General features: G+C 67.5%; 32 protein-coding genes and 1 pseudogene. 14 read left to right on the top strand and 19 right to left on the bottom strand.

Annotation, left to right across the window (positions count from 1 at the left end):
* Together U5805_RS28340 and U5805_RS28335 are read left to right on the top strand one after the other, a co-directional pair.
* Positions 1 to 206 (top strand): hypothetical protein (locus tag U5805_RS28340; protein ID WP_322106827.1); only part of this gene is annotated, 206 nt, incomplete at its 5' end.
* A 56-nt stretch (positions 207 to 262) separates the two neighbouring features.
* On the top strand, positions 263 to 865 hold the full coding sequence (locus U5805_RS28335) for a DapH/DapD/GlmU-related protein (protein ID WP_322106826.1): 603 nt from the start codon (positions 263 to 265) through the stop codon (positions 863 to 865).
* A gap of 55 nt (positions 866 to 920) precedes the next feature.
* On the opposite strand, the gene U5805_RS28330 is transcribed toward U5805_RS28335, so the two are convergent.
* The 3 genes from U5805_RS28330 to U5805_RS28320 all read right to left on the bottom strand — a co-directional run bounded on the left by U5805_RS28330 (position 921) and on the right by U5805_RS28320 (position 5,275).
* Positions 921 to 2,159 carry a polysaccharide biosynthesis/export family protein gene (locus U5805_RS28330; RefSeq protein WP_322106825.1) on the bottom strand — a complete coding sequence of 413 codons (1,239 nt, stop codon included), beginning with the start codon at positions 2,157 to 2,159 and terminating at the stop codon, positions 921 to 923.
* Positions 2,160 to 2,539: 380 nt separating this feature from the next.
* Positions 2,540 to 3,754: a glycosyltransferase gene (locus U5805_RS28325; RefSeq protein WP_322106824.1), complete on the bottom strand. Its 1,215-nt coding sequence runs from the start codon at positions 3,752 to 3,754 to the stop codon at positions 2,540 to 2,542.
* An 18-nt stretch (positions 3,755 to 3,772) separates the two neighbouring features.
* A complete protein-coding gene (locus tag U5805_RS28320; RefSeq protein ID WP_322106823.1) occupies positions 3,773 to 5,275 on the bottom strand; it encodes a hypothetical protein in 1,503 nt (500 codons plus the stop codon).
* A gap of 313 nt (positions 5,276 to 5,588) precedes the next feature.
* Between U5805_RS28320 and U5805_RS28315 the strand changes: the two genes are divergently transcribed.
* Positions 5,589 to 6,800 carry an acyltransferase gene (locus U5805_RS28315; RefSeq protein WP_322106822.1) on the top strand — a complete coding sequence of 404 codons (1,212 nt, stop codon included), beginning with the start codon at positions 5,589 to 5,591 and terminating at the stop codon, positions 6,798 to 6,800.
* A 213-nt stretch (positions 6,801 to 7,013) separates the two neighbouring features.
* Here U5805_RS28315 and U5805_RS28310 read toward each other — a convergent pair whose 3' ends face one another.
* Positions 7,014 to 8,399: a glycosyltransferase gene (locus U5805_RS28310; protein ID WP_322106821.1), complete on the bottom strand. Its 1,386-nt coding sequence runs from the start codon at positions 8,397 to 8,399 to the stop codon at positions 7,014 to 7,016.
* A 272-nt stretch (positions 8,400 to 8,671) separates the two neighbouring features.
* On the opposite strand from U5805_RS28310, the gene U5805_RS28305 reads away from it, so the two are divergent.
* A complete protein-coding gene (locus tag U5805_RS28305; RefSeq protein WP_322106820.1) occupies positions 8,672 to 9,949 on the top strand; it encodes an oligosaccharide flippase family protein in 1,278 nt (425 codons plus the stop codon).
* Between the two features lie 154 nt (positions 9,950 to 10,103).
* Here U5805_RS28305 and U5805_RS28300 read toward each other — a convergent pair whose 3' ends face one another.
* On the bottom strand, positions 10,104 to 11,300 hold the full coding sequence (locus tag U5805_RS28300) for a glycosyltransferase (protein WP_322106819.1): 1,197 nt from the start codon (positions 11,298 to 11,300) through the stop codon (positions 10,104 to 10,106).
* A gap of 412 nt (positions 11,301 to 11,712) precedes the next feature.
* Here U5805_RS28300 and U5805_RS28295 point away from each other — a divergent pair, with 412 nt between their 5' ends.
* Positions 11,713 to 12,645 (top strand): glycosyltransferase family 2 protein, encoded by a 933-nt coding sequence (locus U5805_RS28295; RefSeq protein ID WP_322106818.1) that lies wholly within the window; start codon positions 11,713 to 11,715, stop codon positions 12,643 to 12,645.
* A 40-nt stretch (positions 12,646 to 12,685) separates the two neighbouring features.
* Here U5805_RS28295 and aroG read toward each other — a convergent pair whose 3' ends face one another.
* The 4 genes from aroG to U5805_RS28275 all read right to left on the bottom strand — a co-directional run bounded on the left by aroG (position 12,686) and on the right by U5805_RS28275 (position 21,516).
* Positions 12,686 to 13,759, bottom strand: a complete 1,074-nt coding sequence (aroG, locus tag U5805_RS28290) for a 3-deoxy-7-phosphoheptulonate synthase AroG (RefSeq protein WP_322106817.1) — start codon at positions 13,757 to 13,759, stop codon at positions 12,686 to 12,688.
* Positions 13,760 to 14,273: 514 nt separating this feature from the next.
* Complete coding sequence (tldD, locus tag U5805_RS28285; RefSeq protein WP_322106816.1) at positions 14,274 to 15,740, bottom strand: metalloprotease TldD; 1,467 nt, start codon at positions 15,738 to 15,740, stop codon at positions 14,274 to 14,276.
* A gap of 95 nt (positions 15,741 to 15,835) precedes the next feature.
* A complete protein-coding gene (locus U5805_RS28280; RefSeq protein WP_322106815.1) occupies positions 15,836 to 16,708 on the bottom strand; it encodes a carbon-nitrogen hydrolase family protein in 873 nt (290 codons plus the stop codon).
* A 134-nt stretch (positions 16,709 to 16,842) separates the two neighbouring features.
* On the bottom strand, positions 16,843 to 21,516 hold the full coding sequence (locus U5805_RS28275) for a YhdP family protein (RefSeq protein ID WP_322106814.1): 4,674 nt from the start codon (positions 21,514 to 21,516) through the stop codon (positions 16,843 to 16,845).
* A 212-nt stretch (positions 21,517 to 21,728) separates the two neighbouring features.
* Here U5805_RS28275 and glnE point away from each other — a divergent pair, with 212 nt between their 5' ends.
* Positions 21,729 to 24,536, top strand: a complete 2,808-nt coding sequence (gene glnE / locus U5805_RS28270) for a bifunctional [glutamate--ammonia ligase]-adenylyl-L-tyrosine phosphorylase/[glutamate--ammonia-ligase] adenylyltransferase (RefSeq protein WP_322106813.1) — start codon at positions 21,729 to 21,731, stop codon at positions 24,534 to 24,536.
* Between the two features lie 400 nt (positions 24,537 to 24,936).
* Here glnE and recN read toward each other — a convergent pair whose 3' ends face one another.
* Positions 24,937 to 26,616, bottom strand: a complete 1,680-nt coding sequence (gene recN / locus U5805_RS28265; RefSeq protein ID WP_322106812.1) for a DNA repair protein RecN — start codon at positions 26,614 to 26,616, stop codon at positions 24,937 to 24,939.
* Between the two features lie 172 nt (positions 26,617 to 26,788).
* Complete coding sequence (locus tag U5805_RS28260; protein WP_322106811.1) at positions 26,789 to 27,700, bottom strand: NAD kinase; 912 nt, start codon at positions 27,698 to 27,700, stop codon at positions 26,789 to 26,791.
* 727 nt (positions 27,701 to 28,427) lie between these two features.
* Here U5805_RS28260 and hrcA point away from each other — a divergent pair.
* The 3 genes from hrcA to U5805_RS28245 all read left to right on the top strand — a co-directional run bounded on the left by hrcA (position 28,428) and on the right by U5805_RS28245 (position 31,268).
* A complete protein-coding gene (gene hrcA / locus U5805_RS28255; RefSeq protein ID WP_322106810.1) occupies positions 28,428 to 29,447 on the top strand; it encodes a heat-inducible transcriptional repressor HrcA in 1,020 nt (339 codons plus the stop codon).
* A 218-nt stretch (positions 29,448 to 29,665) separates the two neighbouring features.
* On the top strand, positions 29,666 to 30,733 hold the full coding sequence (hemH, locus tag U5805_RS28250; protein WP_322106809.1) for a ferrochelatase: 1,068 nt from the start codon (positions 29,666 to 29,668) through the stop codon (positions 30,731 to 30,733).
* A 127-nt stretch (positions 30,734 to 30,860) separates the two neighbouring features.
* The gene (locus U5805_RS28245) at positions 30,861 to 31,268 is read left to right on the top strand and encodes an RNA-binding S4 domain-containing protein (protein WP_322106808.1); all 408 of its coding nucleotides are present in this window, start codon (positions 30,861 to 30,863) and stop codon (positions 31,266 to 31,268) included.
* Here the strand turns inward: U5805_RS28245 and U5805_RS28240 are convergent.
* Positions 31,240 to 31,401, bottom strand: a complete 162-nt coding sequence (locus tag U5805_RS28240) for a hypothetical protein (protein ID WP_199272281.1) — start codon at positions 31,399 to 31,401, stop codon at positions 31,240 to 31,242. The genes U5805_RS28245 and U5805_RS28240 overlap by 29 nt on opposite strands.
* A gap of 394 nt (positions 31,402 to 31,795) precedes the next feature.
* Here U5805_RS28240 and grpE point away from each other — a divergent pair, with 394 nt between their 5' ends.
* The 4 genes from grpE (at position 31,796) to pabB (ending at position 37,999) form a co-directional block, all read left to right on the top strand.
* A complete protein-coding gene (grpE, locus tag U5805_RS28235) occupies positions 31,796 to 32,362 on the top strand; it encodes a nucleotide exchange factor GrpE (RefSeq protein ID WP_322106807.1) in 567 nt (188 codons plus the stop codon).
* 260 nt (positions 32,363 to 32,622) lie between these two features.
* Positions 32,623 to 34,581 (top strand): molecular chaperone DnaK, encoded by a 1,959-nt coding sequence (gene dnaK / locus U5805_RS28230; RefSeq protein ID WP_322106806.1) that lies wholly within the window; start codon positions 32,623 to 32,625, stop codon positions 34,579 to 34,581.
* A 288-nt stretch (positions 34,582 to 34,869) separates the two neighbouring features.
* Complete coding sequence (gene dnaJ / locus U5805_RS28225; RefSeq protein ID WP_322106805.1) at positions 34,870 to 36,003, top strand: molecular chaperone DnaJ; 1,134 nt, start codon at positions 34,870 to 34,872, stop codon at positions 36,001 to 36,003.
* A 43-nt stretch (positions 36,004 to 36,046) separates the two neighbouring features.
* Positions 36,047 to 37,999 (top strand): aminodeoxychorismate synthase component I, encoded by a 1,953-nt coding sequence (gene pabB, locus U5805_RS28220; RefSeq protein WP_322106804.1) that lies wholly within the window; start codon positions 36,047 to 36,049, stop codon positions 37,997 to 37,999.
* Positions 38,000 to 38,154: 155 nt separating this feature from the next.
* On the opposite strand, the gene panB is transcribed toward pabB, so the two are convergent.
* The 7 genes and pseudogenes from panB to U5805_RS28185 all read right to left on the bottom strand — a co-directional run bounded on the left by panB (position 38,155) and on the right by U5805_RS28185 (position 44,806).
* A complete protein-coding gene (gene panB / locus U5805_RS28215) occupies positions 38,155 to 38,970 on the bottom strand; it encodes a 3-methyl-2-oxobutanoate hydroxymethyltransferase (protein ID WP_322106803.1) in 816 nt (271 codons plus the stop codon).
* Positions 38,971 to 39,010: 40 nt separating this feature from the next.
* Complete coding sequence (locus U5805_RS28210; RefSeq protein WP_322106802.1) at positions 39,011 to 39,697, bottom strand: deoxynucleoside kinase; 687 nt, start codon at positions 39,695 to 39,697, stop codon at positions 39,011 to 39,013.
* Positions 39,694 to 40,266 carry a 2-amino-4-hydroxy-6-hydroxymethyldihydropteridine diphosphokinase gene (gene folK, locus U5805_RS28205; protein ID WP_322106801.1) on the bottom strand — a complete coding sequence of 191 codons (573 nt, stop codon included), beginning with the start codon at positions 40,264 to 40,266 and terminating at the stop codon, positions 39,694 to 39,696. Before folK ends, U5805_RS28210 begins: the two co-directional genes overlap by 4 nt.
* A 108-nt stretch (positions 40,267 to 40,374) precedes the next feature.
* Positions 40,375 to 42,036: a polynucleotide adenylyltransferase PcnB gene (gene pcnB, locus U5805_RS28200; RefSeq protein WP_322106800.1), complete on the bottom strand. Its 1,662-nt coding sequence runs from the start codon at positions 42,034 to 42,036 to the stop codon at positions 40,375 to 40,377.
* Positions 42,033 to 42,719 carry an HAD family hydrolase gene (locus U5805_RS28195; protein ID WP_322106799.1) on the bottom strand — a complete coding sequence of 229 codons (687 nt, stop codon included), beginning with the start codon at positions 42,717 to 42,719 and terminating at the stop codon, positions 42,033 to 42,035. Before U5805_RS28195 ends, pcnB begins: the two co-directional genes overlap by 4 nt.
* Before the next feature lie 839 nt (positions 42,720 to 43,558).
* Positions 43,559 to 44,236: pseudogene (gene hda, locus U5805_RS28190) on the bottom strand (DnaA regulatory inactivator Hda); the annotation flags it as partial.
* Positions 44,237 to 44,254: 18 nt separating this feature from the next.
* Entirely contained in the window at positions 44,255 to 44,806 is a 552-nt protein-coding gene (locus U5805_RS28185; RefSeq protein WP_322106798.1) for a hypothetical protein, read from the bottom strand.
* Between the two features lie 121 nt (positions 44,807 to 44,927).
* Between U5805_RS28185 and purM the strand changes: the two genes are divergently transcribed.
* On the top strand, positions 44,928 to 46,001 hold the full coding sequence (gene purM, locus U5805_RS28180; protein WP_322106797.1) for a phosphoribosylformylglycinamidine cyclo-ligase: 1,074 nt from the start codon (positions 44,928 to 44,930) through the stop codon (positions 45,999 to 46,001).
* The last annotated feature ends 16 nt before the right edge of the window (positions 46,002 to 46,017 follow it).

Below are 46,017 nucleotides of genomic sequence, written 5' to 3'. Positions count from 1 at the left end.
GCCCGAAGCGCAGCAGCCTGAAACGCAGCAGCCTGAAACGCAGCAGCCTGAAACGCGGCAACCTGAAACGCAGCAACTCAAAGTGCAGCAGCCCGGAGCACAGCAGCCTCAAGCGCAGCAGCCGGAAACGCGGCGACCCAAAACGCCGCAGCCCAAAGCACAGCAACCCAAAGCACAGCAACTTAAACCCAAAGCGCCGCGATTAAAAGCACAGAGACGCCAGGCGCAAGAACCCAAAACGCCAGAGCCGGAAACGCGGGAAATGCAGCAAGCGCCGGAAACGCAGCAAGCGCAGCACCAACGCGTGATCGACCTGAGCCTCGCGGGCAAGGGCAATTACGTCGCGCGTCGCGGCAAGCTCGTGCAGGCGGCGTGGTATGTCGTCGAGACCTGTGTGATGGACAATCGCCTGCTGCCGTTTTCGGGCTTGCGCGCGGGCTTGCTGCGCCTCTTCGGCGCGAAGGTCGGCCGCGGCTGCCGCCTCGTGCATCCGATGCGCGTGAAGGCGCCGTGGAATCTCGAACTCGGCGAGAACTGCTGGATCGGCGTGGACGTGTGGATCTACAACCAGGCGCCCATTCGCATCGGCGCCAACGTGTGTCTTTCGCAAGGCGCGTTCTTGAGCGCCGGCTCGCACGACATGCGCACGAACATGGACCTGCGCGTGGCGCCCATCGTCATCGAGGACGGCGCGTGGGTGTCGTCCAAATGCGTCGTGCAGATGGGCGTGACCATCGGGCGCTCGGCCGTGGTCACGCCGCTTTCCGTCGTGCATCGCTCGCTCGCCGCGGGCGGCGTGTACGGCGGCAACCCGTGCCGCTTCATCCGCTGGCGCTTCGAGGAAAAGGACGGCCCGCAATCGTAACGATGCGGGCCGTTCGCCGCTTCAGCTTCGATACCGCCCGGTATCACGCCCGGTATCAGTATCCTGCGCCGACATAACGTCCTGCCGAAGCGGCCTGCGTGCTCGGCAGAATCAGGTTCACCACGCGGCTCCATTTCACGAGCGAGGAAGCGTCGACGAACACCACGTCGCTCGGCTTCAGCTCGAACTGGTCGGCGGTGGCCATCGCCTCGGGCGTGGAGGCGTCGAGGTGGAACACCGTGCGCTGGCCTTCCTTCTGGCCGCGCACGACGTAGACCTGCGAAGCGTCGCCCGATCCCTGGCTGATGCCGCCCGCGTTGCCGAGCGCCTCGTTGAGCGTGAGGCGGCCGTTGTCGAGCGGCAGGCTGCCGGGCCGGCCCACTTCGCCGAGCACGTACACCTTGGTGTCGTTCGACGAATACACGCGCACGAGATCGCCGTTTTGCAGAATGATGTTGTCGGGGTTCACGCCCTTGCGGATCATGTCGGGGATATTCACCATGATCGTCTGCTTGCCGCGCGTGATGCTCACGCGCGAGCGGTCGCTCGATCCCGTGAAGCCGCCCGCGCGGTTGATCGCCTCGGGCAGCGACATCGTCATGTCGTTGAGCACCATGAGGCCGGGCGTGCGCACTTCGCCGTCCACGTACACGCGGCGGCTGCGGTACGCCTCGATGCGCAGCGTGACCTGCGGATTTTGCAGGTAGTACGAAAGTTTCTTCGCGACGAGGTTGCGCGCTTCGAGTTCGGTGAGCCCGGCCACGTGAATCGGCCCGACGTAGGCCACCTGGATCGTGCCCGACGAGTCGACGGTATAGCCCGACACCACCTGGTTCGTGCTTTGGTCGTTCTGGTTGTTGCCGTTGCTGGCCGAGGTGGTCGGCAGGTTCATTTCCGGGTGATCCCACACGACGATGCTGAGCACGTCGCCGGGGCCGAGCGTATAGGGTTTCGGCGTGCCGAACAGTTTTTCGACGCCCATCGGAACCGTGGTGCTGCGCGCGGCCGCTTCCTTCGCGACCAGCGCGCTGTTGATCTCGACCAGCGCGTTGGGCGGCGGCGCGTCGTTGTTGCCCGAGGTGCGCGCGGCGTCGGTGGCGGCCTTGGCCTGCGTGACGCTGCTGGGCGCCGTCATGCCCGGCGACATGCCGCAGCCGGAAAGCGCCGCGAGCGACGTGGCGAGCACGGCGGTGGCGGCCAGCGTTGTTATGGTTTTGATGGCCGCCGCGAAGTCACGACGCGGACGACGCGAGCGAACCTGCGCGCCCGACCTGGTTTCTATGTGGTTCAACATGGCTTTGTCCCTCAAGTTTCTGGATACGCTCGCCCCCGTCAGCGGGCCGGTTCGCTAATTGGCGACCCGATCCGCCGCTTGTCGCCGCGCCGCCCGGCCGTGCCGCCTGCCGCGCGCGCGCCGCTTTATCCGACTGCTCGCTCTTGCTGCCTTGCTGCTGCTTTTACTGCTGCTGCCGCTGCTTGCTTCGTTGCTGCTGCTTGCTTTGTTGCGCTACCGCTGCTTGCTTCGTTGCCGCTGCCGCTGCCGCTGCCGCTGCCGCTACCGCTGCCTGCTTCGCTACCGCTGCCTGCTTCATTGCGGCTACCGCTGCCTGCTTCATTGCCTCGACCGCTGCCTGCTTCGCTGCGGCTACCGCTGTCGTTGCCGCGTTCGACCGTTCACGGCAAGTCCGCCGTTTCCACGCGCAGCGCCTGCGCCGCGTGCGAGCGCGCCGTCGCGTTCGAAGGATGTTCGTGGAGGAGCGCGAGCAGCGAGCGCACCATGCCGTTCATCGCGAAACGCGTCTCGAAGGTGCGCTTCGCCTGCGCGCGCATCGCGTCGCGCGTGCGTTCGTCGAGATTGCGCCACGCGGCGAGCAGCCCCTGCGTGCCCGCGATGGTGTCGGGCGCGACGAAGCCCGCGCCGTCCGACTCGATCTCGCGCCACACGTTGACCTTGTCCGAAACCAGCACCGGCACGCCGCACGCGAGCGCCTCCGCCACCGAAACGCCGAAGTTCTCCTGATGCGAGGGCAGCACGAACACCTCGCTCGCGAAGAACGCGCCCCACTTGAGATTGCCCTGCAACATGCCCGGCCAGCTGATGCGATGCGCGATGCCGTGTGTTTGCGCGATCGCGTGCAGCGCGGGCTGCCAGTTGGCCTTGTCCGGGCCGGCCATCACGAGATGCGCGTCGGGCACCTCGCGCGCATGTTCGGCGAACGCATGCACGAGCATGTCGCAGCCCTTCTTCGGATGCAGCCGGCCGAGAAATAGCACGATGCGCTTGCCTTGCAGATGCGGGTGCGCGCCAAGGAACGCCTCGCGCAGCGTGGCCGCGTCCTGATCGGGCGGATTGGTGCCGAACGGCACCACGCGTTCGTTCGCGCGATAAAGCCAGAACGAGTCGCGCGCGAGCAGGCGCTCCTCCTCGGTCGTGAAGATCACCGAGGTAGCGTCGCGCAGCACGCGATATTCGGCCCAGGGCCAGTACGCCCACTTCTTCAGATGCTTCATCGGATACGTCGCGCGGAACCACGGGTCGAGCATGCCGTGCGCGTAGACGTAGTACGGCAGGCGCGAATGGCGCAGCGCGCGCCACGCGCCGAAACCGTGGTATTGCCAGAGGCCGTGTACGAACGCCGCGTTGAAGCGCGTGGCGTTCTCGCGCAGCCACGGCACGTAGCTCGGGCAATAGCCGTAATGGCCGCGCGCGGGACCGAGCGCATGCAGCGGCAACGGAAAATCGCGCACATAGGGCGCGTCGATCGGATCGAGCGAAGCCACTTCGACCCGATGGCCGAGCGCCGTCATCGCGAGGCCGCTTTGGCGCACGCCTTCGATCGGACCGCCGGAACGCGGATCGACGGTGGACACGAGATGCAGGATTTTCATCGGGGCTCCGGGAAGCGCTTACGAGTTGAGCGGCGCGGCGGGCGCCGGCGGGCGGAAGTTCGGCTCGACGCGCGGGTGCGGCCGTGAAGCGGGGTGGAAGCCGTGCTGGAAACGGGACTCGAAACCGGGTTCGAAGCCGGGTTGGAAGCCAGGCGGGATGCCCGGCTCGAAGCCGGGCTGCGCGTGGCCATGCCGGAAGCCGGACTGGAAGCCGGGCTGAAAGCGCGGGCGCGCGCGCCGCACGTCGAGCCGGTAATGCAGTTGCGAATAGAGCGCAACCAGCAGCCCGAGCGCCACGCCATAGACAAGACCCGAGAAGCGCGGCCCGAGCGGATTGCCGCCGATCGAAGCCGCAGGCAGCGCCGCGAGCAGCAGGATCGACATCGAAAGCGGCATCAGCAGCGGCTCGCGCGGCGCGATGCGGTGCCAGCGCCGGAAGCCGAAGCTCGCCACCACGATCGCCACGATCACGGCGGCCGGCATGAGCGCGCCGAACAGCAGGCCCTCCGCGTAGAACTGATAGACCCAGAAGTTGTGGCCCGCGACCCAGTCGCTCGTGTCGAAGTAATCGGATTTGCTGAAGGTCTCGCGCACGTACTGGAAGTAGATGGGCGAATAACGATAGACGTGGCCGTAGCCCTTGCCGAACAGGAGCGACTCGACGGACGACGTCACCTGGTCGTACTGGTCGCGCATTTCGGCGATGCGCGTGATGGTGGTCGGGTCGCGGTCGGACTCGGAGTTTTGCGCGGCGGTCACGCGCTGCGTCCAGTGCTCGGTGATCGACGGGAAGAAGTACGCCGTGGCCGCGCCGAGCGCCGCGACGAGCAGCAGCGCCGCGACGGTGCGCATCACCGAGCGCAGCAGATGGCGGAACGTGGGCGCGGCGAGCCACGCGGCGAACAGCGCGAGCAGCACGGTGGCGAGCAGCAGGCTGCGCGTCACGCTGAGCAGCTCGACCACGAGCGAGCCGAGGAACACGAGCACCATCGCCGTATTGAAGCGGCGCGCCACGATGAACTGATGCAGGATGATCGCTTGCAGACCGAGCATGGTCGGCGAGACGATGCGAAAGCGGATGTCGGAAAGCGGACCGCCCACGGCGAGCAGGCCGAACACGAACGTGAACACGAGGCCGCACACGTTGGCGTAGTAGAGCGCGCGCTGCATCTGCGCGAGGCGGTGCGGATGCCACGGCCGGCACATGGCCGCGTAGCCGAGCCCGAACAGCAGGAACGGCAGCAGCACGCGCAGATAATTGCCGACGGGATTGTGCTGCAACAATTGCGCGATCACGCTGCCGGCCAGGCTCAGCGCGAGCGCGCGCGTGACGAAGGTGCGCAGCCGCGAGGCGCGCGTGAAGCGCGGCCCGATCAGCGTGAGGACGATCGCGCCGGCCAGCGCCGGGAACACGGCCACCCATTGCGCGCCGTGACCGAACTGGGCGTCGGGCGCCTTGTAGTCGAAGGCGAGCGGGACGAGGCACATCCAGATCCAGAGCCCGACATGTTTGTTTCGCATCGGCGTTTTCTCCCGGTGCGCAGCACGAAAGGGAATGCGCACACGGCAACGCGCCGCGTGCGAGGTTTCCCCAATATAAAACGCCGCGGACGGCCAGCCACACGCGTGGCGCGAAGCGACAGAATTGTGGCGGGCGCGCAAATTTTGCGATCGGGCACTGTGAGCGTTCTGCAAACTTTTCCGCACGCTGTCCGATCGCGCCAAGAAGTTGGCGCACGATGCCAGGCGCGCATGCGCATGATGAGGTGGGCCGCTGCGCGAGCTTTCCGGCGGCCTTCAACGTCTTTTCGCCGATGCCGGAGAGGAACGCATCATGAATCTATTGCGCGGCGTGCCGACACCGGCCGTGCCTGGACCGGCCGTACCTAAACCGGCCGTACCCAAACCCGCGCGCGGGCGGCTGGTGGAACTCGACTTCGTGCGCGGCCTCGCGATCCTCGCGGTGATGGGCTTTCATTTCCATACCGTGCATACGGGCTATGCGCTCGTCGAGCTGATCGAGTATCCGCTGAAAAGCTTCGGCACCGAAGGCGTGAACCTGTTCTTCACGCTGAGCGGCTTTCTCGTCGGCGGCCTGCTGCTGCGCCAGTATGCGCATACCGGCCGCATCGCCGCGCGCCGCTTCATCGTGCGGCGCATCTTCAAGATCTGGCCGGCGTATTACGCGCTGATCCTGTTTCACGTGCTCGTGGGGCGGCACCCGCGCGATACGTTCGTCTGGCAGAACCTCACGCATCTGCAAAATTACTTCGGCACTTCGATCGCGCAAACGTGGAGTCTCGCCGTCGAAGAACACTTCTATCTGTTTCTGCCCGCGCTTCTGATCGTGCTTGCGCACTGGCGGCTGCGCGCGAATGCGCTGATCGGCGTGATGGCGGTGCTGTGCGCGGTAGTGCTGGGCGCGCGCTGCGCCGTGGTGGCGTCGGGCGATCTGAACGCCGCGTTCAATTACACGCAGTACCGCATCGACAGTTTGCTGTTCGGCGTGATGCTGGCCGCGATCTACTGGATGAAGCCCGAGATGTGGCGCGTGCTCGCCGTGCGCAAGGCGTGGCTGTGGAGCGCGGTCGGGCTGCTGATCGCGTGGCTCGCGCTCGCGACGCGGCACGTCGCGCTCGACGAAAGCATCGGCTACACGATTCAGGCGCTCGGCTTTTGCGCGCTGATCGTGCTCGTGCTCGAACATTCGGGCGGCATCAGCGGTTCCTGGTGGTATCGCGCGGTGGCGTGGCTGGGCGTGTACTCGTACGGCATCTACCTGTGGCATTCGCTCGCGCTCGCGCCCGGCGAATTCCTGATCCGCAAGCTCGCGGCGTGGCAGGTGCCGGCGCTCGCCGCGTGGCCCGCCGTGCTGTTCGCGCAGTTCTTCATCGCCATTCTGCTGGGTTGGATCACCACGCGCGCGATCGAGTTTCCGTTCCTGCGCCTGCGCGACGCGCTCTTTCCCGACCGCCGCGAAGCGCCCGCGCCGGTCACGGTGGAAACGCCCGCGCCCGTCGAAGGGAAGATGGGCGGCGTGGCGTGACGTGCCGGAAGGTTTGCCTGCGTTGTGTGCCTGGGCGTGTGGCTGAGCGTGTGGCTGGATGCATGCCTGGCCGCGTGCCTGAGTGTGTGCCTGGGCGTGTGGCTGAGCGTGTGGCTGGGCGTGTGGCTGGACGCGTGCTTGGACGCGTGGCTGAGCGTGTGGCTGGATGCGTGCCTGGCCGCGCGCATGGCCGCGTACACGGCCGCGCGGCGTTCAGGCCAGCGCGGCTTGCAGCGTGCGCTTGAACTGATCGAGCGTGTTGAGCGCGAGCAATTTCGCGGCGCCGGACGGCTGCGCGGCAGGCTGTGGCGCGTTTCCCGCGCTCACATCGCTCACGTCGCTTACATCGTTCGCTTCGTTGCCCTCGCGCGCGCCGCTCGCCCAGCGCGCGGCGAGCGCGTCGAGCCCGCGGGCGATGGAAGCGGGTTCGAGATCGTCGAGCCGCGGGCCGAGCGAGCCGTCGCGGCAGAACCAGCCGATCAGGCCGTCGGCGCTCGCGAGCACCGGCTTGTTGAAGCGATACGCCTGCACGAGCACGCCGCTCATGCCGTAATGCCTGACATAGCCGAGCCAGACGGCATCGCACGCGGAAAACAGATCGCGCTCCATCGCGTCGGGCACGAACTGCTCGAAGATCACGGGCGCGGGCGAGATTTGCGGCGCGTGTTCGGCGATGAACGCGCGGGTTTCGTCGTCCTCGTGCTGACCGGCGATGACGAGGCGCGGCGGCGCGCTTTGCGTGCCGCCCTGAATCAGCGCGCGCATCAATTCGCGCACGCCCTTGCGCTGGCCGATCGCGCCGTACACGAGCAGATAACGCTGGCGCGGGTCGGGATCGAGACCGAGCCGCGCGCGCGCTTCCTGCTGATCGGCGGCGCTCGTTTCGGGAAACGGATCGGCCACGTAGTCGAGCGGCGCGGCGCGCGCGGGTTTCGTCGCGGCGAACCATTCGGGCAGCGTCGGATCAATGGTGAAAAGCTTGCGCAACCCGCGCACGCGCATGCCGCGCCTGAACAGCAGCGCCTTCGCGACATCGACGAACGGACGGCGCGGCGTGTTCAAGCCCGCGCCCGCATGATGGAACGTCATGCCCATGACGATCGCGATCCACGGCGTGTCGCCGAACGGCGTGCCGAGCGGCGCGAGCGTGTAGAAAAAGTAATCGGCATAAGGCGCGACGACGAGCCGCACGGGCAGCGTGCGGCGCACCTGCGCGAGCGCGCGGGCGTAGAAGTCGCGAAAGCGCATGTAGATGCTGGCCGCGAACAGCGGCCCGCGCGGCACCGTATGCAGGTCGAGCAGCACGAGGCGCAGATCGGGCCGCGCTTGCTGCGCGATGCGCTGCGCGAGCGGGTGCGACGCGTTGCCGGTATCCGTGACGACCAGGCAGCGATGGCCCGCTTCCACGCACGCCTGCGCGATCCAGTCGACGTAACGCCAGCGGTGGCCCGTGAAGTTCGGCTCGATGATCGCGATCCAGCCGTCGTCCGGGCGCGCGGGCGGGCCGCCCGCGCCCGGCGTGTCGTGAAGCGCGCCGTCGAGCGCGCCGGCGGCGTTGGGGTCGGCACGGCGGTAGGTGGCGATCGGCGCGGTTTCCATGCAGGCAGCCCGAGGAATGACGTTCCGAGCACATTAGCAGCGCCAAACCGCAGACACGCGCCAAATTGCGGCGCCCGATGGCCGAATTTGCCTGGCGCGCGCGAACGGCTTCGCAAGGCGCGCGCGGGGCAGGGCGGGCATTTCGCGGGCGTCCGAATCCGCCTGGCAGATGGCGCGTGAGCGCAGGCGCGGCGCGGTAAGGTCTGCGGGGCGTGCCCGGGAATGGTTCACGGGCTTCATTGCGGGTCGGCGGTTTTCAGAGGAGAGATCATTTGCGCGCGATGCGGCTTCCGGCGTGGCCGGTGAAGGCGGGCTTCGGTCCCGGCGCGGCGACGTGGGTGCTGTTGCAGCAGGTCGTCGTGCGCGGTCTCGTGGCCGTGAAGTTCCTGGTGATCGGGCGCATTCTCGGTCCGTCGGCGATCGGTCTCGCGAGCGTCGCGCTGCTGGCCGTCGCCATTGCCGAAGCGCTCTCCGACACGGGGCTCGCGCAAGCGGTGATTCAAGGCTCGGTGCCGCCCACGCGCGACCAGGCGGGCGCCGTCTGGACCACGCTCGCCACGCGCGGCCTGCTGATCGCGCTGCTGCTCGTGGCTTGCGCGCCGCTGATGGACGCGCAGTTTCATCTGGGCGGCGCGCTCGCGCTCGTGCAGATCGCGGCGCTGCTGCCGCTGTTGCGCGGTCTCGCTTCGCCCGCGTATTTCATCGCGCAGCGCGAGCGGCATTTCCAGCACATCGCGGCGCTCGAAATCTCGGCGGGCTGTGTCGATTGCGTGATCGGCGTCGGTCTCGCGCTGGCGGGCATGGGACCGTATTCGCTGCTGATCGGCATGATGATCGGCGAGGCATTCAAGAGCGTGCTTACGTGGACGACGCTCGCGCCGCGCCCGCCCATCCGGCTGCGCTGGTCGGGCATCGGTCATTACGTGGGCTTCAGCCGCTGGATCTGGGCGAGCAGCGTCATCATCCTGATCACCAATCAGTTCGACAAGGTGGTGGTCGGCAAGCTGCTCGGGCCCGCGCAACTGGGCGCGTGGCAGATGTCGTCGAAACTCGCGCAGATGCTGCTCGCCGACGCCGCGCTCGCCATGTCGCAATACCTCTTTCCGACCTTCGCCGCGCATCATCGCGGCGGCGCGCACGCGGCCGCGCGGCTCTTTCGCGTGTATCTGGGCGTCGCGGCGCTGGGTCTGGCCGCGGTCGTGATCGTGCTGCGCTTTGCCGCCGAGCCGCTCTTTTCGATCGTGCTGGGCGCCGCGTGGCTGCCGGCCGTGCCGCTCTTTCGCATCTTCGTCATCAACATGGCGATCAGCGCGTTGAATTCCGTGCTCGCTTCGTATTTGCGCGCGGTGGGCGACGCGCGCTCGGTCACGGTCGCTTCGCTGATCCAGGTGGCGGCGCTGATCGCAAGCGTGCCGCCCGCGACGCACTTCTATGGCGTGACGGGCATTGCCTGGTCGATGACGTTCGGGCTCGCCTCGGGCGCGGCGTGGATGCTCTGGCGCGTGTCGCGGCACGGCGCGGCGCACGCGCTGACCGCGCGGCGCCCCTAGCGCTCGCACGCGATCACCGCGCGCGAGAGGACCGCACGATCGCGCCGCATCAACGCACAATCGCGCCCGACGTATGACGCGCGACGCCCGACGCGCGACGCCCGACGCCCGACGCCCGACGCCCGACGCCCGACGCACGACGCACGACGCACGATCACGCACGCAGCGCGGCTTCGACGATTTGCGCGAGCTGGTGGCCGAGCGTGGGGGAGTTGAGCCGGCGATACACCTCGTGCGCGGCGGCGGCCGTGGCGCGCATGGCTTGCGGCGGCATCGCCCAGACTACGCGCAGCGTTGCGGCGAGCGCGGCCGCGCCGCCTTCGCGCGCGAAGGTGAAGCCCGTGCTGCCGTCCTCGACATAGCCCGGCTCGGGGCCCATGTGCTGCGGCAAGCGGTCGTGTACGACGGGCGGCAAGCTCAGCGCGAACATATGCACGACGCTCAAGCCCGCGGAGCCGGGGTAGCAGCCCACGCGGCAACGCGCGCCGATCGCGGCGATCTCGTCGTCGTCGAATACGGCGCCGTAGAAGATCACGTCGCCGCGTCCGCCGTATACGCGTTTCAGGCGCGCGCCGTGTTCGCCGTCGCCGATCACGTGCAGCACGATGTCGCTGCCTTCGCCGCGCAGCAGGTCGATGGCGTCGATCAGGCGCTCGATCTGCGCCTCCTCGCGCAAGCGGCCGATGAACAGCACGCCGTTCTCGCCGCCGGTTTTCGTCGCGGGATCGACGGCGCAGGTCACGGTGAGCGAATTGTTCGCGACCACGAGCTTCGCGGCCGGGCAACCGACGGCTTCGAGCGAGCGCCGCGACGCCTCCGTGTAGCAGACGTAGCGCACCGCGAGCGCGACCGCCATGCGATAGCCGAGCGTGCGCGCCCATCCCGCGCGATCGTGCCGGTACAGCCCCTGGCCGTGGATCAGCACCGGCACGCGCATCACGCGGCCGGCCGCGAGCGCGAGCCACAACGAAAGATAGCGAACGTCGGCGAAGATCAGCACGGCGTCGGGGCGCTCGCGCAGCATGTGGCGCAGCACATGGCTTTGCATCGAAAGACGCTGCGAGGCGAGGCTGGCGATGCGCGTTTCGACGAACGCGTCGCAGTGCGGGCGCTCGCGCGAGAAGCCGCTCGCTTCCACGCCCTGCGAGCACGCGAACACTTTCACATTGAAGAGGCGGCACAGCGACTCGACGACTTCCATGCGATAGCGCGCGATCAGCGGCTGCACGTAGAACACGAGCGGGCGCTTGCCGCGCACGTCGCTCGCCGGCTCGCTCGCGGCGGGATTGGCATGAGGGAGGGCGTGCGCACCGGAAAGCGTCGTGCGCGAAGCGATGATCTCGTTTTCCACGGTGGGGCTCCACGGGAGATGCGGTCAAAGCGGGACGAAGCCGTAACGAAGCGTTGTGGCGACGGTCGTGTTTGCACCTTCTCTCGTAGCAGTTGTAGGCGACGCGAAAAGAAAGCGTTAGCCGTTTTTGTCTATCGACATGCGTGCGCGCACGTTGCCGCGCTATGGCGCATGCGCCGTTCATAAAAGCGCTGCAAACAAGCACTCGAATGCGACTCGTGCAGGGTTCGCAAACACGTATCGAGGCGTTGAAAGCGCTTCGCGGCGCGGTCGAAAAATGCGTTGCCAAGCGAAGCGATCGGCCGTTGCCTAGATCGTTTCGGACAACTTGACGCGCGCCGCGCATGACGCGCGAGGCGTGCATGCTAACCTCGTTTCACTCGTAGTCTCGCCTCGCGACGCGGAGAAACCGATGACCTCATTCGCCACCGATACGCTCCCGCCACGCGCCGCCGCTTCGGCAGCGGCGCGCCTGCGCGTTGCCGTCGTGATCGCGACGAAGGGCCGTCCCGCCGCGACGGCGTGGGCCGTGCGCCTGCTCGCGCGCCAGACGCAGCGCCCCGATCAGGTGCTGCTTTCCGCGACCTGCAAGGCCGATCTCGGCCCGTACGACGCCGAAGGTCTGCGCGTCGACGAATTGTTCGGCAGCGCGGGTTCCAGCATCCAGCGCAATCGCGCGCTCGACGCGCTCGCGCCCGGCATCGACGTGGTGATTTTTCTCGACGACGACTTCGCGCCCGAGCGTCACTGGGTGGCGCAATGCGCCGAACTCTTCGCAAGCCAGCCGACGCTCGTGGGCGTGTCGGGCCGCACCTTGCGCGACGGCGCGACGGGTCAGCCGGTGGCGTGGGAAGAGGCGCTCGCGCTCGTGGACGGCGCGCGCGACGAAGCGCTGCAACGGCCGCCGCTGCGTCCGTGCGTCGAACTCTACGGCTGCAACATGGCGTGCCGCGCGCGCGAGATCGCGGGCTTGCGCTTCGACGAACGGCTCGTGCTCTACGGCTGGCTCGAGGACAAGGATTTTTCGCGCCGGCTTGCGCGCAGCGGCGGCCTCGCGTATTGCGACTGGCTGCTCGGCGTGCATCTGGGCATTCAGGGCGGGCGCGTGTCGGGCCGCAAGTTCGGCTACTCGCAGGTCGTCAACGCGATGTATCTGTGCCGCAAGGGCGTGATGTCGAAGAAGGAGGCGGCGAGCAACATCGTGCGCGCCATCGGCATGAACTGCGTGAAGTCGGTGCGCCCGGAAGCGCACCTCGACCGGCGCGGGCGATTGATCGGCAACGTGATCGGCATTGCCGAGATGTGCATGGGCTCGGTGAAGCCCGAGCGCGCCGCGCGCTTGTGAAGCGCTCCCCTTCGCTCGCGCGCGGCGCGCGTTTTAGCGCTTAATTGCCGCTGCCGCGCGCGATGCGGCGCTGCTTGACGCTTTCGGCGAGACCTTCGAGCACGTTCACGCTTTCGTCCCAGCCGATGCAGGCGTCGGTGATGCTCTGGCCGTAGGTCAGCTCGCAGCCTTCCTTCAGATCCTGGCGGCCCGCCACGAGGTGCGATTCCACCATCACGCCGACGATGCGCTCGTCGCCCGCCGCCACCTGACGGCCGATGTCGGCGCACACGGGAATCTGGTTCTCGTGCTGCTTCGAGCTGTTCGCATGGCTCGCGTCGATCATCAGGCGCGCGGCGAGCCCCGCCTTGCCGATGTCGCTGCATGCCGCGTTCACGCTTTCGGCGTCGTAGTTCGGCGTCTTGCCGCCGCGCAGGATGACGTGGCAGTCCTCATTACCGGCCGTCGAAACGATGGCCGAGTGGCCGCCCTTCGTGACCGAAAGGAAATGGTGCGGCTGCGAGGCGGCCTTGATCGCATCCACGGCGATCTTCACGTTGCCGTCGGTGCCGTTCTTGAAGCCGACCGGGCACGACAGCCCCGAAGCCAGCTCGCGGTGTACCTGCGATTCGGTGGTGCGCGCCCCGATGGCGCCCCACGAGATCAGGTCGGCGATGTACTGCGGGCTGATCATGTCGAGATATTCGGTGCCGGCGGGCAGGCCCAGTTCGTTGATCGACACGAGCAGTTCGCGCGCGGTGCGCAGGCCGTCGTTGATCTTGAAGCTGTTGTCCATGTACGGGTCGTTGATGAGACCTTTCCAGCCCACCGTGGTGCGCGGCTTTTCGAAGTACACGCGCATCACGATCTCGAGTTCGTTCCTGAAGCGCTTGCGTTGCTCGACGAGGCGCTTCGCGTAGTCGATGGCGGCCTTGGTGTCGTGAATCGAGCACGGCCCGACGATCACGATCAGGCGGTCGTCCATGCCGTGCAGGATGCGATGCATTGCGCGGCGCGATTCGAAGATCAGCGTGGACGCGGCTTCCGAGCACGGGAATTCGCGGATCAGGTGAGCGGGCGGCGTGAGTTCCTTGAGTTCGCGAATGCGGACATCGTCGGTGTTGTGCGGGGGCATGGTTGTTCTCCTGATGCGGTGCGTAGCGTGCGTTCGGTGTTGCGTTGGCTTGCGTAGCGATAAAACGTTGGGCGAAAAAAAAACCGCCAGGCTGGGCTGGCGGTTTTTCGTGTATTCGGGTTCCTGCGCGTACTATCAACCCTCTCGATCCGCCAGCGGTCTGAGATACCAAAAAAAGTAAAAATAAAACTTGGCGGCGAACATGACGGGTGCGTTTGAGCGTGCGTACGTCGAAAAGGGTGACTGCCTTTATAACCCGGCCTTCTCGTGGCTGGCAAGCGAGTTAAGGCGGATTATCGCGACAAAGCGGGAAATCCGCGAAAATTTCCTTTTTCATGCGTGAAGTTCGCAAATGGATGCGGGAAAGCCGCATCCCTGCGCATTCGCCGCAATCCGGCGGCGGAACGGAGCACGCCAGCGCGGCCGCCGAAAGAAAACCGGCCGTGTCGCCCAGGCGGCGAATCACGGCCGGTTAGCTCCGGCAGCGGTGGTTCAAGCGTCCCGCAAGCGTGCCTTAAACCGTTCCGCCCACCGTCATGCGGTCGATGCGCAGCGTCGGCTGGCCCACGCCCACGGGCACGCTCTGGCCTTCCTTGCCGCACACGCCCACGCCCGAATCGAGCTTCATGTCGTTGCCGATCATGCTCACGTACTTGAGCGATTCCGGGCCGCTGCCGATGAGCGTCGCGCCCTTCACGGGGTAGGTGATCTTGCCGTTCTCGATCATGTACGCCTCGGACGCCGAGAACACGAACTTGCCGTTCGTGATGTCGACCTGGCCGCCACCGAAGTTCACGGCGTAAAGCCCGTTCTTCACCGAGCCGATGATCTCCTGCGGGTCCTTATCGCCGTTGAGCATGTACGTGTTGGTCATGCGCGGCATGGGCAGCGCGGCATACGACTCGCGGCGCGCGTTGCCCGTCACCGGCATCTTCATGAGGCGCGCGTTGAGCGAATCCTGAATGTAGCCCTTGAGAATGCCGTCCTCGATCAGCGTGGTGCATTGCGTGGGGTTGCCTTCGTCGTCGATGTTGAGCGAGCCGCGGCGGTTGGGCAGCGTGCCGTCGTCCACGACGGTGACGCCTCTCGCCGCCACCTGTTCGCCGATCCGGCCCGCGAACGCCGACGAGCCCTTGCGGTTGAAGTCGCCTTCCAGACCGTGGCCGATGGCTTCGTGCAGCAGCACGCCGGGCCAGCCCGAGCCGAGCACGACGGTCATCGCGCCGGCGGGCGCGGGGCGCGCTTCGAGATTCACGAGCGCGGCGTGTACGGCGTCGTCCACATACTTGCCGAGCACGTCGTCGCTGAAATACGCGTAGTCGAAGCGTCCGCCGCCGCCGCCGTTGCCGATCTCGCGGCGGCCGTTCTGCTCGGCGATCACCGTGACGGAAACGCGCACGAGCGGGCGGATGTCGGCGGCGAGCGCGCCGTCGCTGCGCGCGACGAGCACCACGTCGTATTCGCCCGCGAGCGCGGCCATCACCTGCGTGATGCGCGGGTCGCGCCCGCGCGCCATCTGCTCGATGCGCTCCAGCAGCTTCACCTTTTCCGTGGCGTCGAGCGACGAAAGCGGATCGGACGGCAGATACAGATCGCGGCCCGTCACGCCCGTGAGCGACTTCGCGACCTGGATCTTCTGCTTGCCGCCGCCGGCCTTCGCGATCGAGCGCGTGGCGATGGCGGCCTGGCGGATCGCTTCGGGCGAGAGGTCGTCGGAGTACGCGAACGCGGTGCGCTCGCCCGAGACGGCGCGCACGCCCACGCCCTGGTCGATGCTGAAACTGCCCGACTTGACGATGCCTTCCTCGAGGCTCCACGCCTCGCTGCGCGTGGTCTGGAAGTAGAGGTCGGCGTAATCGACGCGATGCGTGAAGATTTCGCCGAGCGTGCGCGTGAGCACGGCCTCGTCGAGGCCGTAGGGCGTGAGGAGCAGGTCCTTCGCGGTCGCCAGATTGCGGATGCCGGGTTCGATGATGTTCATGCGCTTGGGGTGAAATCTAACGATGAGTCTGTGAAGGGAGATTCGGGCGCTTCACTGCGAAATCAAGGCCCGCAACCGTGGGTTCGATGGAGCGATCAGGCGCGCCCGAGCACGCGATGCCGCCACGCGGGCAGGCTCGTGCGCACGCTCGCGACGCGCGCGAGGTCGATGTCGCCGGCCACCACGCCCGCCGCTTCGTCGCGCATGGCGACGATCTCGCCCCATGGGTCGATCAGCATGCTGTGGCCCCAGGTGCGGCGGCCGTTTTCGTGCTTGCCGCCTTGCGCGGCCGCGAGCACGTAGCACTGGTTCTCGATCGCGCGGGCGCGCAGCAGGATTTCCCAGTGCGCCTCGCCCGTGGTGTAGGTGAACGCGGACGGCACGACCATCAGCGCGCAGTCGCCCATGCGGCGATACAGCTCGGGAAAGCGCAGATCGTAGCAGACCGAGAGGCCGACGCGGCCGAACGGCGCTTCGAAGGTCCGCACGGCTTCGCCGGGACGGATCGTGCGCGCCTCGTCGAACGACTCCGCGCCTTTCTCGAAGTTGAAGAGATGAATCTTGTCGTAGCGCGCGCGCTCCATGCCGCTCGGGTCGAACACGAGCGTGGTGTTGAGCACGCGGCCTTCTTCCGGCGCTTGCAGGGGCAGCGTGCCGCCGATGATCCACACGCCGTGGCGCTTCGCGGCATCGGCGAGAAAGCGCTGGATGGGGCCGTCGCCGTAAGGTTCGCGGATCGCCAGCTTGTCGGTGTCCTTGTGGCCCATGAAGCAGAAATATTCGGGCAGCAACACGAGCCGCGCGCCCGCGGCGGCGGCTTCGGCGATCAGGCGTTCGGCATCGGCGAGATTGCGCTCGCGGTCGGGCGCGCTGACCATTTGCAGCGCGGCGACGCGAAAGGGCGATTCGGGCGTTGCCGGCGTTTCGTGCGATTCGTGCGTTTCGTGCGATTCGGGAGTGGCGCTCATCGGCGGTTATCGAAGGCTCTCAAGGCTGGAGTGGTCGCAGGCGCGGAGCTTGTCCCCATCGGCACCTGTTTCGTGCCTGGGCGACGCTTGCCGGAACGCACGAAGCACTTACGGCGAAACCGCGCGGCGAGCACTCACTGCGCGACGGCCGGCACCTGCGCGTCCATCTTACCCTGATCGCCGTGGAGCCGCTCGACGTGCGGTTTGGACCACGAGCCGGTGATCGCGTAGGTCATCGCGAACGCCGATTCGACCGTGTGCGAGAGCGCGAAGTCGGCCACCAGCGCGCCCAGGCCGAGCAGCGGATTGATGACGGCCGCCGCGATCACGCCCGCGCCCGCGCTCACCGTGGGCACCACGTGAACGCGCAAATCCTGGGTCTGATGCGCGACGTCGATGCGGCCCGCCATGGTCGCGCGCGCGGGCGCGGTGACGAGCCTGAAGTCGTTGGTCTGGCCGATGCCGTTCTGGATTTGCGCCGTGCCCGTCACGCTCGTGAACGGCAAGCCCTGGCCGATCACGTCGCGGAAATCCATCTGCGCGTAGCGCGCGAGGCTTTGCAGGCTCAGCACGCCAAGCAGCTTGGCCACGCCCGGATCGACCTTGAGAATCTGGCCGTGCCGCAAGTCGAGCGCGAGGTTGCCGTCGAGCGTCGGATAGTCGATGCGCGTGGGGCCGCCGCGCCACGCGAGCCGCCCCGAGAGCGAGCCCGCGCCGCCCTTGAGCGTATGCGCGAGGCCCGCGCGTTCGAGCAGCGCGCCGGCGTCCTTGATGTCGAGATGGAAGTCGAGCGCGGTGCGGCGCGGCGTTTGCATGCCCGCGGCGGCGGAATCCTCGGTCACGGCCGTGTCGCCGATGGCGCGCCAGTTTTCCGTGGCCGTGAGATGCGCGGCCGGATTGCTGATGTCGAGCGTGTCGAGCTGCCAGACCGGCACGCCGTTTTCGTCGAAGTTGTGCGCGTTGACCTGGAGGCGGCCGAGATCGCGGTCGCGCACGATCAACTGGTTCACGACCAGGTCGATGGCGGGCATGTTCTGCGCGGGCTGCGAAATGGCCTGGCCGAGCAGGTCGTTTTCGGTGGCGGCGGGCACCACGAGGCGCGCGAGCCGCGCCTGGAGCGTGCCCGGCGCGCCGGGCGCCGCGCCCGGTTTCCACGAGACGTGGCCCGACACCTGGTTCGAGGCGACGTTGGCCTGCCATTCGTTGCCGCGCTCGCCGCTGCGCGAGGCGCCCACGACGACGTTTTCCCAGTGCCGCTTGAGCAACGTGAGCATGCCGACGTGGACCGCGAAGCGCGAAGGCAGGTATTGCGCGAAGGCGCTCGCCGTGAGCGGCGCGGTGGCTGCGGCGGGTGCGGCGCCGGCTGTGCTCGCGGCGTCGGCTCCGTGGGTTCCATCGGTTCCGCTCGTTCCTTCGGGCGCGGCAGTGCTTTGCGCCGATGCTAGGGCTGGCGTCGTGGTGTGCCGCGCTGCGTTTGCCGGCGGCATCGCATTCGTCTCCGCGCTCGCGGGGACGTTCGTTGACGGATTCGCCGCGTTTTCCACCGCTGGATTCGTCGCCTTTTCCACCGCCGGATTTGCCGCCTGTTTCGCCGCGGTTTCCGTCGCCGATTTCGCCGCCTGTTTCGTCGCTTGTTTCGCCGCTTGTTTCGCCGCGGTTTCCGTCGCCTGTTTCGCCGCGGTTTCCGTCGCCTGTTTCGCCGCCTGATTCGCCACGGGATTCGCCGCCGCTTTTGCCGATGCCGTGCTGCTTCCCGCCGCCGCGCGCAATTGCAGCGCCACCGCGCGCCACGCGTCGGCGTCGAACGCGGGGAGGTCGACGGCCGCCGTCACGCCTTGCGAGGGCAGATCGGCGGGACGATTCATGCCGATCGCGCCGCGCACCACCTCGGGCACGTGGCCCGGATTGCGGCGCAGCACGTAGCGCGCGGCGAGCGGCCCGAGCGTGAGTTCGGCGTGTTGGTAGGCGGCCTCGCGCGCGGCGGCGTCGCCCGGCGTCGCGGCATTGGCGGGATCGCTGCCGAGGCCCGGCTGCAACTCGAAGCGCAGCGGCATCGGCGTGCCCGCCGCCTTGCCGAACGGCGCGGGCAGATCGAGCGCGAGACCGGTGAGGTCGGCGTTGGCGGCGACGTCGGGCAAATGGCCGCGCTGGCCCGCCACCGAAAGCGAGTAGGGCGCCGCGCCCGAAAGCCGGCCGAGCACCGCCGCCGCCGTGCCGCGCAGGTTGAGGCCGCGCGCCGCGTCCACGGCCACGTCGCCGGCCACGTTCACGGTGTAGCGGCCGTCCTCGCGCAAGCCGCCGCTCGCGCGCACGTCGCCGCCGAGAAAGCGCGCCGTCAATTTGTCGACGCTCGCACTGCGGTTCGTGAAGCGCACCTTGCCCGTGAGATTCGAAACCGGCGGCACGTTGTCGGCGGCGAGCGTGTCGTTCTCGAAGCCGATCGCGCCGCCCAGCTTCACCTTCGGCTGCGGCACGCGCGGGATCGTGAGCGTGAGCGCCAGCGTGACCGGGCCTTGCGCGCTCACCTTGCGCGTGGCGTGCTTCGCCATGATGCCGATCGAGCTGTTGTCGGCGTAATCGAGCAGATCGGCGAGCGGCCCGCGCCCCGCGCCGCTGATGACGATATCCGAGCCCTTGATGCCGAGTTCCTCGATGCGCCCGCTCACGTCGTGCAGCACGAAGTTGCGGTAGTGGCCGCGCGTCACGTCGAAGCGCAGCTTGTTTTCGTGCAGCCGGAACACGCCGTCGATGCCGTCGAACGCGGGCCAGACGTTGGGCGCGCCGTTGCGCATGCGTTTGGGCGGGAACGGCGAAGGGTCGAAGCGGCCGCCCGAAAACGGCGCGACGATGCGGAACTGGCCCGCGTCGGGCGCGCGCGAGTAGGGGAACTGGGCGAGATCGCCGTGAATCTCGATCGTCGCGCCCTTCGAAATGCCCGCCTGCAAGCCGTGGCCGAGATACACGCGGGTTTTTTCGGTGATGCTGGTGGGCAGGTAGCGCGGGATCGCCCTGACCCTGGCCTCGTCGAAACGCGCGACCAGGTCGAGCGCGCCGCGTCCGGCGCCGGGGTTCGTGTAGTGCGCGTTCATGCTCGCGCGCACGTCGGCGTTCTGCACGCCGAGCCTCGTCACGTCCACCGTGAACGCCTTGAGCTTGTGGCCCGGCTCGCGCTCGGCGGCCACGGTCCATTTCATCGCGCCGTCGAGGCGGTCGAACGTGAGGCGCGGATTGTCGAACACGCCGGGGATGGTGATGGCCGCGTTGGCCGTGTCGAGATCGAGCGTGCCGTGCGCTTCGTCGGCGTCGATATGCCCCCAGAGGTTCTCCACGCCGGGCAGCCCCGCGCGCGGGTGGCCGCGCGGCGTGAGGCCCGGCCCCGGTTCCTGCGCCGCCACGCTGATGCCTTGCAGATCGCCCTTGAAGCGATAGTGCGCGATCGGCTCCGTGCTGGTGGTGCCGCGCTGCTCGGCGGCGGCCTCGCCGTTGTCGGGCTTCGCGCGCTCCAGCCCGAGGTCGTAGTTCGCCACCAGCCCGCGCGGATTGAAGCGCACCAGCGCCGCCTGCACGCGCGGCGGCAGCGGCAGCGCGCGCATGAATTCGGCGAGGATACCGAGGTCGATGCGGTCGCCTTTCACCGACATCAACTGGCCGTGCTGCAACGTTTGCTGGCGAAAGCGCGCGTCGAGCGTCGTGAGCGCGAGCGAGCGCGTGAGCGGCGTGCCGTCGTCGAGCGGCGGCTGGCCGAGTTCGGCGTGAAAGTCGCGCAGCGAGAGCGCGTAGTCGCCGGGCTCGATGCCCACGCTCCAGTGGAAGCTCGCGACCGGCATGTCCAGCACCGGCTGCGTGGGCTTCACGCGCAGCGCGATGCTGGCGCCTTCGAGCGCGCCGCTCGCGGCCAGCAGGCGCCCTTGGGCAAAGTGCGCCCAGATTGCGTTGTCGATGCGGCCCGCGCGGGTTTCGATCGGCAGATTCACGTAACGCGCGAGCGTCGGCAGATCGACGGGGCCGGTCGAGAGATAGGCGTCGCCGCTCCAGCCGAGCGGCTTGCCCGCCTGCGAAAAGCGCGCGTGCGTGAAGTGCGCGCGGAAGTCGAGCGGGCCGTGCAGGACCGTGCCTTCGGCGGGCGCTTGGAGCGCCACGCGGTGGTCGTAACCGTTGTTGAGAATCGCGAAGCGGATGTGCGAGAGCGCGAGCTCGGGCGCGTCGTGGGTGGCGTCGTGCCAGCGCAGCGTGCCGCCGCGCAGCACGATGGCTTCCTGGCGCAGCAGCCAGGTGGAGAACGTGGCGTTGCCCGTGTGCGTGGTCGGCATCGGCACGCCCGCGACGGTGATCGTGCCGTCGTCCTCGCGCGCGATGCGCACGTCGGGTTCCTCGACGATCACGCTCGAGAGCAGCGGTTCGAGCAGCACGATCGAGCGCCACGACACCGAAGCCGTCGCGTGCGGCACGCTGAGGGCGACCTGGCCGTGGCGGTCGCGGATCGTCAGGTTGCTGACGTCGATGCCGGGCTGAAAGCCCGACCAATGCGGCGCGAGCTTGCCGATGCGAAAGTCGGCGTGGATCTTTCCGGAGACGAGTTTTTCGATGCGCGGGCGGAAGTCGTCCACGTGCGGAAGCACCACGTAGCGCAGCCCGAGCAGCAGCACCGCGACGACGAAGTAAAGGACGAGCGCGACGACGGCCAGCACGCGCAGCGTGTGGCGCAGAACCGGATGATGGTGATGCGGGGACGTCGCCTGCGCAGCCCGGCTGACATGACCGGCATGTTCGGAGTGCGGCGGGCCGGCGGGATCGTTTCGCTCGGACATGCTGCGGCGGGTGCGGTATGGTAGCGTTGCGTTCTAACCACGAAATGTATCACAGAGGGCCGCCGGGCCGGTCATTCGAGGCTGTCCGGAACGGGCCGGCGGCGGGCGTATTGCGGCTTTTTGTTGCGGCTTGCTGCTGCTTGCTGCGTCCTGCCCGCTTCAGGCGGGCGCGCTGTGATCGAGACACCGCCGTTGCGGCAAAGCAGGACTTCATGACCGACATTCCTCTTCTGAGTTCCAGCTACTCCCGTTACGCGGCTCGCGCCTACGCGGCGCGTCCCGGGCTGGCGGCGCAAGTCGAGGCGCTGGCGGCGGCGCCGCTCACGCGCGAGCGCATCGTCGCGCGGCTCGACGCCTTGAGCGACCTGATTCGTGCTCAAGCAAACGCCGCACCCGGCGCGCCGCTCACCGACGAGCAGTTGAAGAAGGCGCTGCGCCAGTTGCGCGCCGAAGTCATCTGCACGGTGATGGAGCGCGATCTCGGCGGCGTGGCCGACGTGGCCGAAGTCACGGGCAGCATGACCGATCTCGCCGAAGTCGCGATCCAGCGCGCCGTCGCCACCGTGAGCGCCGATCTCGAAGCGCTGTTCGGCGAGCCGCGCGGGCCGGACGGCGAGCGCCTGACGCTGGGCGTGGTCGGCATGGGCAAGCTGGGCGGGCGCGAACTCAACGTTTCGTCGGACATCGACCTGATCTTCGTGTACGAGGACGACGGCGAAACCACGGGCGGCCAGCGCCCGGCCATCGCCACCCAGGACTACTTCACGCGCATGGGCAAGCGGTTGATCGGCGCGCTCTCCGACGTGACGGCGGACGGCTTCGTGTTTCGCGTCGACATGCGGCTGCGGCCGAACGGCGACTCCGGGCCGCTCGTGTGCAGCCTCGGCATGCTCGAAGAATATTTCTACGTGCAGGGGCGCGAGTGGGAGCGCTATGCATGGATCAAGGGGCGGCTCGTTTCGGAGGAGGACAGCGAGAGCGCGCTGCGCCTCGCGCGCCAGCTCGACGCGCTCGTGAAGCCGTTCGTCTACCGGCGCTATCTGGATTTCGGCGTGATCAGCGCGATCCGCTCGCTGCATGTGCAGATTCGCCAGGAAGCGCAGCGCCGCGCCACCATGCGCCCCGACAAGGCCGACGACATCAAGCTCGGGCGCGGGGGTATCCGCGAGATCGAATTCAGCGCGCAGGTTTTTCAACTGATACGCGGCGGCCAGGACGCCGGCTTTCGCGTGCGCCCGACGCTCGCCGTGCTCGGCTACGCGAGCGCGCGCGGGCTGATCGCGCCGGAGATTTGCGCCGACCTCACGCGCGCCTACCATTTCCTGCGCACGCTCGAACACCGGCTGCAATATCGCGACGACGCGCAAACGCACGCCATGCCCGTGGACGACGCCGAACGCGCGGCGCTCGCCGCCGCGATGGACTTCGCCGACTATGCCGCGCTGAGGGCCGCGCTCGACGCGCACCGCGAAAAGGTCGAGCGGCAGTTCGCGCAAATCTTCTCCGACAAGGCCAACGGCGAGTCGGGCGCGCCGGGCGACGGCGCGGCTGCGTGGGTGTGGAGCGGCGCGCTCGCCGAAGAAGGCGCCGACGACGACCTGCTCGCGCGCCTCGCCGAACTCGGCATCGACGACCCGGCGCCGCTGCTCGCGCGCCTGCGCGGCTTGTGGCAGTCGGCGCGCTACACGGGCTTGCCGGAAAAGAGCCGCGAGCGCTTCGACACCGTGGCGCAGCGCGCGCTCGACGCGGCGCGCACGCTGGAGCCGCGCGAGCGGCGCGGCGATACGCTCGCGCGCCTCTTCGACCTGCTCGAAGCCGTGATCCGGCGCGGCGCGTATCTCGCGCTGCTCACCGAGTACCCCGACGCGCTCAGCCGCGTGCTCAAGGTGGTGGGCGCCTCGCGCTGGGCGGCCGGCTATCTGATCCGCCATCCGCAACTGCTCGACGAATTGCTCGACGACGAGGCCGTGTTCACGCCGTTCGACTGGCCGCAGTTTTCGCGTCTGCTGCGCGCGCGCCTCGCCGCCGCCGCCGACATGGAGCAGCAGATGGACTTGCTGCGCCACGCGCATCAGGCCGAAGTGTTTCGCATCCTGCTCAACGATCTCGCGGGCCGGCTTTCGGTCGAGCACGTGAGCGACCGGCTTTCCGAACTCGCGGACGCCGTGCTCGAGATCACCATCGAAACGGTCTGGCAGCAGTTCGCGCGGCGCCATCGCGAGGTGCCGCGCTTCGCGGCCATCGCGTACGGCAAGCTGGGCGGCAAGGAACTCGGCTACGCGTCGGATCTCGACATCATCTTTCTCTACGAGGACGACGACGAGCGCGCCTCGGAAATCTACGCGGCCTTCGCGCGCCGCCTCATCACCTGGCTCACGACGGCCACGGGCGCGGGCACGCTGTTCGACATCGACTTGCGCTTGCGGCCGAACGGCGAGTCGGGCCTGCTCGTCACCGATCTCGACGCGTTCCGGCGCTACCAGCTACGCGAAGGCGACGCGGCCAACACGGCGTGGGTCTGGGAGCATCAGGCGCTCACGCGCGCGCGCTTTTCGGCGGGCGACGCGGATATCGGCCGGGCGTTTGAGGCGATTCGCGTGCAGGTGCTCACCACGCCGCGCGACGCCGCGCCGCTTGCGAAGGAAATCGTGGAAATGCGCCAGCGCGTGGAGGACGGCCACCCGAACCGCACGGCGCTGTTCGATCTCAAGCACGACCGCGGCGGCATGGTCGACATCGAGTTTCTGGTGCAGTACTGGGTGCTGCTGCACGCGGCGCAAGATCCCGAGCTGATCCGCAACACGGGCAATATCGCGCTGCTGCGCGAGGTGTCGCGCTTCGGGCTGATGGGCGCGGACGAGGCCGAGACGATCGGCTCGGCGTACCGGCTGTATCGCAAGCTTCAGCATCAACTGCGGCTCGACGGCATGGAGACGGCGCGCGTGGACCCGGCGCGCGTGGAAGGCGAGCGCGCGGCGGTGCTGGCGCTGTGGAAGCGGGTGTTCGGCGAGCGCGGCTGAGACGCTGCGGCTTGGTGTGCGCGCCGCCGTTCGGGGATTTCGTCGACGGCGCGTGCCGCGCGGGCTGGCGCCGTGCTTGAGCGAAGTGGCTGGGCGAGCGCGAATGCGTGGGGCGCGGGCGTGTGTGCGCAAACGCCTGGGCACTGAAGGCCTGAGCGCCGAACACAAGCCCGAACGCCTGTGAGCCGAACGCGTAAGCACTGAACGCATAAGTGCCGAACGCATAAGCGCCGAACGCCTAAGCGCCGAACGCCTGAGAGCCGAACGCCTGAGAGCCGAACGCCTAAGCGCCGAACGCACAAGCACCGAACGCACAAGCACCGAACGCCTAAGCGCCGAACGCCTAAGCACCCGAACGCCTAAGCGCGATTGCATGAGCGCGAGCGCAACCACGCGCCCCTTACGCCGCGAGCATTTCCTTCGCGTGCCGGCGCGTGGTTGCCGTGATTTCGAGGCCGCCGAGCATGCGCGCGACTTCTTCCACGCGGCCGGTTTTATCGAGCGGCGTGACCGCCGAAACCGTGCCGCCCTGGCCGTCGCTCGACTTTGCCACCTGAAAGTGATGATCGCCGCGCGCCGCGACCTGCGGCAGATGCGTGACGCACAGCACCTGCCGGTCGCCGCCTAGCTGATGCAGCAAACGGCCCACGACTTCGGCCACGCCGCCGCCGATGCCGGTGTCCACTTCGTCGAAGATCAGCGTGGGCGTTGGGCTGGCTGCGCTCGCGATCACGGCGAGCGCGAGGCTGATGCGCGCGAGTTCGCCGCCCGAGGCGATCTTCGCGAGCGGGCGCAACGGCACGCCCGCGTGGCCCGCGACGCGGAACTCGATTTGCTCGAGACCGTGCGCGCCGCCGCTTTCGCCGCTTCCGCCGCTTCCACCGATGGGCACCAGCGCGACTTCGAAGCTGCCGCCCGCCATCGACAATTCCTGCATGCCTTGCGTGACCGCCGCGGCGAGCGCCTTCGCGGCCTTCGCGCGCGCTTTCGAAAGCTGCCGCGCTTCGACGAGATACGCCTCGTGCGCCTTTGCGGCCGCGCTTTGCAGGCTGTCCAGATCGGCGGCGGCGTCGAGCGCGGCGAGCTGCTCGCGCCGCGCCGCGTGTTCCTCGGGCAACGTTTCGGCTTGCAGCCGGAACTTGCGCGCCGCCGAATGCAGCGCCTCGAGCCGCCGTTCGACCTGCGCGAGCCGCTGCGGGTCGAGTTCGAGCCGCTGCGCGTAGTGCGAAAGCGAATACGCGGCTTCCTGCAACTGGATGGACGCGGGTTCGAGCGCCGCGAGCGCGTCGTTGAGCGCCGGGTCGATTTCGGCGAGATCGCGCAGCCGGGAGACGATCGCGTTCAAATGCGAGAGCATCGCTTCGTCCGATTCGGAAAGCGCCGCGAGTGCGCCTTGCACGCCCGCGATCAGATTCGCCGAATGCGAGAGCCGCAAATGCTCGGCGTTCACCTCTTCCCATTCGCCCGGCTGCGGCGCGAGCTTGTCGAGTTCGGCGAGCTGCCAGGCGAGGCGCTCGCGCTCCAGTTGCAGTTCGCGGTCGCGCGCCTGCGCGGTTTCCACGGCGGCCCGCGCGTCGCGCGCCGTGCGCCATGCGCGCGTGACAGCGGCGGCGAGTTCGGTCAGGCCCGCGTGCGTGTCGAAGAGTGCGCGCTGCGCGTCGGGGCGCATCAGCAATTGATGCGCGTGCTGGCCGTGAATGTCGACGAGCATTTCGCCCACTTCGCGCAACTGCGCGAGCGTGGCCGGCGTGCCGTTGATGAACGCCCGCGAGCGCCCGCTGCTGTCGACCACGCGCCGCATCATCACCGTGTTTTCGCTGTCGCCGTTGGCGAGCGCGTGTTCTTCGAGCCAGTGCGCGACGTCGGGCGGCACGTCGAATTCGGCGGTGATGTCGGCGCGCGATTCGCCGGTGCGTACCACGGCGGCGTCGGCGCGCGTGCCGAGCGTGAGCGCGAGCGCGTCGATGAGAATCGACTTGCCCGCGCCCGTTTCGCCGGAAAACACGGTGAAGCCGCTGTCGAATTCCAGGTCGAGCGCCGCGACGATCACGAAGTCGCGAATCGAAAGATGGCGGAGCATGGGCTTAGGCGTGGCGGGTGCGTGGTTCGGGCGAGGATTGGGACGACGGTTCGGCATGCGGATGCGGCGCGATTACGGCTGACACGCACGGACTGCCGGGCGCCGGGTTCGCGGCCGCTTCGCGCGACGCGCGCGAGGCAGGCGCCCGGTTCCGGCGGCGCGGCGTGATTCGTTACTCTTCAGGGTCGCCTTGCAGCGACGGATGTTCGTTCCAGTGCAGCTTCTTGCGCAGCGTCGCGTAGTAACTGTAGCCGACGGGATGCAGGAAGGGCACGGTATGGCGCGAGCGCCGCACTTCGATCACGTCGCCGAGTTCGAGCGCCGTGAACGATTGCATGTCGAAATTCACGTTGACGTCGCGGCCCGCCACGATCTGGATGCTCACCTTGCAGTCGTCGGGCAGCACGATGGGGCGGTTCGAGAGCGCGTGCGGCGCGATCGGCACGAGCACGATGCCTTGCAGCTGGGGATGCAGAATCGGCCCTTGCGACGACAGCGCGTAAGCGGTCGAGCCCGTGGGCGTGGCGACGATCAGGCCGTCCGAGCGCTGGTTGTACATAAAGCGGCCGTCCACGTTCACGCGCAATTCGGCCATGCCCGAGAAGCCGCTGCGGTTCACGACCACGTCGTTGAAGGCGAGCGCGTGATAGATCGGGTCGCCGTCGCGGGTGATGCGCGATTCGAGCAGCGAGCGCTCCTCGCGCTCGAACGAGCCGGCGAGCAGTTGCGGCACGATCTCCTGCATGTCGGCGAACGGGATGTCGGTGATGAAGCCGAGCCGCCCGTGGTTGATGCCGATGAGCGGCGTGCGGTAGGGCGCGAGCTGGCGCCCGATGCCGAGCATCGTGCCGTCGCCGCCGAGCACCACCGCCACGTCCGCGCGCGCGCCGATTTCGGCGGCCTGGAGCGCGGGATAGCCTTCGGCGCCGATTTCGGTTGCGGTGTGCGCTTCGAACACGACCTCGAAGCCGCGCTTCGCAATGGTCTGGGCGAGCGCGAGCAGCGGCTCGGCGATACCCGGCGTGTTGCTGCGCCCAACGAGCGCAACCGTCTTGAACTGGCTCTGGATCTTCTGGATCTGCATGCCGGCATTACACCATAGTCAGGTCGCGAAAAGAACAATCCGGGCGTGATGAAAACGCTGCGCGAAAGCGCCGCGAACCTTGCCGGGCGTAGCTTCCGGGCGTACCTTCCGGGCCGCCGACGGTGACATCGCGATGACAGAAACCGCGCTCGTGCTCCGCGCGCGAGAGGGCGCATGCGGCGCGCTGCCCGGTAAAGCGCGGGGCGAACCGCAAGGCAACCCGCGCGACGGACACCGGGACGAACCAGCGCAGCGAACGCCGGGGCGAACCGCGAGGCAGACGTCGGGATAAACCCGCGCGACGAACGTCGAGATAAACCCGCGCGACGGACGCCGGACGAACCCGCGCGGCGGACGCCGGGCGAACCAGCGCAGCGAACGCCGGACGAACCAGCGCAGCGAACGCCGGGACAAACCCGCGAGGCGTTCGACAGCGCGAACCGGGCGGCAAACCGCAGGCAACCGGCGCGGCAAAGGCGGCAAGTAAAGGCAGCAGCAAAGGCGCCGGCAAAAGGCGGCAGCAAAGGCAGCAAAGGCAGCAAAGGCAGCAAAGGCAGCAAAGGCAGCAAAGGCAGCAAAGGCAGCGGCAACCCGCGCGGCAAACCCCGAGCGCCGAGTCGGGCAGGCGGACCCCAAGCCGATCCACGCGCCGCCGCCTGCGCGCCACGCCGCCGCTGCCCGGCCGCCTACTCGCCGCCGACCCGGCATTAGGCTAGAATTTTCAGTCATGCTAGATCCCCGCGCACAAACCCTCCTCAAAACGCTGATCGAGCGCTACATCGCCGAAGGTCAGCCGGTCGGCTCGCGCACGCTGTCGCGCTATTCCGGCCTGGAGTTGAGCCCGGCCACGATCCGCAACGTCATGTCCGACCTGGAGGAGCTGGGGCTCGTGTCCAGCCCGCACACCTCGGCCGGGCGCGTGCCCACGCCGCGCGGCTACCGGCTTTTCGTCGACACCATGCTCACAGTCGAGCCTTCCGCCGACGAAGACGCGCTCACGCGCGCCGTAAAAACCACGTTGCGCCCCGGCGAGCCGCAAAAAGTGGTGGCGGCGGCCGCAAGCGTGCTGTCGAATCTCTCGCAGTTCGCCGGCGTGGTGCTCACGCCGCGCCGCAGCCACGTGTTCAAGCAGATCGAGTTCATGCGCCTCTCGGACAAGCGCATTCTGCTCATCATCGTGACGCCCGAAGGCGACGTGCAGAATCGCATCATGGCGACGCAGCGCGACTTCACGCCTTCCGAACTCATTGAAGCCTCCAATTACATCAACGCGCATTTCGCCGGCCTCTCGTTCGACGAGGTGCGCCGCCGTCTGCGCGAGGAAATCGACGCGCTGCGCGGCGACATGACCTCGCTCATGCACGCGGCCGTGACCGCAAGCACCGAGGAGCCCGAAACCGGCGACACCGTGCTCATTTCCGGCGAGCGCAACCTGCTCGAAGTCGCCGATCTTTCCTCGGACATGGCGCGCCTGCGCAAGCTGTTCGACGTGTTCGACCAGAAAACCAGTCTCCTGCAATTACTCGACGTCTCGAGCCACGCGCAGGGCGTGCAGATCTTCATCGGCGGCGAATCGCAGCTCGTGCCCATCGAGGAAATGAGCGTGGTGACCGCGCCGTATGAGGTGAACGGCAAGATCGTGGGCACGCTGGGCGTGATCGGCCCGACGCGCATGGCCTACAACCGCGTGATTCCGATCGTCGACATCACCGCGCGGCTGCTTTCACTCACGCTCAGCCAGAACTGAGCCTCGCGCCGCCTTCCGGCACCACCTTCGGCCCTACCTTTTGCGTCGATCATCGCCGAAACCCGCGCCCGCGCGCCATTAGCCGAACGGCCAACGTTCGCGCGCGTCGGCGCCGGAGCGCCGGAAAACCCCGCCGCCACGGCCCCAGCAAGCCGGCCGCTATAATGATTTTTCCTGCCACCGTTGCCGCGCCTCGCGCGCGGCTTGCCTGATCGCCTATGCGTTTCGACCTGGAGCGGCCCTTGCAGTCGGCCGCGGCGCATCGCGTCGCCGTGCTGCTCATCAATCTCGGCACGCCGGACGCGCCCACGCCGCGCGCCGTGCGCCGCTATCTCGCGCAGTTCCTCTCCGACCCGCGCGTGGTCGAGATTCCCGCGGCCCTCTGGCAAGTGATCCTGCGCGGCCTGATCCTGCCGTTTCGCGGGCGTTCCTCCGCGAAGAAATACGCGGCGGTCTGGACGCCCGAAGGCTCGCCGTTGCGCGTGCATACGCAAAGACAGACCGACGCGCTGCGGCATCTATTTCAGATCAACGACTACACCGTGCTCGTCGATTACGCGATGCGCTACGGCACGCCCGACATCCCCGCGATGCTGAACCAGCTCAAGCTCGCGGGCGCCGAGCGCATCCTGCTCATGCCGATGTATCCGCAATATTCGGCGTCGACCACGGCCACGGCCTTCGACGCCGCCTTCGTCGCGCTGCGCCGCATGCGCAATCAGCCGGAAGTGCGCACGGTGCGCGGTTATCACGACCATCCGGCTTATATCTCGGCGCTCGCCGCGCAGGTGCATCAGTATTGGCACGCGCACGGCCGCCCGGATTTCGCGGCCGGCGACCGGCTCGTGCTGAGCTTTCACGGCGTGCCGAGCCGCACGCTCGATCTCGGCGATCCGTATCACGACCAGTGCCAGCAGACGGCCGCGCTGCTCATGCACGCGCTCGAACTCACGCCGGTGGAATGCCGCGTCACGTTCCAGTCGCGGTTCGGGCGCGCGCAGTGGTTGCAGCCTTATACGGCGCCCACGCTCAAGGAACTGGGCGCGGGCGGCGTGCGCCGCGCGGACGTGTTCTGCCCCGGTTTCACGGCCGATTGCCTCGAAACCATCGAGGAAATCGGCATGGAAGTGCGCGACGAATTCCTGCACGGCGGCGGCAAGGAATTTCACCGCATTCCGTGCCTGAACGCCTCGCCCGCATGGATCGCGGCGCTGGGCGAGATCATCGCGCAGCAATTGCAAGGCTGGCCGGTGCAAGCCGCGTCGCCCGTGAGCGCGGCGGCGTGAGCGCGGTGGCTGGGGCTTGCGCGCGGCGCTTGAGCTAGATCGCGTACGTGGCGGCGCTGCGCGCCGAGGTGCGCTGGCGCACCGCCGTTTGCGCGCCGCCCTGAAATAATTTCGATGAAGTGCCGAAATGAACTACAAGATTTCGACTGAACCGGGCGCGCGCCTGCGTATCGACAAATGGCTGTGGGCCGCGCGCTTTTTCAAGACGCGCTCGCTGGCGTCCGACGCCGTGGGCAAAGGGCGCGTGCGCATCGGCGGCGAGGCGGTGAAGGCGTCGAAAGACGTGCGCGTGGGCGATCTCGTGGAAATCGAGATCGATCACGTGGTGTGGGAAGTGGAAGTGCTGGGGCTATGCGACGTGCGCGGCCCCGCGAGCATCGCGCAAACGCTTTATGCGGAAACCGAAGCCGGCCGCACGAAACGCGCGGCCGAGCAGGAACGGCGGCGGCTCTTTCGCGAGCCGGCGGCGGTGTTGCAGGGGCGCCCGACCAAACGCGACCGTCGCACTATCGACAAACTTTCGCGTGAGGATTGAACAGCGCTTCCATGGTGGCGTGCGCGCTGCCGTATTCCGTGGTGTTTTCGGTGACGGCGCCCGACATGCAGATGGTGGTGGTTCCGGCAATGAGTACCAGCGCGACCACCGAGATGGCAAAGGTCAGTTTCACGGTACTCCCCTAGGGACGGCGGCAAAACGGCCAAAAATGCGGCTTGGCGTGAGTGACAGGTTAGCTAACGCAAAGTCCGTTCCGTGCGGTGCCGAACTCAGGGTATACGCTTCATGAGCAGCACCTGTTCCTGAGTGTAGGTCAGGGCTCGGCCGGACTCAATTCCAATCTTGCGGCAGTGCGGTAATGGTTGTAACCGGTGGTTTCCGCTCGCGGTCCCAGTATAAAAAAGCGGCGCGAAGCCCTTGAAACAGGCGATCCGGCACCCATGTGCTGTCGCAATCCCCGAAGCGTTTGTGGCGCCGTAACAACGCAGCGCCATGCGAAGTCGTCGCGCCTGCGCGAAGCGACTACGCTTCGTTCCCTTTTTCACCCATCAACGACGTTCAGCGACATGGAAAACACGCAAGAGAACCCGACGAGCCAGAACCCCACGCCCGCGGACGAGGCGTCGCAAGCTCCCGCCCAGCCCGAAACGGCCGCGGTGAACGAGCCGGCCGCCCAGGGCGGCGTGGATGCGGCGCTTGCCGAAGCGCAGGCGAAGGTCGCCGAATTGCAGGACGCCTTCATTCGCGCCAAGGCCGAGACGGAAAACGTGCGCCGCCGCGCGCAGGAAGACGTCGCCAAGGCACACAAGTTCGCGATCGAAAACTTCGCCGAGCATCTGCTGCCCGTCATGGACAGCCTCGAAGCCGCGCTCGCGCACGGTTCCGACGATCTGGCCAAGGTCAACGAAGGCGTCGAACTCACGCTCAGGCAACTCGTGGGCGCGCTCGAAAAGGGCAAGGTGCTCGCCATCAACCCGGTCGGCGAGAAGTTTGATCCGCATCGTCATCAGGCGATTTCGATGGTGCCTTCGGAGCAGGAAGCGAACACGGTCGTCAGCGTGCTCCAGAAGGGCTATGTGATCGCCGACCGCGTGCTGCGCCCGGCGCTCGTGACCGTTTCGGCGCCGAAGTAACGGCTCGCCGGGCGGTTCGACAGGCCGTGCGGCGCATCGCATCGAAAGCAAGCCGAAAGAATTGGGCGTCCGAGTATTCGAAATCGTCCGCCGATTGAAAAAAATGATGGAACGCATAGCCCGGACCCCTTGAAAACGCCGTCTCGGCACTTATTTGGGCAGCAGTTCCGAATTGAAGCGAACGCGAGGCGCGAGCAACACCACGTTGTCCACGCGCAAGCCACGTTCGCGCAGCGATCAAAATTGGAGATTTGAGAAAAATGGGCAAAATCATTGGTATCGACCTTGGCACCACCAACTCGTGCGTGGCGCTGATGGAAGGCAATCAGGTCAAGGTGATCGAGAACTCCGAAGGCGCGCGCACCACGCCGTCGATCATCGCCTACATGGACGACAACGAAGTGCTGGTCGGCGCGCCGGCCAAGCGCCAGTCGGTCACGAACCCGAAGAACACGCTTTACGCAGTCAAGCGTCTGATCGGCCGCCGCTTCGACGAGAAGGAAGTGCAGAAGGACATCAACCTGATGCCCTACAAGATCGTCAAGCACGACAACGGCGACGCCTGGGTGGAAGCGCACGGCGAAAAGCTCGCGCCTTCGCAGGTTTCGGCCGAAGTGCTGCGCAAGATGAAGAAGACCGCCGAGGACTACCTCGGCGAGCCGGTCACGGAAGCCGTGATCACGGTTCCCGCGTACTTCAACGACAGCCAGCGTCAAGCCACCAAGGACGCGGGCCGTATCGCCGGTCTGGAAGTCAAGCGCATCATCAACGAACCGACGGCCGCCGCGCTCGCGTTCGGTCTGGACAAGGCCGAAAAGGGCGACCGCAAGATCGCCGTGTTCGACCTGGGCGGCGGCACGTTCGACATCTCGATCATCGAGATCGCGGACGTCGACGGCGAAATGCAGTTCGAAGTGCTCTCGACCAACGGCGACACCTTCCTCGGCGGCGAAGACTTCGACCAGCGCATCATCGACTACATCATCGGCGAGTTCAAGAAGGAGCAGGGCGTCGACCTTTCGAAGGACGTGCTCGCGCTGCAACGCCTGAAGGAAGCCGCTGAAAAGGCCAAGATCGAACTGTCGTCGGGCCAGCAGACCGAAATCAACCTGCCGTACATCACGGCCGACGCGTCGGGTCCGAAGCACCTGAACCTCAAGATCACGCGCGCCAAGCTGGAAGCGCTGGTCGAGGACCTGATCGAGCGCACCATCGAGCCGTGCCGCGTGGCGATCAAGGATGCGGGCGTGAAGGTCAGCGACATCGACGACGTGATTCTCGTCGGCGGCCAGACGCGCATGCCGAAGGTGCAGGAGAAGGTGAAGGAGTTCTTCGGCAAGGACCCGCGCCGTGACGTGAACCCGGACGAAGCCGTGGCCGTGGGCGCCGCGATTCAAGGCCAGGTTCTCTCGGGCGACCGCAAGGACGTGCTGCTGCTCGACGTCACCCCGCTTTCGCTCGGTATCGAGACGCTCGGCGGCGTGATGACGAAGATGATCAACAAGAACACGACGATCCCGACGAAGCACGCGCAGGTGTATTCGACGGCGGACGACAGCCAGTCGGCCGTGACGATCAAGGTGTTCCAGGGCGAGCGCGAAATGGCGGCGGGCAACAAGCTGCTGGGCGAGTTCAACCTCGAAGGCATTCCGCCCGCACCGCGCGGCGTGCCGCAGATCGAAGTGACCTTCGACATCGACGCGAACGGCATTCTGCACGTGGGCGCGAAGGACAAGGCCACGGGCAAGGAAAACAAGATCACCATCAAGGCGAACTCGGGCCTGTCGGAAGCCGAAATCGAGAAGATGGTGAAGGACGCCGAAGCGAACGCGGAAGAAGATCACCGTCTGCGCGAGATCGCCGACGCGCGCAACCAGGGCGACGCGCTGGTTCACAGCACGAAGAAGGCCGTGGCCGAATACGGCGACAAGATCGAAGCCGGCGAGAAGGAAAAGATCGAAGCGGCGTTGAAGGATCTCGAAGACACGCTCAAGAGCACGTCGGCCGACAAGGCTGAGATCGAGGCGAAGGTCGAAGCGCTCTCCACGGCTTCGCAGAAGCTCGGCGAGAAGATGTACGCCGACATGCAGGCGCAGCAGGCAGGCGCCGCGGGTGCAGCCGGCGCGGCGGGCGCGGGTTCGGCCGGTGCCGAGCAAGCCGCGCACGATCACGCCGACGACGTGGTCGACGCCGACTTCAAGGAAGTGAAGAAGGACTAAGCTCGTTCACGCCGGCCGCAAGCGCGGGACATCCGCCGCTTGCGGCCGGATCGACGGACTTGCGGCACGGTGGCGTCGGGTACGATGCGCACTGGCATTGCAGCGCCTGGCGAGCCGTTATGGCTCTCCGGGCACATTTGTTTTATGGAGGCCGTTCTTTTTCAGGGGCCGCGAGGGCGCGAAAAGCGCACGCGCGGGGTTCAGGGAGAGCGGCAAACGGGTCACGCGATCCAGCATTCAAGAGGAGCCGGCGCGCGCCGAAAGGCGTTCGGCCGGCGTTGAACCGATATGGCGAAACGGGATTACTACGAGGTTCTGGGCGTCGCGAAGAACGCGAGCGACGACGAAATCAAGAAGGCGTATCGCAAGCTGGCGATGAAGTATCACCCCGACCGCAATCCGGACAACAAGGATGCGGAGGAGCATTTCAAGGAGGTCAAGGAGGCCTATGAAATGCTGTCGGACTCGCAAAAGCGCGCGGCATACGACCAGTACGGCCATGCGGGCGTCGACCCGAACATGGGCGGCGCGGGCGCGCAAGGCTTCGGCGGTTTTGCCGATGCCTTCGGCGACATCTTCGGCGATATCTTCGGTCAGGCGGCGGGCGCGCGCGGCGGCCAGCGCAGCGGTCCGCAGGTGTATCGCGGCGCGGATTTGCGCTACAGCATGGAAATCACGCTGGAGCAAGCGGCGCACGGCTACGAAACGCAGATTCGCGTGCCGGGCTGGAGCGGCTGCGAGGTCTGCCACGGCTCGGGCGCGAAGCCCGGCACGAAGCCCGAAACCTGCCCGACCTGCCACGGTTCGGGCCAGGTGCGCATGTCGCAGGGCTTTTTCAGCATCCAGCAGACGTGCCCGAAGTGCCACGGCACGGGTTCCTACATTCCCGAGCCGTGCACGAATTGCCATGGCGCGGGCAAGGTGAAGGAAACCAAGACGCTCGAGGTGAAGATTCCGGCGGGTATCGACGACGGCATGCGCATCCGCTCGGCCGGCAACGGCGAGCCGGGCATCAACGGCGGGCCGTCCGGCGATCTGTACGTCGAGATTCACATCAAGCAGCACGCGGTGTTCGAGCGCGACGGCGACGACCTTCACTGCCAGATGCCGATCCCGTTCACCACGGCGGCGCTCGGCGGCGAGATCGAAGTGCCCACGCTCGCGGGCCGCGCGAGCTTCACGGTTCCCGAGGGCACGCAGTCGGGCAAGACGTTCCGCTTGCGCGGCAAGGGCATCAAGGGCTTGCGTTCGAGCATCGCGGGCGATCTTTACGTACACGTGCAGGTCGAAACGCCGGTCAAGCTCACCGAACAGCAGCGCGATTTGCTCCAGCAGTTCGAGAAGTCGCTCGTGGAAGGCGGCTCGCGTCACAGCCCGCAAAGCAAAAGCTGGTTCGACCGCGTGAAGAGTTTCTTCGACTAAACGCGGTGGCCCGCACGGGCACGCAGTAACGGGTTGTTCAGCAATGGCAGCGGAAACAGGCGGCGCGATTTTCGCGCTGCTCGATGACGGCGACTCGACGGCCGAACGCCGTTCGAGCCGTCTCTACACCGGGTTCCTGCGGGAATTCGCCTGCACGCGCGCGGCCGATCTCGACGCCGTGTGCGCACAGGCGAACGCCGCACTGCGCGCGGGCTCGCACGTCGTCGTGATCGCCGATTACGAATTCGGGCGCGCGCTCGAATTCGCGAAGCAGGACACGGCGCGGCAAATCGCCAGGGATACCGAAGCTTCTTCAGCAACGCAGCACGGCCACGCCGCGCTGCGTTTTTTATTGTTCGAACGCTGCGAAAAACTCTCGCGCGACGAAGCCGGCGCGTGGCTCGCCGCGCGCGAAGGCAGCGCCGAACCCGCGCCCGCGGGCGTCGCGAACGTGACGCCGGGCGTCGCGCGCGAGCGCTTCGAACACGACATCGCCGCCGTGCAGGACGCGTTGCGCGCGGGCGAGTCGTATCAGATCAACTACACCTACCGGCTCGGCTTCGAGGCGTTCGGCGAGCCGCTCGCGTTGTACCGGCGCTTGCGCGAGCGTCAGCGCGTGCGTTATGGCGCGCTTCTCGCGCTGCCGGGCGGGCGTTGGGTGCTCTCGTGCTCGCCGGAATTGTTCGTGGAAAAGCGCGGCGAAACGCTGCGTGCGAAGCCGATGAAGGGCACGGCCGCGCGCGCGGCGAATGCGCAAGACGATGCGGCGGCCGCGCGCTTTCTCGCCAACGATCCGAAGAATCGCGCGGAAAACGTGATGATCGTCGATCTCCTGCGCAACGATCTTTCGCGCGTTGCCGTGACGGGTTCGGTGCGCGTGCCGGCGCTGTTCAGCGTCGAACCGTATGCATCCGTCTGGCAGATGACGTCGACGGTCGAAGCGCGCGCGCTCGAAGCGATGACGTTCGCCGACGCGATGCGCGCGCTGTTTCCGTGCGGCTCGATCACGGGTGCGCCCAGGCATCGCACGATGGAACTCATCGAGGCGCTCGAACACGCGCCGCGCGGGCTTTACACGGGCGCGATCGGCTGGCTCGACGCGCCGCCGGACAACGCGGCGTGCGGCGATTTTTGCCTTTCGGTCGCGATCCGCACGCTGGTGCTCGACGCGCCGCCTGATCAGACGAGCGGGACGAGCGGGACGGGCGCGGCGCGGCGCGGCGAAATGGGCGTGGGCGCGGGCATCGTGCTGGACAGCGTGGCCGCCGACGAATACGAGGAGTGCCGCTTGAAAGCGCGTTTCCTGACCGGCGCCGATCCGGGCATCGAATGCTTCGAAACGATGTACGCGACGCGAGCGCAGGGCGTGCGTCATCTCGACCGCCATCTCGCACGGCTGGCGGCGAGCGCGGCGTGGCTCGGCTTTCCGTGCGATGTCGCGGCGATTCGTGCGCGGCTTGCGCAAACCTGCGCCGCGTTCGCCGATGCCGATGCCGACGCGCCGCATCGCGTGCGGCTGGCGCTCGGCAAGCGCGGCGCGGTGGCGATCACGGCGGCGGCGCTGGCGCCGTTGGTGCCATTGGTGCCGCTGACGGGCGACGAAGTCGGCGTTTTGATCGCGGCCGATCACGGCTTTGCGAGCGTGGCGTCGGGCGACGCGCTGCTGCTGCGCAAGACCACGCGCCGCGCCGAATTCGATCGCGCGTGGCGCGCGGCCGAAGCGCAGGGCGGCTTCGACATGCTGTTTTTCAACGAACGCGGCGAACTCACCGAGGGCGGCCGTTCGAACGTGTTCGTGAAGCTCGGCGGTGAATGGCTGACGCCGCCGCTGGCCTCGGGCGTGCTGCCGGGCGTGATGCGCGGCGTGTTGCTCGACGACGCCGCGTTCGGCGCGCAAGAACGCGTGCTCACGCGCGCCGACCTGCTCGACGCCGAAGCGCTGCTGCTCACGAACGCGCTGCGCGGCGCGGTGAGGGCGCGGTTGGTGGGTGCTTGATTTGGCGCTTGATGCGCATTTGCCTCACGCTTGAGCCGCCCATCTTTCGCCGCTCCCGCCATCGTCGCAACATGCGATAAAAAAAGCGCGCTTCGCGGGAAGCGCGCTTTTGCATTTCGGTGCGCGAATCAGCGCATCAGCACGTTCTCAGCGCATCAAAACGTATGCTCAGGCCCAGGAAACGTACCTTCCTTCACCGCCCGCACATACGCGCGCACGGCCGATTCGATGTCGGGCTGGCCGGCCATGAAGTCCTTCACGAAGCGCGGGCGCTTGCCGGGAAAAATGCCCAGCATGTCGTGCAGCACGAGCACCTGGCCCGAGCACTCCACGCCCGCGCCGATGCCGATGGTCGGAATGCGCAACTGCTGCGTGACCTCGGTGCCGAGCGCGGCCGGCACGGCTTCGATTACCACGAGTTGCGCGCCCGCGTCCTGCAAGGCAAGCGCGTCGCGCACGAGCTGCGTCGCGCCCGCTTCGGTCTTGCCCTGCACCTTGAAGCCGCCGAACGCATGCACCGACTGCGGCGTGAGGCCGATGTGCGCGCACACCGGCACCGCGCGCTCCACCAGCATCTTCACCGTGGGCGCGAGCCATTCGCCGCCCTCGATCTTCACCATCTGCGCGCCCGCGCGCATCAGCTTGACCGAGTTCGCGAAGGCGTCCTCGGGCGTGCCGAACGTGCCGAACGGCAGATCGGCGACGACGAGCGCCTTCGGCTGCGCGCGCGCGACGCAGGCCGTGTGATAGGCGATGTCGTCGAGGGTCACGGGCAGCGTGGTCGTGTGGCCCTGAAGCACGTTGCCAAGCGAGTCGCCGATGAGCAGCGTGTCCACGCCCGCGCGGTCGCACAGCGCCGAAAAGCTCGCGTCGTAGCAGGTCAGCATCGTGATGCGTTCGCCGGCATCGCGCATCGCCTGGAGTTTGGGCACGGTGACCGCGCTGCGGCCCGTTTCCTGCAGGTAAGTCATGGGAAATCCGTTGGAGAAGGAGAACGAGTGGCGACGGCGCTCAGAGCGGCGTGCCCTTGACGAACGATTCCTTGCGGCCGCGCATGGTTTCGATGCGTTCGGCGATCAGCGCAAGGTCCGCTTCGGAGTCGAGCGGGTGCAGATTTTCGGCGCCGACGGTCAGCACCGGCGCATGGTCGTAATGATAGAAAAATTCGTTGTAGCTGTCGCAGAGCGCCCGCAGGAAAGCATCGGAAATATGCAGTTCGCGCGCGACCGCGCGCTTCTGGATGCGCGCGTAAAGCGCTTCCGGGCTCGCCTGCAAATAGACGACGAGATCGGGCGGCGGCGCGCTCGCGGCCAGCCGCGCGGCGAGCGCGCGATAGAGCGGCTGCTCGTCCGCGGAGAGCGTGAGGCGCGCGAACAGGTCGTTGCGCTCGGCGAGGAAGTTGGTCACGAGCGGCACGTTCGCGGCGCGGCGCGCGGCCACTTCGTGCGAAAGCTGCTCGCGCTGCAACGCGATATGCAACTGCGCGGCGAGCGCATGCGACGACGACGCGTCGCGATAGACGCGTTCGAGAAACGGGTTGTCGGCGTTCGATTCGAACAGCGTCTGCATCGACCAGCGCCCGGCGAGTCGCGCGGCCAGTGCGCTCTTGCCCGCGCCGATCGGGCCTTCGATCACGATGTAGTCGAGCGCGGGCCGCGCGGGGCGCGCGCTGACGACGGGCAAGGGCGTGACGCTCATCGGCAGCCGCCGGTTTTGCGGCTTTCGCCGGGCGCGGCGGAAACCGTCGGCGCGGCGTTGGCGCCGCCCGGAATGCCGAGGCACTGGCACGGCGGCTTGACCTTCTCGATGCGCTGATCGGCGACGGCGGCGAGAAACGCGCTTGCCGGCCCAAGGCCCGGCACCACGAGTTCGGGATCGATTTCCACGAGCGGCACGAGCGCGAAGGCGCGGCCCGTGAGGCGCGGGTGCGGCACGACGAGATCGGCGGTGTCGATGATGGCGTCGCCGTAAAGCAGGATGTCGATGTCGAGCGTGCGCGGCGCGTTGCGATACGGCCGCTCGCGTCCGAAGTAGTGCTCCACGCGCTGGCACAGCGCGAGCAGGTCGTGCGCGCCGAGCGGCGTTTCGAGCTTCACGACGCAGTTGAAATAGTCGTCGCCGCCCGCGTCGATGGGCGCGGTGCGGTAGAGACTCGACTTTGCGACCACGGTGAGCGTGTGCTGCTGTGCTAGGCACACCACCGCGTCTTTGAGGGCCTGGCGCGCATCCCCCAGATTCGCGCCAATTCCCAGCCAGGCAACCGTCATGGCTTCACTTCCTGCGACTTTCGTTGCGGTTCGACGCCTCGCGCGGCGCGCTCGGCAGCACCAGGCGTTGCACGACACATTGCACGGAGCCCGGCGCCGCGCACGGCGTCAATCCTCGTGCGGACCGGCGTCGCCGCCGTGACCTGCGTCTTCGTGAGCGTTTGCGCCCGCTGTCTCGTGAGCGTCGTGCGCCGAGCCTTCGCCCGTTCTGCGATTCTTCGCGCCGCCGCGGCGGCGGCGCTTGCGCGGCGCGCGTTCCTTCGCTCCGCCTTGCGAGAGCAGCGCTTCGCGCGCCGCGAGATCGCCTTCGATGAAGTCGGTCCACCATTGGCCGATTTCGGCGTCCAGCTCGCCCGACTCGCAGCGCAGCAGGAGGAAATCATACCCCGCTCTGAATCTTTGGTGTTCCAGCAGCTTGATCGCGCCGCGGCCGCGCTTTTCGAGGCGCAGTTGCAGCCCCCAGATTTCGCGCATGTCCGACGAGAAGCGGCGATGGATCGCCAGTTTTTCCGTTTGCGCGTCGATCACGTCGTCCATCGCGCGGTGCAGCGCGGGCATGGGCAATTCGCCTTCGGCCGTGTATTGCTGCCAGCGTTGCTGAACGTCGTGCCACAGCAGCGTGGCGAACAGAAAGCCCGGCGAAACCGGCTTGTTCGCGCGCACGCGGGCGTCCGTGTTCGACAGCGCGAGCGAGATGAAGCGCTCGCCTTGCGGCTGCTCGAGCACCACGTCGAGCAGCGGCAGCAGGCCGTGATGCAGCCCTTCCTTGCGCAGCCACCGGAGGCATTCGAGCGCGTGGCCCGAAAGCAGCAGCTTGAGCATTTCGTCGAAAAGACGCGCGGCCGGCACGTTGTTGATGAGGTCCGCGAGCTTCACGATGGGCTCGCGCGTGTGTTCCTCGATCTCGAAGCCGAGCTTGGCCGCGAAACGCACCACGCGCATCATGCGCACCGGGTCTTCGCGGTAGCGCGTGGCCGGGTCGCCGATCATGCGCAACAGGCGCGCGCGCATGTCGGCCATGCCGTTGTGATAGTCCAGCACGGTTTGCGTGGCCGGATCGTAGTACATCGCGTTGATCGTGAAGTCGCGGCGCGTGGCGTCCTCGTGCTGCTCGCCCCACACGTTGTCGCGCAGAACGCGGCCGCTCGCGTCGACGTGATGCGTCTTGCGGTCGAGTTCGTCGCGGCGCATGCGCTTTTGCGGCGCGGCGGCGGGCGCGGCGTCGGCGGGCGGCGGATCGACCAGCGCGCGGAAGGTCGACGTTTCGATGATCTCCTGGCCGAACTGCACGTGTACGATCTGAAAACGCCGGCCGATGATGCGCGCGCGGCGGAACAGCTTCTGCACCTGATCGGGCGTGGCGTCGGTGGCCACGTCGAAGTCCTTGGGCGCGATGCCGAGCAGCAGGTCGCGCACCGCGCCGCCGACGATGAACGCGCGAAAGCCCGCTTGCTGCAAGCCTTCGGTCACGCGCACGGCGTTGCGCGAAATGAGCGCGGGATTGATGCCGTGGATGTCGGCGGAAAGGATCACCGGCGTGGCCGGATCGGCGGGCGCCTTGCCGGCGCGGGCCTTCGCGGTTTTGGCCGATGACGCGCCGCCGGCGCCCGCGGCGTTCGCCGACCGCGTGCGCCGCGCGCGCGTGGCGCCCGATGCGCCGGCGGCGCGTTCGCCGTCTTCGTCATGCGCGTGGGCGTGGGCGGCTTCGGAGTGGTGTGCCGCTGCGGTGTCGTCGTGGCCGAGCAGCTTGCGGATAAATTTCTTGATCACTGGGCTTGGAACAAATCGAGGATGCGCCAGCCCTTTTGTCGCGCGTGCGCGCGCAGGGTGTCGTCGGGGTTGGTCGCGATCGGGTCGGTGACTTTTTCGAGCAACGGAATGTCGTTGTGCGAATCGCTATAGAAGTAGCTGTGCTCGAAGTCCGACCAGCTTTTGCCGAGCGAGGCGAGCCATGCCTCGACGCGCACGATCTTGCCTTCGCGATAGCTCGGCGTGCCCGTCGGGCGGCCGGTGAAGGCCGAAGCCGGATGGCCGTCGACGGTTTCGACCTCGCACGCGATCAGCTTTTCCACGCCGAACGCCTCGGCGATGGGCGCCGTGATGAATTCGTTGGTGGCCGTGACCACGCAGCAGAGATCGCCCGCTTCCTGGTGCTGCTTCACGAGTTCGAGCGCGACCGGCTGGATGGTCGGCGCGATGACTTCATGCATGTACTGGTCGTGCCACGCCTTGAGTTGCGCTCGCGAGTATTTCGCGAGCGGCGTGAGCATGGCGACGAGGTAGGCGTTGATGTCGAGGGCGCCGGCCTTGTAGTCGGCGTAGAAGCGATCGTTCTGCTCGGCGAAGCGCTGGGCGTCGACAATGCCGAGCTTCACCATGAAGCGGCCCCATTGGTGGTCGCTGTCGGTGGGGATGAGCGTGTGATCGAGATCGAAAAGTGCAAGGTTAGCCATGGGCGCTCATTTTACTTGAAGCGGGTGAAGCCGTTGCCGGCGTCGGCGGGCGGGTTTTCCGCGGGGGTTGTCGGCGGCGCTTGCTGGGTGCGTTCCGGTGCGGATTCTTGCGCGGGTTCTTGCGCGGGTTCTTGCGCCTGAGCGGATTTATGCGCCTGAGCGGTTTCTTGTGCCGAGCGGGGAGCGGGTTCGTGCGCCGATGCCGCTGCGAACGTTGCCGTAGGCGCTTGCTCGGCGGGTTGCGCCGGTTCGGCTGCGGGTTCGTCGGCCACGGGTTTGGCCGTTGATTCGGCGGCTGATTCGGCCGTGGCGGGCGGATCGAGGTCGCCGCGCAATTCGCCGCTCATTTCGTTGCTGACGTCGGCTTCCACTTCGCCCTTGAGTTCGGCGCCCAGTTCCTTGTGAATGACGGGACGGTATTTGGCCCCCAATTCGTTTTCCACGTTGTCGGTGGGTTTGGCGAACGGCGCGGGCAGCGGCTCGCGCGCTTGCTGGGCGGGCGGCCTGGGCGCTTCGTACGCCGGCGGCGCGGGTTGCGCGCCCTGAACCGGCCCGGTAAGCGGTTCGGCATCGGCATCGGCATCGGCGGGCGCGGGCGATTCGGCCGAACGCTGCGGTTCGTGCGCCGCCTCGTCGGTTTCGTCCGGCGCCGGTCGTGCCGCCGGTTGTGCGGCTCGTTGTGAGGCCGGGTGTGAAGCCGGGTGTGAAGCCGGATGTGAAGCCGGATGTGAGGTCGAATATAAGAGCGGAGGTGAGGCGGGTTCCCGCGCGCGCGCTTCTTCGCCGCCGGCATCGCCCGACATCGCCCCGACTTCGCCGATCAGCGCGTCCACGCCGTTCGCCAGCATCGTGCGCAAGAGCGGCAGCGTGACCGCGCGCTTCTGTTCGAGCGAGAAGCGGTCGAGCGCGTCGAGCAGACCCATCAGGCTCGGCATGTCGCGGCGAAAGTGCGTGAGCAGGTAGGCGGGCACGTCGTCGGCGAGCGCGATGCCGCGTTCGCGCGCCGCGAGCTTGAGGATCGCCGCCTTGCCTTCGTCGGAAAGCGGCGCGAGATGGAACACGAGGCCCCAGCCCAGGCGCGTGCGCAAATCCTCGCGCACGGCGAGCCCCATCGGCGGCGCATTGCCGGTGGCGACGAGCGCGCAGCCCGGATACGCGCGCACTTCGTTGAACAGATTGAAGAGGGCGATTTGCTGCGCGCCCGAAAGCGCGTCGCAGTCGTCGACGGCGTAGATCGTCACGCGCGGATCGAACGTGAACGCGGCGAGCCCGCTTTTCGGGCCGAGGTAGCGGACGTGGCCCGGCGGCGCCTCGTCGGCGAGCGCGAGCAGCAGGTGGCTGCGGCCGTTGCCGGGCTCGCCCCACACGTAAAACGTGCGATCGGCGATGGGACCGGCCATCAGCGCGGCGTCGAGACCGCGCAGGCGCGCCACCAGCTCCGCGTTGGCGCCGGTGTGGAAGTTGTCGAAGGTCGATGGCGGCGGTGTGCCGAGATCGAGCGTTAGCTGTCGCTGCACCACGGTGGTCTGGCCGAATCAGTTCCTGTAGGGCGCGCTCGCGGGAGAGCCGCGCCGCGCGCTCGGGACGATGGCGCTCGCGGGCGGCGAGAGCGGCACGCCGAAGAAGCCGAAGGACTGCCCGAACGCGAGCGGCGCGTGTACGTGTGCGATCCTCGCGGGCATTTGCTGCTTCAGTCGCGGCGCTTGTTTCCCGATGACGGCGCGCAGCAGCACGACGGGCATCGTCGCGGCGGCCGCGAACAGCCGCATCGTCGCGAGCGCGGCGGGTGCGACGGGCGCGGCGGGCGCGACGGGTGCGACGGGTGCGACGGGTGCGACGGGTGCGACGGGCGTGACGGGCGTGACGGTCGCGGCGAGCGCGGCGGGTGCGGCGGGTGCGTGCGGCACGCGGCGGCGCACGCGCCACGCCGCGCCCGCTTGGAGAAGGCACGCGATGACGCCGCCCGGCGGGAACGGCGCGAGCATCGGGCGCGGCAGCCACGGCACGAGGCCAGGCGCGACGGCGATGCCGGCCCAAACGGCGGTGTGACGCCGGGAGGGCGTGAGTAGCGGAGTGTTTTGCGACAAAACGAGGTCGTGCGGCGCCGGGCGGGCGGCGGGGCGCGAGCGCCACAATCGCTCGGCCGCCGGCGGCGGGGCGCCGTCAATCGGTTAAAATCTCATTTTACCGACCTTCTGGCGCTTCCCCATGAATCAACCGAAATCCGGCCCCGCTAATCAGGCTTCGTCGCAGGACCAAGGCCTCTCCTACCGCGATGCGGGCGTGGACATCGACGCTGGCGACGCGCTCGTCGATCGCATCAAGCCGTTTGCGAAGAAGACCCTGCGCGACGGCGTGATGGGCGGAATCGGTGGTTTCGGGGCGCTGTTCGAAGTGCCGAAGAAGTACAAGGAACCTGTGCTGGTGTCGGGCACCGACGGCGTGGGCACCAAGCTGCGCCTCGCGTTCCACCTGAACAGGCACGACACGGTGGGCCAGGATCTCGTCGCCATGAGCGTGAACGACATTCTCGTGCAAGGCGCCGAGCCGCTGTTCTTCCTCGATTACTTCGCGTGCGGCAAGCTCGACGTGGAGACGGCGGCGAGCGTGGTGAAGGGCATCGCGCAAGGGTGCGAACTCTCGGGCTGCGCGCTGATCGGCGGCGAAACGGCGGAAATGCCGGGCATGTACCCCGACGGCGAATACGATCTGGCCGGCTTCGCGGTGGGCGCGGTCGAAAAGAGCAAGATCATCGACGGCAGCACGATCGTTCCCGGCGACGTGGTGCTGGGTCTCGCATCGAGCGGCATCCACTCGAACGGTTTTTCGCTGGTGCGCAAGATTATCGAGCGCGCGCAGCCCGATCTGGCCGCCGACTTCGACGGCCGCTCGCTCGCCGACGCGCTGATGGCGCCCACGCGCATCTACGTGAAGCCGCTGCTCAAGCTGATGGAGCAGATCGCGGTGAAGGGCATGGCGCACATCACGGGCGGCGGTCTGGTCGAAAACATTCCGCGCGTGCTGCGCGAAGGTCTCACGGCCGAGCTGAACCACGCCGCGTGGCCGCTGCCGCCGCTGTTCTCGTGGCTGCAAAAGCACGGCGGTGTGGCCGACGCGGAAATGCATCGTGTGTTCAACTGCGGTATCGGCATGGCCGTGATCGTTGCGGCGGATCAGGCCGATGCGGCGGCTTCGCTGCTGGCGGCGGCGGGCGAGCAGGTGTGGAAGATCGGTGTGGTGCGCGAGAGCAAGGAAGGGGAGGCGCAGACGGTGGTGGTTTGAGGCTGCCGCGTCCAGC

Origin of the sequence: Paraburkholderia sp. J41 (assembly GCF_905220235.1) — a bacterium.
Lineage (GTDB): Bacteria > Pseudomonadota > Gammaproteobacteria > Burkholderiales > Burkholderiaceae > Paraburkholderia.
The sequence above is the reverse complement of the archived record's forward strand: the minus strand, read 5'-3'. Positions and strand labels throughout refer to the sequence as shown.

What these genes read in the sequence shown, in the direction of transcription:
- grpE (WP_322106807.1), top strand. Translation starts at nt 31,796, where the DNA reads ATGGAAAACACGCAAGAGAACCCGACGAGCCAGAACCCCACGCCCGCG.
- U5805_RS28310 (WP_322106821.1), bottom strand. Translation starts at nt 8,399, where the DNA reads ATGGAAACCGCGCCGATCGCCACCTACCGCCGTGCCGACCCCAACGCC.
- tldD (WP_322106816.1), bottom strand. Translation starts at nt 15,740, where the DNA reads ATGAACATCATCGAACCCGGCATCCGCAATCTGGCGACCGCGAAGGAC.
- U5805_RS28280 (WP_322106815.1), bottom strand. Translation starts at nt 16,708, where the DNA reads ATGAGCGCCACTCCCGAATCGCACGAAACGCACGAATCGCACGAAACG.
- U5805_RS28245 (WP_322106808.1), top strand. Translation starts at nt 30,861, where the DNA reads ATGAACTACAAGATTTCGACTGAACCGGGCGCGCGCCTGCGTATCGAC.
- U5805_RS28295 (WP_322106818.1), top strand. Translation starts at nt 11,713, where the DNA reads ATGACCTCATTCGCCACCGATACGCTCCCGCCACGCGCCGCCGCTTCG.
- panB (WP_322106803.1), bottom strand. Translation starts at nt 38,970, where the DNA reads ATGACTTACCTGCAGGAAACGGGCCGCAGCGCGGTCACCGTGCCCAAA.
- U5805_RS28325 (WP_322106824.1), bottom strand. Translation starts at nt 3,754, where the DNA reads ATGAAAATCCTGCATCTCGTGTCCACCGTCGATCCGCGTTCCGGCGGT.
- hemH (WP_322106809.1), top strand. Translation starts at nt 29,666, where the DNA reads ATGCGTTTCGACCTGGAGCGGCCCTTGCAGTCGGCCGCGGCGCATCGC.
- folK (WP_322106801.1), bottom strand. Translation starts at nt 40,266, where the DNA reads ATGACGGTTGCCTGGCTGGGAATTGGCGCGAATCTGGGGGATGCGCGC.
- dnaK (WP_322106806.1), top strand. Translation starts at nt 32,623, where the DNA reads ATGGGCAAAATCATTGGTATCGACCTTGGCACCACCAACTCGTGCGTG.
- U5805_RS28315 (WP_322106822.1), top strand. Translation starts at nt 5,589, where the DNA reads ATGAATCTATTGCGCGGCGTGCCGACACCGGCCGTGCCTGGACCGGCC.
- dnaJ (WP_322106805.1), top strand. Translation starts at nt 34,870, where the DNA reads ATGGCGAAACGGGATTACTACGAGGTTCTGGGCGTCGCGAAGAACGCG.
- purM (WP_322106797.1), top strand. Translation starts at nt 44,928, where the DNA reads ATGAATCAACCGAAATCCGGCCCCGCTAATCAGGCTTCGTCGCAGGAC.
- pabB (WP_322106804.1), top strand. Translation starts at nt 36,047, where the DNA reads ATGGCAGCGGAAACAGGCGGCGCGATTTTCGCGCTGCTCGATGACGGC.
- U5805_RS28195 (WP_322106799.1), bottom strand. Translation starts at nt 42,719, where the DNA reads ATGGCTAACCTTGCACTTTTCGATCTCGATCACACGCTCATCCCCACC.
- U5805_RS28210 (WP_322106802.1), bottom strand. Translation starts at nt 39,697, where the DNA reads ATGAGCGTCACGCCCTTGCCCGTCGTCAGCGCGCGCCCCGCGCGGCCC.
- glnE (WP_322106813.1), top strand. Translation starts at nt 21,729, where the DNA reads ATGACCGACATTCCTCTTCTGAGTTCCAGCTACTCCCGTTACGCGGCT.
- aroG (WP_322106817.1), bottom strand. Translation starts at nt 13,759, where the DNA reads ATGCCCCCGCACAACACCGACGATGTCCGCATTCGCGAACTCAAGGAA.
- U5805_RS28330 (WP_322106825.1), bottom strand. Translation starts at nt 2,159, where the DNA reads ATGTTGAACCACATAGAAACCAGGTCGGGCGCGCAGGTTCGCTCGCGT.
- U5805_RS28320 (WP_322106823.1), bottom strand. Translation starts at nt 5,275, where the DNA reads ATGCGAAACAAACATGTCGGGCTCTGGATCTGGATGTGCCTCGTCCCG.
- U5805_RS28275 (WP_322106814.1), bottom strand. Translation starts at nt 21,516, where the DNA reads ATGTCCGAGCGAAACGATCCCGCCGGCCCGCCGCACTCCGAACATGCC.
- U5805_RS28335 (WP_322106826.1), top strand. Translation starts at nt 263, where the DNA reads ATGCAGCAAGCGCCGGAAACGCAGCAAGCGCAGCACCAACGCGTGATC.
- hrcA (WP_322106810.1), top strand. Translation starts at nt 28,428, where the DNA reads ATGCTAGATCCCCGCGCACAAACCCTCCTCAAAACGCTGATCGAGCGC.
- U5805_RS28260 (WP_322106811.1), bottom strand. Translation starts at nt 27,700, where the DNA reads ATGCAGATCCAGAAGATCCAGAGCCAGTTCAAGACGGTTGCGCTCGTT.
- recN (WP_322106812.1), bottom strand. Translation starts at nt 26,616, where the DNA reads ATGCTCCGCCATCTTTCGATTCGCGACTTCGTGATCGTCGCGGCGCTC.